The sequence below is a fragment of the Chromobacterium sp. Panama genome, from assembly GCF_003052555.1.
GTDB lineage: Bacteria > Pseudomonadota > Gammaproteobacteria > Burkholderiales > Chromobacteriaceae > Chromobacterium.
This window is the reverse complement of sequence record NZ_QARX01000001.1, coordinates 1,742,978-1,800,648: the sequence shown is the minus strand read 5'-3', so window position 1 is coordinate 1,800,648 and position 57,671 is coordinate 1,742,978. Positions and strand designations below refer to the sequence as shown.

Annotated in this window: 47 protein-coding genes, 1 tRNA gene and 1 riboswitch (2 of these 49 running past the window's edge); of the genes, 23 read left to right on the top strand and 25 right to left on the bottom strand. The window is 65.0% G+C overall.

The window, feature by feature from the left end; genetic code table 11:
- From nhaC to DB032_RS08100, 3 genes are all read right to left on the bottom strand, one after another.
- On the bottom strand, positions 1–637 hold the 5' end (the start) of the coding sequence (gene nhaC / locus DB032_RS08110; RefSeq protein WP_107799024.1) for a Na+/H+ antiporter NhaC. Its footprint begins 773 nt before the window's first position; only the first 637 of its 1,410 coding nucleotides appear in the window; the start codon lies at positions 635–637; the stop codon falls past the left edge of the window.
- A gap of 211 nt (positions 638–848) precedes the next feature.
- Positions 849–2,093, bottom strand: coding sequence for an FAD-binding oxidoreductase (locus tag DB032_RS08105; RefSeq protein WP_107799023.1), 1,245 nt, complete (start codon positions 2,091–2,093; stop codon positions 849–851).
- 1 nt (position 2,094) lies between these two features.
- On the bottom strand, positions 2,095–3,096 hold the full coding sequence (locus DB032_RS08100) for a 4-hydroxyproline epimerase (protein ID WP_107799022.1): 1,002 nt from the start codon (positions 3,094–3,096) through the stop codon (positions 2,095–2,097).
- Positions 3,097–3,449: 353 nt separating this feature from the next.
- Between DB032_RS08100 and DB032_RS08095 the strand changes: the two genes are divergently transcribed.
- The 4 genes from DB032_RS08095 (at position 3,450) to hcnC (ending at position 7,641) form a co-directional block, all read left to right on the top strand.
- On the top strand, positions 3,450–4,145 hold the full coding sequence (locus tag DB032_RS08095; protein ID WP_107799021.1) for a GntR family transcriptional regulator: 696 nt from the start codon (positions 3,450–3,452) through the stop codon (positions 4,143–4,145).
- Positions 4,146–4,694: 549 nt separating this feature from the next.
- A complete protein-coding gene (locus DB032_RS08090) occupies positions 4,695–4,973 on the top strand; it encodes a (2Fe-2S)-binding protein (RefSeq protein ID WP_304529379.1) in 279 nt (92 codons plus the stop codon).
- Positions 4,970–6,367, top strand: a complete 1,398-nt coding sequence (locus tag DB032_RS08085) for an NAD(P)/FAD-dependent oxidoreductase (RefSeq protein ID WP_107799019.1) — start codon at positions 4,970–4,972, stop codon at positions 6,365–6,367. The genes DB032_RS08090 and DB032_RS08085 overlap by 4 nt, the downstream gene beginning before the upstream one ends.
- 2 nt (positions 6,368–6,369) lie before the next feature.
- Positions 6,370–7,641: a cyanide-forming glycine dehydrogenase subunit HcnC gene (gene hcnC, locus DB032_RS08080; protein ID WP_107799018.1), complete on the top strand. Its 1,272-nt coding sequence runs from the start codon at positions 6,370–6,372 to the stop codon at positions 7,639–7,641.
- Positions 7,642–7,898: 257 nt separating this feature from the next.
- Here the strand turns inward: hcnC and recR are convergent, their stop codons facing one another.
- The 6 genes from recR to hrcA form a co-directional block, all read right to left on the bottom strand.
- Positions 7,899–8,501: a recombination mediator RecR gene (gene recR / locus DB032_RS08075; RefSeq protein WP_048412399.1), complete on the bottom strand. Its 603-nt coding sequence runs from the start codon at positions 8,499–8,501 to the stop codon at positions 7,899–7,901.
- A gap of 5 nt (positions 8,502–8,506) precedes the next feature.
- Positions 8,507–8,962 (bottom strand): hypothetical protein, encoded by a 456-nt coding sequence (locus tag DB032_RS08070; RefSeq protein ID WP_146176614.1) that lies wholly within the window; start codon positions 8,960–8,962, stop codon positions 8,507–8,509.
- Between the two features lie 70 nt (positions 8,963–9,032).
- The gene (locus DB032_RS08065) at positions 9,033–9,371 is read right to left on the bottom strand and encodes a YbaB/EbfC family nucleoid-associated protein (protein WP_107799016.1); all 339 of its coding nucleotides are present in this window, start codon (positions 9,369–9,371) and stop codon (positions 9,033–9,035) included.
- Positions 9,372–9,378: 7 nt separating this feature from the next.
- Positions 9,379–11,268 (bottom strand): DNA polymerase III subunit gamma/tau, encoded by a 1,890-nt coding sequence (gene dnaX / locus DB032_RS08060; protein WP_107799015.1) that lies wholly within the window; start codon positions 11,266–11,268, stop codon positions 9,379–9,381.
- Positions 11,269–11,341: 73 nt separating this feature from the next.
- Positions 11,342–12,352: a lytic murein transglycosylase B gene (gene mltB, locus DB032_RS08055; protein WP_107799014.1), complete on the bottom strand. Its 1,011-nt coding sequence runs from the start codon at positions 12,350–12,352 to the stop codon at positions 11,342–11,344.
- Between the two features lie 130 nt (positions 12,353–12,482).
- Positions 12,483–13,505 carry a heat-inducible transcriptional repressor HrcA gene (gene hrcA / locus DB032_RS08050; protein ID WP_107799013.1) on the bottom strand — a complete coding sequence of 341 codons (1,023 nt, stop codon included), beginning with the start codon at positions 13,503–13,505 and terminating at the stop codon, positions 12,483–12,485.
- Between the two features lie 310 nt (positions 13,506–13,815).
- Between hrcA and recA the strand changes: the two genes are divergently transcribed.
- The 4 genes from recA to alaS all read left to right on the top strand — a co-directional run bounded on the left by recA (position 13,816) and on the right by alaS (position 18,503).
- The gene (gene recA / locus DB032_RS08045; protein ID WP_043591738.1) at positions 13,816–14,868 is read left to right on the top strand and encodes a recombinase RecA; all 1,053 of its coding nucleotides are present in this window, start codon (positions 13,816–13,818) and stop codon (positions 14,866–14,868) included.
- A gap of 8 nt (positions 14,869–14,876) precedes the next feature.
- The gene (gene recX, locus DB032_RS08040) at positions 14,877–15,332 is read left to right on the top strand and encodes a recombination regulator RecX (RefSeq protein ID WP_107799012.1); all 456 of its coding nucleotides are present in this window, start codon (positions 14,877–14,879) and stop codon (positions 15,330–15,332) included.
- 2 nt (positions 15,333–15,334) lie between these two features.
- Positions 15,335–15,793 (top strand): SRPBCC domain-containing protein, encoded by a 459-nt coding sequence (locus tag DB032_RS08035; RefSeq protein ID WP_107799011.1) that lies wholly within the window; start codon positions 15,335–15,337, stop codon positions 15,791–15,793.
- A gap of 76 nt (positions 15,794–15,869) precedes the next feature.
- Complete coding sequence (gene alaS, locus DB032_RS08030) at positions 15,870–18,503, top strand: alanine--tRNA ligase (RefSeq protein ID WP_107799010.1); 2,634 nt, start codon at positions 15,870–15,872, stop codon at positions 18,501–18,503.
- A 408-nt stretch (positions 18,504–18,911) separates the two neighbouring features.
- Here the strand turns inward: alaS and DB032_RS08025 are convergent, their stop codons facing one another.
- Complete coding sequence (locus DB032_RS08025; protein ID WP_107799009.1) at positions 18,912–19,682, bottom strand: sulfite exporter TauE/SafE family protein; 771 nt, start codon at positions 19,680–19,682, stop codon at positions 18,912–18,914.
- Between the two features lie 307 nt (positions 19,683–19,989).
- On the opposite strand from DB032_RS08025, the gene DB032_RS08020 reads away from it, so the two are divergent.
- The 7 genes from DB032_RS08020 (at position 19,990) to kdpE (ending at position 28,746) form a co-directional block, all read left to right on the top strand.
- Entirely contained in the window at positions 19,990–20,181 is a 192-nt protein-coding gene (locus DB032_RS08020) for a hypothetical protein (protein ID WP_146176613.1), read from the top strand.
- A gap of 452 nt (positions 20,182–20,633) precedes the next feature.
- Entirely contained in the window at positions 20,634–20,723 is a 90-nt protein-coding gene (kdpF, locus tag DB032_RS08015) for a K(+)-transporting ATPase subunit F (RefSeq protein WP_019103745.1), read from the top strand.
- Between the two features lie 2 nt (positions 20,724–20,725).
- Positions 20,726–22,549, top strand: a complete 1,824-nt coding sequence (gene kdpA, locus DB032_RS08010) for a potassium-transporting ATPase subunit KdpA (protein ID WP_199225848.1) — start codon at positions 20,726–20,728, stop codon at positions 22,547–22,549.
- A 97-nt stretch (positions 22,550–22,646) separates the two neighbouring features.
- Positions 22,647–24,692: a potassium-transporting ATPase subunit KdpB gene (gene kdpB, locus DB032_RS08005; RefSeq protein WP_199226008.1), complete on the top strand. Its 2,046-nt coding sequence runs from the start codon at positions 22,647–22,649 to the stop codon at positions 24,690–24,692.
- A gap of 20 nt (positions 24,693–24,712) precedes the next feature.
- Complete coding sequence (kdpC, locus tag DB032_RS08000; protein ID WP_107799007.1) at positions 24,713–25,285, top strand: potassium-transporting ATPase subunit KdpC; 573 nt, start codon at positions 24,713–24,715, stop codon at positions 25,283–25,285.
- Between the two features lie 54 nt (positions 25,286–25,339).
- Entirely contained in the window at positions 25,340–28,030 is a 2,691-nt protein-coding gene (locus tag DB032_RS07995; protein WP_107799006.1) for a sensor histidine kinase KdpD, read from the top strand.
- A 20-nt stretch (positions 28,031–28,050) separates the two neighbouring features.
- Positions 28,051–28,746: a two-component system response regulator KdpE gene (kdpE, locus tag DB032_RS07990; protein WP_107801747.1), complete on the top strand. Its 696-nt coding sequence runs from the start codon at positions 28,051–28,053 to the stop codon at positions 28,744–28,746.
- 52 nt (positions 28,747–28,798) lie between these two features.
- On the opposite strand, the gene DB032_RS07985 is transcribed toward kdpE, so the two are convergent.
- The 9 genes from DB032_RS07985 to DB032_RS07945 form a co-directional block, all read right to left on the bottom strand.
- The gene (locus DB032_RS07985) at positions 28,799–29,467 is read right to left on the bottom strand and encodes a response regulator (RefSeq protein ID WP_107801745.1); all 669 of its coding nucleotides are present in this window, start codon (positions 29,465–29,467) and stop codon (positions 28,799–28,801) included.
- A 69-nt stretch (positions 29,468–29,536) separates the two neighbouring features.
- Positions 29,537–31,471 carry a type IV pili methyl-accepting chemotaxis transducer N-terminal domain-containing protein gene (locus tag DB032_RS07980; protein WP_107799005.1) on the bottom strand — a complete coding sequence of 645 codons (1,935 nt, stop codon included), beginning with the start codon at positions 31,469–31,471 and terminating at the stop codon, positions 29,537–29,539.
- A 10-nt stretch (positions 31,472–31,481) separates the two neighbouring features.
- The gene (moaA, locus tag DB032_RS07975) at positions 31,482–32,456 is read right to left on the bottom strand and encodes a GTP 3',8-cyclase MoaA (protein WP_107799004.1); all 975 of its coding nucleotides are present in this window, start codon (positions 32,454–32,456) and stop codon (positions 31,482–31,484) included.
- Between the two features lie 237 nt (positions 32,457–32,693).
- Complete coding sequence (locus DB032_RS07970) at positions 32,694–34,673, bottom strand: methyl-accepting chemotaxis protein (protein WP_107799003.1); 1,980 nt, start codon at positions 34,671–34,673, stop codon at positions 32,694–32,696.
- 143 nt (positions 34,674–34,816) lie between these two features.
- Complete coding sequence (locus DB032_RS07965; protein ID WP_107799002.1) at positions 34,817–35,143, bottom strand: glycine zipper domain-containing protein; 327 nt, start codon at positions 35,141–35,143, stop codon at positions 34,817–34,819.
- A gap of 204 nt (positions 35,144–35,347) precedes the next feature.
- Positions 35,348–36,034 carry a respiratory nitrate reductase subunit gamma gene (narI, locus tag DB032_RS07960; RefSeq protein ID WP_107799001.1) on the bottom strand — a complete coding sequence of 229 codons (687 nt, stop codon included), beginning with the start codon at positions 36,032–36,034 and terminating at the stop codon, positions 35,348–35,350.
- Between the two features lie 22 nt (positions 36,035–36,056).
- Complete coding sequence (gene narJ, locus DB032_RS07955) at positions 36,057–36,698, bottom strand: nitrate reductase molybdenum cofactor assembly chaperone (protein ID WP_107799000.1); 642 nt, start codon at positions 36,696–36,698, stop codon at positions 36,057–36,059.
- 11 nt (positions 36,699–36,709) lie between these two features.
- Positions 36,710–38,260: a nitrate reductase subunit beta gene (gene narH, locus DB032_RS07950; RefSeq protein WP_107798999.1), complete on the bottom strand. Its 1,551-nt coding sequence runs from the start codon at positions 38,258–38,260 to the stop codon at positions 36,710–36,712.
- A complete protein-coding gene (locus tag DB032_RS07945) occupies positions 38,257–41,958 on the bottom strand; it encodes a nitrate reductase subunit alpha (RefSeq protein WP_107798998.1) in 3,702 nt (1,233 codons plus the stop codon). The genes narH and DB032_RS07945 overlap by 4 nt, the downstream gene beginning before the upstream one ends.
- Before the next feature lie 310 nt (positions 41,959–42,268).
- Between DB032_RS07945 and zigA the strand changes: the two genes are divergently transcribed.
- The 5 genes from zigA (at position 42,269) to DB032_RS24750 (ending at position 46,796) form a co-directional block, all read left to right on the top strand.
- Positions 42,269–43,510, top strand: coding sequence for a zinc metallochaperone GTPase ZigA (gene zigA, locus DB032_RS07940; RefSeq protein ID WP_107798997.1), 1,242 nt, complete (start codon positions 42,269–42,271; stop codon positions 43,508–43,510).
- Positions 43,507–44,391: a GTP cyclohydrolase FolE2 gene (gene folE2, locus DB032_RS07935; protein WP_107798996.1), complete on the top strand. Its 885-nt coding sequence runs from the start codon at positions 43,507–43,509 to the stop codon at positions 44,389–44,391. Before zigA ends, folE2 begins: the two co-directional genes overlap by 4 nt.
- A 151-nt stretch (positions 44,392–44,542) precedes the next feature.
- The gene (locus DB032_RS07930; protein WP_107798995.1) at positions 44,543–45,103 is read left to right on the top strand and encodes a carbonate dehydratase; all 561 of its coding nucleotides are present in this window, start codon (positions 44,543–44,545) and stop codon (positions 45,101–45,103) included.
- A complete protein-coding gene (locus tag DB032_RS07925; RefSeq protein WP_107798994.1) occupies positions 45,104–46,441 on the top strand; it encodes a dihydroorotase in 1,338 nt (445 codons plus the stop codon).
- A gap of 223 nt (positions 46,442–46,664) precedes the next feature.
- Positions 46,665–46,796 (top strand): hypothetical protein, encoded by a 132-nt coding sequence (locus DB032_RS24750; protein WP_255411640.1) that lies wholly within the window; start codon positions 46,665–46,667, stop codon positions 46,794–46,796.
- A gap of 440 nt (positions 46,797–47,236) precedes the next feature.
- On the opposite strand, the gene DB032_RS07920 is transcribed toward DB032_RS24750, so the two are convergent.
- Positions 47,237–47,312 (bottom strand) — tRNA-Thr (locus DB032_RS07920).
- A gap of 45 nt (positions 47,313–47,357) precedes the next feature.
- Positions 47,358–47,903 (bottom strand): hypothetical protein, encoded by a 546-nt coding sequence (locus DB032_RS07915; protein WP_146176612.1) that lies wholly within the window; start codon positions 47,901–47,903, stop codon positions 47,358–47,360.
- 200 nt (positions 47,904–48,103) lie between these two features.
- On the opposite strand from DB032_RS07915, the gene DB032_RS07910 reads away from it, so the two are divergent.
- Complete coding sequence (locus DB032_RS07910; protein ID WP_158274262.1) at positions 48,104–49,315, top strand: SpoIIE family protein phosphatase; 1,212 nt, start codon at positions 48,104–48,106, stop codon at positions 49,313–49,315.
- Between the two features lie 9 nt (positions 49,316–49,324).
- Here DB032_RS07910 and DB032_RS07905 read toward each other — a convergent pair whose 3' ends face one another.
- The gene (locus DB032_RS07905; protein WP_107798992.1) at positions 49,325–50,080 is read right to left on the bottom strand and encodes a ketol-acid reductoisomerase; all 756 of its coding nucleotides are present in this window, start codon (positions 50,078–50,080) and stop codon (positions 49,325–49,327) included.
- Between the two features lie 193 nt (positions 50,081–50,273).
- A complete protein-coding gene (locus DB032_RS07900; RefSeq protein ID WP_107798991.1) occupies positions 50,274–51,011 on the bottom strand; it encodes a bifunctional 2-polyprenyl-6-hydroxyphenol methylase/3-demethylubiquinol 3-O-methyltransferase UbiG in 738 nt (245 codons plus the stop codon).
- 235 nt (positions 51,012–51,246) lie between these two features.
- Positions 51,247–51,409: riboswitch (FMN riboswitch) on the bottom strand.
- An 83-nt stretch (positions 51,410–51,492) separates the two neighbouring features.
- On the opposite strand from DB032_RS07900, the gene DB032_RS07895 reads away from it, so the two are divergent.
- Positions 51,493–51,858: a DUF5329 domain-containing protein gene (locus tag DB032_RS07895; RefSeq protein ID WP_107798990.1), complete on the top strand. Its 366-nt coding sequence runs from the start codon at positions 51,493–51,495 to the stop codon at positions 51,856–51,858.
- A 97-nt stretch (positions 51,859–51,955) separates the two neighbouring features.
- Positions 51,956–55,891: an ATP-dependent RNA helicase HrpA gene (hrpA, locus tag DB032_RS07890; protein WP_107798989.1), complete on the top strand. Its 3,936-nt coding sequence runs from the start codon at positions 51,956–51,958 to the stop codon at positions 55,889–55,891.
- 84 nt (positions 55,892–55,975) lie between these two features.
- On the opposite strand, the gene DB032_RS07885 is transcribed toward hrpA, so the two are convergent.
- Both DB032_RS07885 and DB032_RS07880 read right to left on the bottom strand, forming a co-directional pair.
- Positions 55,976–57,292: an MFS transporter gene (locus DB032_RS07885; RefSeq protein WP_107798988.1), complete on the bottom strand. Its 1,317-nt coding sequence runs from the start codon at positions 57,290–57,292 to the stop codon at positions 55,976–55,978.
- 66 nt (positions 57,293–57,358) lie between these two features.
- A protein-coding gene (locus DB032_RS07880; RefSeq protein WP_107798987.1) for a GNAT family N-acetyltransferase crosses the window boundary here: on the bottom strand, positions 57,359–57,671 show its final stretch. 929 nt of this gene lie beyond the right edge of the window; only the last 313 of its 1,242 coding nucleotides appear in the window; its start codon lies off the right edge, out of view — the gene reads right to left on this strand; its stop codon occupies positions 57,359–57,361.

Genomic DNA, 57,671 nt, shown 5'->3' with positions numbered 1-57,671 from the left:
AACCGACGCCGAGGAACAACAGCGCGGTCAGCAAGGTGGCCGGCACGCTGACCCACATCATCGAGCGGATGTGGTCGATCAGATCCACCTTGCACAGCGAGGCGGTCATCACCGTGGTGTCCGACAGCGGCGACATCTTGTCGCCGACATAGGCGCCGGAAATCACCGCGCCGGCCACCAGCGGCAAAGGCATGCCGAAGCTGTAGCCTATGCCCATCATCGCGATGCCCGCCGTGCCGGCGGTGCCGAAGGAGGTGCCGGTGGCCAGCGAGGTCAGCATGCAGATGATGAAGGCCGCGCACAGAAAGATCTGCGGGCTCATGATGGCCAGGCCGTAGTAGATGATGGCCGGCACCACGCCGCCGGCGATCCAGGTGCCGATCAGCGCGCCCACGGTAATCAGCACCAGCACTGCCACCATGCCGTTGTGGATGCCCTGGATCAGGCCTTGCTGCATATCGTCGTAACTGCGGCCCAGCCAGTTGCCCAGCCCTATCACCAGGAACCAGCTGCTGAACAGCGCCAGCTGGATGGGCAGGTCCAGCACGTTAAGGAATAGAAACATGATGGCGATGAAGCCGGCCATCACCGCGACAACCTGGGTTGCGCTCGGCAAGCGCGGCGATCTTTGTTGCATGGCGTTTCTCCTCTGCTCGGGTGGGCGGCCGGCGGCGTCGAGGCTGCCGGCGCGGAGGGGCCGCGGCGCTCAGAACCTGTTTACGGTCTACTGCGCTGCTGCGATACCGCATTGAAAACGACTTCGACATGCTCATGCACCACGGGTACATTCCGCTTCCTCGGCCGTTTTCGCCTTGTCTCGCTCTAACTCGCGAGATCGAAAACACGTTCTAAAAGCGCGCCAGGCGGTAAGGATGCAAATCCAGATCCGGCGGACGCCGCAACACCATGTCGCGCAGCAGCGCGCCGGTGGTGGCGGCCAGCGTCAGGCCCAAATGGCCGTGGCCGAAAGCGAAATACAGGCCCTGGCGATCCGGGGCCGGGCCGATCACCGGCACGGTGTCCGGCAGCGACGGCCGGTTGCCCATCCACAGCGTCATGCCTTCGGTGGAAAAATCGCCGACGATGCGCCGCGCCTTGTCCAGCAGGATCTCGGCGCGCCGCCAGTCCGGCGCCGCGTCGCGGTGGGCCAGTTCCACGGTGCCGGCCAGCCGCAGGCCGCCGTCGGCCAGCGGCAGGATCACGAAGCTTTCGCTGGCGCACTGAATGAAATGGCGCAAAGCCACCCCGGCCTTGGGCAGGTTGACGTGATAGCCGCGCTCGCTTTCCAGCGGCACCCGGTAGCGGCACTGCCGGGTGAAGCGATCGCTCCAGATGCCGGCGGTCACCACCACCTGGGCGGCGGCCAGCGTGCGGCCATCGGCGCAGACCACGCCGTCGATCTTGCCCTCGCCTTCGCTCAGAGCCGCCGCCTCCGCTTGTTCGAAGCCGCCGCCGGCGGCGACGAAGGCGTCGAACAGGCCCCGGCAGAACAGATAGGGATCATCGACATGCGACCAGGACGCCACCTTGACCGCGCGCGCCCAGCCGTCCAGCAGCGCCGGCTCGCAAGCCTGAGCCGCCGCCTGATCCAGCGCCTGCCAGCCCACGCCGTGCTCGGACTTCCGCCGCCAGGCCGGCAAGGCCCGCTCCAGCTCGGCCGCGTCGCGGTACAAGGTCAGCGCGCCGTGCCGCCGCCACATGCCCTCCAGCCCGGCCAGCTCCACCAGCGGCGCGTAATCGGCGGCGGCCCGGTTCAGCAAAGCCGCCAGCGCGCGGGTCAGGGCAGCCACCCGCGCCGGCCGGCTGGCCAGCGCGAAACGCGCCAGCCACGGCGCCAGCGTCGGCAAATAGCGCCAGCGCACCGCCAGCGGCCCCAGCGGGTCCAGCAGCCAGCCGGGCAGGCGGCGCCAGACGCCGGGCTCGGCCAAGGGAATCACATCGCTGACCGCCAGCGCGCCGGCGTTGCCGTAGCTGGTTTCCCGCGCCGGTTCGCCGCGGTCCAGCAGCAACACCTCCAGCCCGGCTTGCCGCAGTTGCAGCGCCGCGGCGATGCCCACCACGCCGGCGCCGACGACAATGACGCGCGCGCTCATCTCAGGCCACCTCGAAGCCGTGGACATAGGGATCGGCGTCGTCCAGCAGGATGCGGTTGTAGCCGGTGAAGCGCGCCCAGCCCCGCACCGAGGGCACGATGGCCGGGTAATCGCCCACCCGCGTTTCCGCCAGCACGCGGCCGACGAACTGACTGCCGATCAGGCTCTCGTGGATGAAATCCTCGCCGACGGCGAGCAGGCCGCGCGCGTGACGCTGAGCCAGCCGCGCCGAAGTGCCGGTGCCACAAGGCGAGCGGTCCAGCGCGGACTCGCCGTACAACACCGCGTTGGCGGCGCTGGAGCCGGCGTTCTTGGCCGCGCCGGTCCACTGGCAATGGCGGACGCCGCGGATATTGGGGTCCAGTGGATGGACGATGTCGTAATGCCGGTTCAGGTATTCGCGCAGTTCGCGCCCCATCGCCACCAGCTGTGCCGGCGAGTAATCCGCCATATCGCGATAGCCCGGCTGCGCCTCGACGATGGGATAGAAATTGCCGCCGTAGGCGATGTCCACCCGCAAGCGCCCCAACGCGGACACCTCGGCCTCCACATCGCGCAGGTAGAGGAAGGACGGCACATTGGTCAAGGTCACCGCGGCGACCTTGTCGCCCTCCATCCGGTACTCTGCCGCCACCTTGCCCGCCGGCGTGTCCAGATTCAGCACCCCGGGCGCGGCCGGCGTCACCAGACCGTGCTCCAGCGCCATGGTGACCACGCCTATGGTGCCGTGGCCGCACATCGGCAGGCAGCCGCTGGTCTCGATGTAAAGCACCGCGATGTCGCAATCCTCCCGCGTCGACGGATACAGTAAGGCGCCGGACATCTGCGCATGGCCGCGCGGCTCGAACATCAGCCCGGTGCGTATCCAGTCGTAGCGGCGGATGAAATCCAGCCGCCGCTCCGCCTGGGTCTCCCCTTCCAGCCGCGGACCGCCGTTCACCACCAGCCGCACCGGATTGCCGCAGGTATGGCCATCGAGACATTCGAATTCGCGCACCGCCATGTTCTTGCTCCTCGCTTGTGATGGGGCCACTCTAACCGCGCTCATTTTTGAATACAATTTTTGAGGCGCGCAGCAGACAAGCGCTTGCGATAATATTGCGTTACCTCACATGTGAAATAATTAATTTCACAATAAAATCAATATGTTATAACGTGTTGTTTTTTAATCACCTTGCATTGCAGCATCGCCACCAACTCAAAAGCACCTTAAAAAAGGGATGAAACCGCGAATAATTGAATACAAAATTACAGCAAGCACGCCCATAATCCATGCCAAAACAAAGACTGGACGCGGCCATTGCCCGCCCTCCCCGCGCCTGTGATAATTTGAAAACTCCAACCGCCGATTTCGCCATGCCCCAAACCACCGCTCCGCGCCAAACCCTCACCGCCACCACCACCGACACGCTGCGCCAGCGCATCCTGCTGGGAGAGTGGCCGGCCGGCACCCAACTGCGCCAGGAGGCGCTGTCCAAGGAACTGGGCGTCAGCCGGGTGCCGCTGCGAGAGGCGCTGCGTCAACTGGAGGCGGAAGGATTGGTGGCCATCACCGAACGGCGCGGCGCGGTGATCGCCCAGCTGTCGCTGCCGGAAGTGCTGGAATTGCTGCGGGTGAGAGTGCTGCTGGAATGCGATATGTTGCTGGAGGCGGTGCCGCGGCAGACCCAGGCGGATCTGGACGCGGCCGGCGCGCTGCTGGCGCAGTTCGAGGAGGCGCTGCGCCGACGGGATGTCGGCGCCTGGGGCATTCTGAATTCGCGCTTCCACCTGGCGCTGTACCAGGCGGCCGACCGGCCGCAAACCCTGGCGCTGATCGAACAATTGCACAATCGCACCGATCGCTACACCCGGATGCAGATTCTGCTGACCAATTTCAGCGACCGCGCCCATCGCGAGCACAGCGAAATGCTCGAACTGTGCCGCCGCAAGGACGCGGTCAGCGCCGCCGCCTTCCTGAGACAACACATTCTGAACGCGGAAGAAGCCCTGGAGGCCTGGCACCAGGAGCATCAAGGCGAAAACGGCCGCGGCGCGCGCAAGCCGGCCTGAATACCGCCCACCAAGCGCGGCAAGCACTTGGTTTCAAACAGAAAAGTCTTTAGACACACTATATCCAATGGCTAAAATAATGATGATGACATCAGCTTTCTAGCCATTTGATCATAATCAAATAATGCACAGTTTTGAAAATGCTATACGCATTAAAATAACAGAAAAATACATTATTCCAACGGTCTAGTTACGCGCAAAAGCCAATCAAGTCATTGTTTTTCAAAAATAAACACAAGACAAACGCCCGCCGACCCCCTGCTGCGCCCGCCAATCTGTATACATCTGATCACAGCAATCTGTACATTGCCTGTACCCATACAATGCGATAACAATGCTTGCGACAATTAAAAAGCGATTCATCATAATTAGGCTACGGCAATCGCCAAATAGCCTGATTGTCTGACCATAGTCAGGCGTGACCAAATCGCTCGCCGCCGGAAGCGACTGTCCACTCCGCGCTCCATCCGGCGCTCCCTTATCGTGTCAGTAGAACCAAAACGAGCTATTTCGATGCCAAATTTAGACAGAAAATATGACATTCAGAAATTGAATGAAGATCAAATCGCCATCAACATCAATGGCAACACCGTCGCCGCCGCGCAGGGCGAGACCGTGCTCAGCGTGCTCAACGCCGTCGGCTTGCGCCGCGTCAGCCGCAACGACAGCCAGCAAAGCATGGGGTCCTATTGCGGCATGGGCGTCTGCCATTGCTGCCTGGTGCGCATCGACGGCCGCTACAAGCGCCGCGCCTGCCAGACCGTGGTGCAGCCCGGCATGACCGTGGAAACCGCGGCCAATCGCATCGAACTGGAGGGCCTGCAATGAGCGCGCGCCCCATCATCGTCGGCGGCGGCCCCGCCGGCATGGCCGCGGCCATCGAGCTGGTCAAGCACGGCCTGCCCTGCACGCTGATAGACGAAGCCTCGCGCCTGGGCGGCGTGGTTTACCGCGGCCCGCTGCGCCAGGGCGTAACCCTGGACTATTTGGGCGAGCGCTACCGCGACGCCATGCAGGCGCTGCACGCGCAGTTCGCCGAAGTCAGCCACGCGGTGGAGATCAAGCTGAACACCCGCGTCGTCGGCGGCGAAGCCGGCCAATGGCTGTACGCGCTGAATGAACAGGAAAAAGTCGAAAAGATCGACTTTGAACAATTGCTGCTGTCCGCCGGCTGCCACGAACGCAGCGTGCCCTTCCCCGGCTGGACCCTGCCCGGCGTGATCATGCTGGGCGGCCTGCAATTGCAGATCAAGAGCGGCGTGGTCAAGCCGCTGGGCCGCACCACCATCGTCGGCACCGGCCCCCTGCTTCCGCTGGTGGCCTGTCAACTGCACCGCGCCGGCGCCGACGTTCAGGGCGTCTACGAAGCCAGTTCCTTCGGCCGCATCGCCAAGGAAACCCTGGCCATGCTGAACAAGCCGCAGCTGTTCCTGGACGGCCTGAGCATGCTGGCCTACCTGAAACGCCACGGCGTGCCGCTGCACTACGGCTGGGGCGTGGTGGAGGCGAGCGGCCAGCAAGAGGTGCAGGAAGTCACCGTCGCGCCTTACGACGACAACTGGACGCCGGACCTGAACCGCGCGGTCAGCCTGGCCACGGAAACCCTGGCGGTGGGCTACGGCTTCATTCCGCGCACCCAGCTGACCCAGCAAATGGGCCTGCGCCACGCTTACGACGCCGACGGCTTCCTCAAGCCGGAAATCAACGGCTGGCAGCAAAGCAGCGAAGCCCACATCCACCTGGCCGGCGACATCGGCGGCCTGCGCGGCGGCGAAGCCGCCATGCTGAGCGGCCGCATCGCCGCCCAGTCCATCCTCAAGCAACGCGGCGCGATCAGCGCCGAACTGGCCGAGAAAAACCGCCAGCGCTACCTGACGGAACTGAAAACGGTGTTGCGCTTCCGCGTGGGCATAGACAGCTTCACCCAGCGCGGCAGCGGACAGCTGACGCTGCCGCAGGAAGACACGGTGATCTGCCGCTGCGAGAACGCGCTGCGCAAGGATATCGACGCCGCGCTGGAACAAGGCGTGCAGGACTTGATCAGCCTGAAGATGCGCACCCGCGTCAGCATGGGCGATTGCCAGGGCAAGATGTGCGTCGGCTATTGCAGCGACCGCCTGCGCGAGCACACCGGCAAGGCGGACGTGGGCTGGATCCGCCCGCGCTTCCCGCTGGACCCCTTGCCGTTCTCCGCCTTCCAAACCGAAACCGAAGAGGCCTGACCATGAGCAGACAATACGACATCGTGATCGCCGGCGGCGGCGTGATCGGCGCCTCTTGCGCCTACCAGCTGTCCAAACGCAAAGACCTGAAAATCGCGCTGATCGACGCCAAGCGCCCCGGCAACGCCTCGCGCGCCTCGGCCGGCGGCCTGTGGGCGATCGGCGAATCGGTGGGCCTGGGCTGCGGCGTGATCTTCTTCCGCATGACCTCGGCCAAGAACAAGCGCGAGGCGGCCGGCGCCGCCATCGCCGTGGACGCCAGCACCCCGCACATCCTGCCGGAGTCCTTCTTCAATTTCGCGCTGGCCTCCAACGCGCTGTATCCGGCCCTGCATCAGGAGTTGATCGAAAACCACGGCATGGATTTCAAGTTCGAGGAAACCGGGCTGAAATTCGTGATTTACGACGAGGAAGACCAGCTCTACGCCGAACACATCGCCGCGCAGATTCCTCACCTGTCCGATCAGGTGCGCTGGGTGGACCAGGCCCAACTGCGTGAAAACGAGCCCTACATCAGCCACGAGGCCACCGGCGCGCTGGAATTCCTGTGTGACCACCAGGTCAGCCCCTTCCGCCTGACCGACGCCTATACCGAGGCCGCGCGCCAGAACGGCGTCGACGTGTTCTTCAACACCAATGTCACCGGCGTGCTCAAGCAAGGCTCGCGCGTCACCGGCGTGCGGACGCTGGAAGCCGGCGAATTCCACTGCCACACCCTGATCAACGCGGCCGGCTCCTGGGCCGCCGAGTTGAGCCAATGGGCGACCGGCGTCGATATTCCGGTCAAACCGGTCAAGGGCCAGATCGTGCTGTCGGAAAAGATGCCCAAGCTGTTGCGCGGCTGCATCACCACCAGCGATTGCTATATCGCGCAGAAGGACAACGGCGAAATCCTGATCGGCAGCACCACGGAGGACAAGGGCTTCGACGTCAGCAACACCTATCCGGAAATCGCCGGCCTGGTCAAAGGCGCGATCCGCTGCCTGCCGGAGATGAAGAACATCAACATCAAGCGTTGCTGGGCCGGCTTGCGCCCCGGCTCCCCGGACGAGCTGCCCATCCTCGGGCCGATGCAGGGCGTGGACGGCTATCTGAACGCCTGCGGTCACTTCCGCACCGGCATTCTGACCTCGGCCATCACCGGCGTGATGCTGGACGCGCTGGTGCGCGGCGAAACGCCTCCGCTGGACGTGACGCCCTTCCTGGCCGACCGCTTCAACGCCCCGGCCGCCAAGCCGACGGTGCAGGAAGCCGTCGAACTGGCGCTCTCCTAAACCAGCGACGGCCCGTCGCTCCCGCGGCGGGCCGTCCCACTGATTCAGATGTTCCTCTGTTACAGGCCGGCTAGTCCGGCCTGCTTTTTTCACCCCGCCGCGCCCACCCTCTTAGAACCTGTTTACGATCTCGCGAGCTAGAGCGAGACAAGGCGAAAACCGCTGAGAAAGCGGAATGTGCGTGTGGTACATGAGCATTTCGAAGCTGTACTCACCGTGTCACATTTCACGACGCGCAGCAGATCGTAAACAGCTTCTTACTGGCCGACCCCGCGGCGCTCGTACACCGCCTGCGCCAGAGTGCCCAGGTCGACGTACTCCAGCTCTCCGCCCACCGGCATGCCGCGCGCGATGCGCGTCACTTTGAGGCCGCGTTCCTTCAGCAGCTCGGCGATCATATGCGCGGTGACCTCGCCCTCGGCGGTGAAATTGGTGGCGATGATCACCTCCTCCACCGCACCGTCCGCCGCCCTCACCAGCAGCTTGTCCAGATTGATGTCGCGCGGGCCGACATTGTCCAACGGCGAGATGCGGCCCATCAGCACGAAATACAGGCCGTCGAAGCATTTGGCCTGCTCCAGCGTCAGCAGATCCGCCGGCATCTCCACCACGCACAGCAAATCCTGCCGGCGCTCCTCGTCGGCGCAGATCGGACACAGCGGCGTTTCGCTGAAGGTGTTGCAGCGTTCGCAGTGGGTCAATTGGGTCAGCGCGCGGTCCAGCGCGCGCGCCAGCTTGTCCGCGCCCTTCTTGTCGCGCTGCAACAGGTGGAAGGCCATCCGTTGCGCGGTCTTGGGTCCGACCCCCGGCAACACTTTCAGGGCGGAAATCAGATGGTCTAGAGCGGGAGGATTCTTCATCGCTTTCACAATCGGGAAAAACGGCGGCGCAGACGCGCGTGCCGCCAGGCGAAAACCAGGCGGAAAATGCCGTAATGCAGTGTCAACAAGCAGGGCGCGCGCGGCGCGAAGCCGATGCGGTCCACCACTTCGCAGCCGCCGGGCAAGGCGCGCACTCTCCGCCGGTGCAGCCAGCGCCGCTGGGTCAGCATGGTGGAGCGCTCGTCGAAGGCGCCCGGCTCCAGCCGCGTCAGCTCCAGGTCGTCGCATTCCACCGGCAACAGGCCGAACAGCAGAATCCGGCACGGTCCGATGCGCACCGGCGGCCTCAAGCCGTCGGGCAGCTCGCCGCCCGGCAAGCGCATGCGGAGCCAGGGCCCGAGCTCGTCGTTGATGCCGGCGGCGCTGGCGGCGTGCGCCCACACCCTGTCGGCGTCGGCGCGCAGCCGGCTGCGCACGGTGAAATGGGCGAATCCGCGCATGGCTACCTCGGAAACAACGTAAAAATGGCCCGGCGCGCGCCGAGCCATCCGGATGCCGAAACCGATGCGATCAGAACGGCAGCTTCATGCCGGCCGGCAGGTTCAGGCCGGCGGAGAAACCGGACATCTTTTCCTGAGTGGTGGCTTCCACCTTGCGCACCGCGTCGTTGAACGCGGCGGCGATCAGGTCTTCCAGCATTTCCTTGTCTTCCTTGGCGTCGTCCAGCAGGCTGTCGTCCAGGCTGACGCGCTTGACGTCGTGAGAGCAGGTCATCACCACCTTGACCATGCCGGCGCCGGATTGGCCTTCCACTTCCACCATGGCCAATTCTTCCTGCGCCTTTTTCATATTGTCTTGCATTTGCTGGGCCTGCTTCATCAGGCCGGCGATACCACCTTTGCCAAACATAATCGTTTCACTCCTTCACGGGTTGAATGGTTTCGATGAGCAGCGTCGCGTCGAATTCGCGCACCATTTGCTGCACCACCGGATCGTTTTTCATATTCTCGCGCGCGATGTCCAACTGCTCCTGCCGATGGCGGGCGTCTTTCATCGCCGGCGTCTCCAGGCCCAGCTCTTCCACCGTCACCGCCAATTCCACCGGCCGGCCAAAGCGCTCGCTCAAGGCGAGCTTGAGCTTGTCCTGGTAATCGCGGCTGGTCATGTGGCGGAAGCTCTCCGGCACCGCCAGCGCCAGGCGTTCCTGGTCCCAGTCCTTCAATACCGCATTATGGGCCAGCATGCGCGCCGCGCCCAGCTTGACGCCCAGTTCGGTCACCAGCGCCTGCCAGTCGCCGTCGAAGCGATAGTCGGCCGGCTCCTCCGGCGGCGCCTGCAAATAGGACGGCATCTCCTCGTCCGCCGCCGCGCCCTGATCCCAGGGCACCTCGTCGGGACTGACGTCGCCGTCGTCCGACGCGTCTTCCTCCTCGGGCTCCGGCTCGGGCGGCGGCGCGGCTTGACGGACCGGCACGGCCGGCGCAGGCGGCCTGGCTTCTGGCGCGGCAGGCTCGGGTTCGGGTTCCGCCGCCGGCGCGCTGTCCTGAACCGGCTGCGGCGCGGATTGCCGCGGCGCCGGCGAACTCAGGCCGGCGGCCTGCAAGGCCCGCGCGGCCGGCGAAATGCCTCCCGGCGCGGCCGGGACCGGCTGCGCTTGCGGCGGCTGCGGGCGAGCCGGCGCGCCGGCGGCCGGGCGCGGAGGCGCGGCTTCAGCCCGGGCGTTGGCCGGATGGAAGGCCAGCATGCGCAGCAGGGTCATATTGAAACCGGCGTGCTCGTCCGGCGCCAGCGCCAGGTCTTTGCGGCCGTGGATGGCGATCTGGTAATACAGCTGCACGTCCTGCGGCGCAATGGCGTCCGCCAGCGCCTGCAGCGCGTCGCGCTCCGGCTCGTCCTGGGCAACCGCCTGCGGCACGGTCTGCATCAGCGCCAGCTGCTGCAACAAGACCGCCAGTTCGCTCAAAGCGCCTTCGAAGCTGACCCCGCGCTCGGCCAGGCCGTCGGCCTCGGCCATCAGCTGCGGGCCGTCGCCGGCGGCCAAGGCCTGCAGCAAGGCGAACAGATAGCGGCGGTCCACCGCGCCCAGCATCGCGCGCACGCCGTCTTCCTTCACCTCGCCCAGACCGTAGGCGATGGCCTGGTCCAGCAGCGATTGCGCGTCGCGCATCGAACCGGAGGCGGCGCGGCCCAGCAAGGCCAGCGCCGGCGTCTCGTAGGCGATGCCCTCCACATCCAGCATGTGGGCCAGATGGCCGGCCACTTGCTGCGGCGTCATATTGCGCAAGGAGAACTGCAGACAGCGGCTCAACACCGTGACCGGCACTTTCTGCGGATCGGTGGTGGCCAGAATGAATTTGACGTGGGCCGGCGGCTCCTCCAGCGTCTTCAGCATCGCGTTGAAGGCGCTCTTGGACAGCATGTGCACTTCGTCGATGATGTAGACCTTGAAGCGGCCGGACGTCGGCGCGTACTGGGCGTTTTCCAGCACTTCGCGGATATTGTCGATGCCGGTGTTGGACGCGGCGTCGATCTCCAGCAGATCGACGAAGCGGCCGGTGTCGATCTGACGACAAGCCGAACATTCGCCGCAGGGTTCGGCGGTGGTGCCGGTTTCGCAGTTCAGGCTCTTGGCCAGAATCCGGGCGATGGTGGTCTTGCCCACCCCGCGCGTCCCCGTCAGCAGATAAGCGTGATGCAGACGCTGTTCTTTGAGGGCGTTGGTCAAGGCGCGCACCACGTGCTCCTGGCCGACCAGATCGGCAAAGCGCTTGGGACGCCACTTACGGGCAAGGACTTGATAGCTCATGGGGGCGGATTTTAATGGCAATTGCCGCGCGTGGCGACAGGTTTCGCGCCGCCGCGGCGGGCGGCGCGCGGCGTCACGGCTGGGCCGCGGCCTGGCCCGCCAGATAGCGCTGGCGCAGCTGATCCGCGATTTCCTGCACCGCCTTGGCGTACAGCGTGCTGCGGTTGTAGCGGGTGATCACGAAGAAGTTGTTGAGGCCCAGCCAGTATTCGGTGACGCCCGGCGCCGTTTCCAGCGGCACCAGCACCGCCGGCACGTCGTCGGCCACCGGCGACTGCGGCGTCACGCCCATTTTCTTCAGCTCGCCCACGGTGTAGTGCAGATTGAATTTGTCGGCGATCAGCTGATCGATCTGCGGCCCCGGCTGCACGCTGGCCGGCAGGATCACGTCGTCGCCGTGGCGCCAGCCGTGGCGCTGGAAGTAATTGGCCACGCTGCCGATCGCGTCGTCCGGATCGCTCCAGATGTCGCGGTGGCCGCTGCCGTCGAAATCCACCGCCCATTTGCGAAAGCTGGACGGCATGAACTGCGGCCAGCCCATCGCGCCGGCGTAGGAGCCCTTCAGCGTCAGCGGGTCCTTGCCCTCCTCCTTGGCCAGGAGTAGGAACTCGGTCAGCTCCTTGCGGAAGAATTCCGCGCGGCGCGGATAATCGAAGCCTATGGTGGACAAGGCGTCCACCAGACGGAACGATCCGGTGTTGCGGCCGTAATGGGACTCCACGCCCAGGATGGCGACGATGAGCTCGGGCGCCACGCCGTATTGCTGCTCGGCCCGCGTCAGCGCGGCCGCGTTGGCGCGCCAGAACGCCACGCCGTCGGCAATGGTCTTTTCCCCCACCGTGGAATTGCGGAACTGATACCAGGGGCGCGAGGTGGACGGCTTGTCCAGAATCTTGATGATGTTGGGCTTGAGTTCGACATTGGCGAACACCGCCTCCAGCTCCGGGCGGTTGAACTGGCCGCCGGCCACTTGCTCGTCGATATAGCGCTGCACGTCCGGACGCGCCAGAAAGGCCGCGTCGGCCTGCGCCAGCGGGAAGGAGAACAGAGCCACCAACGGGGCCAGTTTAAGCAAAGATTTCATGGGCTGGTTTCTGAATAAGCGTTTTTGACTTAGCCGCGCTCCTCGAAGAACGCGGCGCGAAAACTATAGCCGCAGACCTCGCGTCAAGCCTTGCGGCGGCCAAAACCGGCGCACGGCCGGCGCACGGGTGTTAGGCCCGGAACGACAAGGCGCTGGACACCAGGCGCGCGGTAATGTCGACGATAGGGATCACCCGCTCGTAAGCCATCCGGGTGGGACCGACCACGCCCAGCGCGCCGACCACCTGGCCGTTGATCCGGTAAGGCGCGGTCACCACCGAGCATTCGTCCAGCGTCATCACGCCAGACTCCTCGCCGATGAAAATGTTCACGCCCTGCGCTTCCCGCCCCTGGTTCAGCAGCTTTAGCAGCTCGGTCTTGCGTTCGAACACGCTGAACAACTGACGCAGCCGCGACAAGTCCTCGGACAGGTCGCTCACCTCCAGCAGCCGGCTACCGCCGGCCACCACCACCGCGGCGCTGCTGGCCGCCATCGAGCTCTGCCCCAGGCGGATCGCCGCCGACATCAATTCGGCGATGTCGCCCTGCAGCTGACGCAACTCGTCCGCCACCCGGCTGGCGATGCGATCCAGCCCCTGGCCGGCGTAATGCTGGTTGATGAAATTGCCGGCCTCTATCAATTCCGACGGCGTGTAATCGCGTTCAGTGGTCAGCAGATGGTTCTGCACGTCCCCGTCCAACGTCACCAAGATCATCAGCACCCGCCGCTCGGACAGGCGCAGGAATTCGATCTGGCGAAAAGCGATGTCGGAGCGCTGCGGCGTGACGATCACGCCGGCGAAATGCGTCAGCTCGGACAGCAAGGAGGACGCGGACTGGGCGATGCGCTGCGGGCTGTCCGGCTGCAGATTCAGTTCCAGCTCGTGCAGCGCCGCCTCTTCCAAAGGCCGGATGGTGAGCAGACGATCGACGAACATGCGGTAGCCGCGCGCGGTGGGCACCCGGCCGGCCGAGGTGTGCGGCGCCGCGATCAGCCCCATCGCCTCCAGCTCCGCCAGCACATTGCGGATGGACGCGGACGACAGCTCGACGCCGGGCAGCATGGACAGGGTTTTGGACCCCACCGGCTGGCCGTCGACGATGTAGCGTTCGATCAGGACCTTGAGCAGGTGTTGCGCGCGTTCGTTCATCATGATGGCTTCATTGTACACAGGGTGGACACTTGTAAAAGTGGTCGCAATCACAACTTTTTCAAGCGAGATCGCGGTTTCCCGTCCCGAAGGACGGTATCGCCGGCAAGCGGCTCTGCCGTTGGCCAAGGCTTTATGAGATAATCGACGGCATCTTTTCGGCTATCGGCGCGGCAAGCGTGAGCGCGACGGGGCAAGCCCGCCGGCGCCGCGCAAACCCCTGTCCGGCATCGGGTTTTCCCCGCCGCCATGGACGCGGCCCGCCGCTGGCCGAGCATTCATTTTGTTTAGCGCCCCCCACACTGGAGACAGCATGGCATCCGAAGACAAGAGCAAAGCGTTGGCCGCGGCCCTTGCCCAAATTGAAAAACAGTTTGGCAAGGGTTCGATCATGCGCATGAGCGACAACCAGATCAACGAAAACCTGCAAGTGGTCTCCACCGGCTCGCTGAGTCTGGACCTGGCGCTGGGCGTCGGCGGCCTGCCGCGCGGCCGCGTGGTGGAAATCTACGGCCCGGAGTCGTCCGGTAAAACCACCCTGTGTCTGCAAGCGGTGGCCGAGATGCAAAAATTGGGCGGCACCTGCGCCTACATCGACGCGGAAAACGCGCTGGACCCGCAATATGCGCAAAAGCTGGGCGTCAAGGTCGACGACCTGCTGATCTCGCAGCCGGACACCGGCGAGCAGGCGCTGGAAATCTGCGACATGCTGGTGCGCTCCAGCGGCGTCGATCTGATCGTGATCGACTCCGTCGCCGCCTTGGTGCCCAAGGCTGAAATCGAAGGCGAGATGGGCGACAGCCACGTGGGCCTGCAAGCCCGCCTGATGAGCCAGGCGCTGCGTAAGCTGACCGGCAACATCAAGCGCACCAACACCCTGGTGATCTTCATCAACCAGATCCGCATGAAGATCGGCGTGATGTTCGGCAACCCGGAAACCACCACCGGCGGCAACGCGCTGAAGTTCTACGCCTCCGTGCGCCTGGACATCCGCCGCACCGGCGGCATCAAGAAGGGCGAGGAAGTGATCGGCAACGACACCCGCGTCAAAGTGGTGAAGAACAAGGTGTCGCCGCCGTTCCGCCAGGCCGATTTCGAAATCCTTTACGGCGAGGGCATCTCCCGTCAGGGCGAGATCATCGAACTGGGCGTCAAGCACGGCTTCATCGACAAATCCGGCGCCTGGTACGCCTACAACGGCCAGAAGATCGGCCAGGGCAAGGACAACACCCGCGAATGGCTGAAGTCCAACCCGGAAATCGCCGCTGAAGTGGAACGCAAGATCCGCGACGCGGTGGGCATCAAAGTGGAAATCACCGAAGGCCAGCCGGACGAAGAGTTCGCCGACGACGCGCTCGACGCCTGATTCCCTGAATGGAAAAAAGCCTGAGGGCGCGAGCCGTCGATCTCCTGTCCCGCCGCGAATACACGCGGCGGGAGCTGGAGCGGCGGCTCGCTCCGTTTGCGGAGAGCCCGGAACAATTGACGGCCTTGCTGGATGATCTGGCCGAACACAGCTGGCAGTCCGATCAGCGTTTCGCCCAGCAGTTCGCCGACAGCAAGGGCCAGCGCTACGGCAGCCGCCGCCTGCAACAGGAAATGCGTCAACGCGGCGTGGACGCCGAACTGATCCGCGACGCCTTGCAAGGCCGCGACGACCTTGCCGCCGCCCAGGCGCAATGGCGGAAGAAGTTCGGCCAGCTGCCGGACACGCCGCAGGAGCGCGCGCGCCAGATCCGCTTCCTGGCCGGACGCGGCTTCCCGATGTCCGTGATTGGCAAGGTGCTCAGCGGCGCCGCCGACGACGACTTTCCCTCCGACGAGGACTGAGCATGCAAACGCGCGGCATCGCCACCCATATCGACATAGACGCCGCGCCGTCCGCGGTCTGGCGCGTGCTGTGCGACTGGGCAGCCTACCCGGAATGGAACCCCTTCATCGTCGGCCTGCACGGCCGCCAGCAGATAGGGTCTCGCCTGGTGGTCAGCATCCATCCGCCCGGCCGGCCGCGGCTGACCTTCCGCCCGCGGCTGGAAGTCTTGCAAACGGCGGAGGAGCTGGTGTGGCTGGGGCGCGCGCTGCTGCCCGGCCTGCTGGACGGCCGCCACAGTTTTCGCCTGGAAGCGCTGGAAAACGGCGGCACCCGCCTGCATCACGGCGAAACTTTCAGCGGCCTCTTGCTGCCGCTGTTCGGCCAGACGCTGCTGGCCGACACGCGCAAGGGTTTCGAATTGATGAACCAGGCGCTCAAGCGCCGCGCCGAAACCCTTGCCAGCGCCGGCGCGGCTTGACACAATCAGCTGTCCGCGCCGCTCTGGGTTCAAGCCCCCAAAGCGGCCCAGAATTCGCAATCTTACGAAATCAAACATGAAAACCTCTGAAATTCGCCAGAAATTCCTGGATTTCTTTGCCGGCAAAAACCATCAGGTGGTGCCCTCCAGCAGCCTGATCCCCGGCAACGACCCCACGCTGATGTTCACCGTCGCCGGCATGGTGCAGTTCAAGGACGTGTTCCTGGGCTTTGAAAAACGCGATTACACCCGCGCCACCACCAGCCAGAAATGTCTGCGCGCCGGCGGCAAGCACAACGACCTGGAAAACGTCGGCTACACCGCGCGCCACCACACCTTCTTCGAAATGCTGGGCAACTTCAGCTTCGGCGATTACTTCAAGCAGGACGCCATCACCTTCGCCTGGGAATTCCTGACCGGCGAGCAATGGCTGAACCTGCCCAAGGACAAGCTGCTGGTCACCGTCTACGCCTCCGACGACGAAGCCTACGACATCTGGCACAAGAGCGTGGGCCTGCCGGCCGACAAGATCATCCGCATCGGCGACAACAAGGGCGCGCCGTACGCCTCCGACAACTTCTGGACCATGGGCGACACCGGCCCCTGCGGCCCCTGCACCGAGATCTTCTACGACCACGGCCCGAGCGTGGCCGGCGGCCCTCCGGGCAGCCCGGACGAAGACGGCGACCGCTTCATGGAAATCTGGAACAACGTGTTCATGCAGTTCAACCGCGACGAGTCCGGCACCCTGCATCCGCTGCCCAAGCCGTCGGTCGACACCGGCATGGGTCTGGAACGCCTGTCCACCGTGCTGCAACACGTCAAGTCCAACTACGAGACCGACGCGCTGGCCTGCCTGGTGCGCGCCGCCGCGCGCGAAACCGGCATGGCCTACAGCCAGGACGTGCCGTCGCTCAAAGTGATCGCCGACCACATCCGCGCCTGTTGTTTCATGGTCGCCGACGGCATCTTGCCGTCCAACGAAGGCCGCGGCTACGTGCTGCGCCGCATCGCCCGCCGCGCCATCCGCCACGGCTACAAGCTGGGCCAGAAAGGCCTGTTCTTCCACAAGATCGTCGCCGACCTGGTGGCCGAGATGGGCGACGCCTATCCGGAACTGCGGGAAAAGCAGGCGCATATCGAAGACGCGCTGCGCGCCGAGGAGATCAAGTTCGCCGAGACGCTGGAAATCGGCATGGGCCTGGTGGACTCCGCGCTGGAAGGCGGCAAGACCAAGCTTGACGGCGACACCATCTTCAAGCTCTACGACACCTTCGGCTTCCCGGTGGACCTGACCGCCGACATCTGCCGCGAACGCGACATCCACGCCGATCTGGAAGGCTTCGAGCGCGCGATGGAAGCGCAGCGGGAGCGCGGCCGCGCCGGCTCCAGCTTCAAGATGACCGGCAAGGTCAGCTACAGCGGTGCCGACACCTGCTTCCACGGCTATGATTCCGCCAGCACCGACGCCAAGGTCCTGGCGCTGTTCAAGGGCACCGAGGCCGTCGCCGCGCTGGAAGCCGGCGAAGAAGGCATCGTGGTGCTGGACGACACCCCCTTCTACGCCGAAGGCGGCGGCCAGGTCGGCGACGTGGGCGAGATTTCGCTGCAAGGCGGCATCGGCGCGCTGTTCGACGTCAACGACACCCAGAAGATCCAGGCCGCGGTGTTCGGCCACAAAGGCAAGCTGGCCCGCGGCCGCCTGGCCGTCGGCGACAGCGTGACCGCCACCATCGATCTGCACGCGCGCGCCGCCAGCGCCCGCAACCACTCCGCCACCCACCTCTTGCACGCGGCGCTGCGCCACGTGCTGGGCGACCATGTCGCGCAGAAGGGCTCGCTGGTGAATCCGGAGCGCACCCGCTTCGACTTCGCCCACGGCGAACCGGTCAGCGCAGAACAGATCGCCGAGCTGGAGCGCGTGGTCAACCGCGTGATCAGCCACAACTTGCCGGTCAAGGCCGAAGTGATGAGCATGGAAGCCGCGCAGAAATCCGGCGCGATGATGCTGTTCGGCGAAAAATACGGCGATGAAGTGCGCGTGCTGACCATGGGCGACTTCTCCGCCGAACTGTGCGGCGGCACCCATGTGCAGCGCACCGGCGACATCGGCCTGTTCAAGATCGTGGCGGAAAGCGGCGTCGCCGCCGGCGTGCGCCGCGTCGAAGCCGTCACCGGCGAAGGCGCCATCGCCCACATCCAGGCTCAGGACGCCCTGCTCAAAGAGGCGGCCGGCGCGCTGAAAGCGCAGACGCTGGACGAAGTGGCCGCCAAGATCGGCAGCTTGCAGGACAACGTCAAGACCCTGGAAAAAGAGCTGGCCAAACTCAAGGGCCAACTGGCCGCCTCCGCCGGCGACAGCCTGGCCGACGGCGCGGCCGACGTCAACGGCGTCAAGGTGCTGGCGGTGGAACTGCCGGGCGCGGACAACAACGCGCTGCGCGAAACCCTGGACAAGCTGAAGGACAAGCTGGGCTCCGCCGCCATCGTGCTGGCCGCCAAGGGCGACGGCAAAGTGGCGCTGGTGGCCGGCGTCACCGCCGACCTCACCTCCAAGCTCAAGGCGGGCGAGCTGGTCAACTTCGTCGCCCAGCAAGTGGGCGGCAAGGGCGGCGGCCGTCCGGACATGGCCCAGGCCGGCGGCACCCAGCCGGAAAACCTGGCGGCGGCCTTGGCCGGCGTACAGGCCTGGGTGGCGGCTAAGCTGTAAGAACGTGTTTGCGATCTCGCGAGCTAAGGCAAGACAAGGAGAAAACGGCTGAGAAAGCGGAATGTACGCGTGGTACATGAGCATTTCGAAAACGTTTTCAACGCCGTATCGCCGACGCGCAGCAGATCGTAAACAGGTTCTAAGCCTCCCAACTCTCGTCAACAGACCGCGCGCTGCGCGGTCTTTTTTTGTCTTCCACGCCGTCGGCCTTGGCTGCCGCCGCTTTCTTGCTCCAGGTCAAGGGCATCAGGATTACGAAATACTAATATTGAGAGGCTTAATGATGGCTTCTCCTTTTGTTGTTTGCATTTCAGCCCTGCTCGCCTCTCCGATCAGGGCGTTTTTTTTGCGCGCGGCCATGAAAAAAGGCGGCCTGAGCCGCCCTGTCCCTTCATGCCGCGCCGCGGCTCACAACACCAGCTTGCCGCCTATCACCGCCAGCATCACCGCCAGCGCCGGCCGCAACCAGCCCTCCGCCAGCCGCCGCGTCAGCTTGCTGCCCAGCCAGATGCCGGGCAGGGAGCCCGCCAGCAGATTGAGCAAGAGCGGAAAATCCACATTGCCGAGCCCGGCGTGTCCCAGACCGGCCACCAGGGTCAAGGGCACCGCGTGGGCGATTTCGGTGCCCACCAGCCGCGAAGTCGGCAAGGCCGGATACAGCAGGAACAAGGCCAGGGTGCCCAGGGCCCCGGCGCCGATGGAACTGAGCGTGACCAAAACGCCCAACACCACGCCGGTGGCCACGGTCAAGCCTATCCGCGGCTCGAACGACGGGCTGGCCGCGCCGGCGCGGCCCAGCCAGCGCAAGAGCAAGGGTTTGCCCAGGATGGCCGCGGCGGTCAGCAGCAAGGCGACGCCCAGCACCAGCTTGAACAGGGTGTCCAACATTTTTTCCGGCAGATGCAGATAGGACAGACCGGCCAGCACCAGCAGGGCCGCCGGCACGCTGCCGGCGGTCAGCCAGCCGGCGATGCGCCAATCGACATGGCCTTGGCGATGATGCACCGTCACTCCGCCCATCTTGGTCAAGGCCGCGTATAAGAGATCCGTGCCCACCGCGGTGGCCGGAGAGATGCCGAACCACAGCAAGATGGGCGTCATCAGCGAACCGCCGCCCACGCCGGTCAGACCAACGATGAAGCCCACCGCCAAACCCGCGATCGCATACCCCCACTCCATAAAACCGCTCCTTGGCCGCGCCATTCGATAGCGGCATGCTACGCCAGTTTCATATAACGATTTATACCGTTTCGAAACAACATTATTCGAAAAGTGATTTACCTCAAAGACTTGCCCCGGACGCCCGCTCCATCATGCTGCGGTAACATCGCGCCGGTAGCGTGGGCGGAGTCCGCTGGAATGCCCAAGTCCGATTTGCTCCTAATCACAAGCAAACAGGGCTTTACAAATCGCGAAAATAGCGTCAATGTCAAAGGGTCAGGGTTTGCCCTGGCCTCACACAAGTACGTGACCGAGAGGTGCAAGGATGATGACTTCCCGTATTCCTCTGAGTGTTCGCAGAAAGCAGGCTAGAGACCAGCACGAGAGTTTTCTCTATGCGGTCGCCAAGCCTCAGTTGAGTGATGCTGAGAGGTCGCGCCAGCAGAAAGTGCGCCAGCGCGCGCACGATCGGGACGATGCCCGATTCCTGGCCGACCGCTGCGACGACCTGTTCTGAACACCTTGCCCACTGGCGGCTTGCCGCCTGTTGACGGTTAGCGGCCCAGCCATACGCCACGCCGCAACCTCCCTGCCTTGAAGCGGACAGCGCGCTTGCCGCCTGTGCCGAGCCGCCCGTTTCGTTTCCCGCCGCCGCGCCCGCGTCCAGCGACGCCGGTCGTCCGCCCGTTGTCCCCTGCGTCTCCGCCTCCGCGCGCATAAAGAAAATTCCTTTTCCCGCCGAAATCCGTCCGAATTTGCGCCAAACGGCGATTTCCCATCGATTTTTACGCGATTTTTATCTCTATCCAACGGCTTTTATCGGGTTTTTGACGCCGGCTTCAGTACCTTTCCATTACTGATTCAAATGGAGATTTTCATGATGGATGTCGTCTATCTGGGACTCGTCCTGTTGTTCGGCGTGCTGGCCTGCGGCTTCGTCGCCGGCTGCCGGAAACTGGGAGAAAAGGAATGAGCGTCTGGTATCTGCTCAGCGCGCTGATCGCGCTGGGCCTGCTTGGCTATCTGATCTACGCACTGCTTAAGCCGGAGAATTTTTAATCATGTTCGCCAATTTCATCGGCTCGGCCGCACCCTTGCAGCTGGGCTTGTTCCTGCTGGTGCTGCTGGCGCTGGCCTGGCCGCTGGGCGCCTATATCGCCCGCGTGATGCAGGGCGACAATGTCGGCCCCCTGCGCCTGTTCGCGCCGCTGGAGCGCGGCTTTTACCGGCTGGCCGGCGTCAAGCCGGACGAAGACATGGGCTGGCGCGGCTACGCCGTCGCCTTGCTGTTGTTCAATGTACTGGGCGCGCTGGCCTTGTATCTGCTGCAACGCTTGCAGGGCTGGCTGCCGTTCAACCCGCAAGGCATGGGCGCTGTGGCGCCGGATTCCGCGTTCAACACCGCGATCTCCTTTGTCACCAACACCAACTGGCAAGGCTATGGCGGCGAATCCACCATGGGCTATCTGGTGCAGATGCTGGGCCTGACGGTGCAGAACTTCCTGTCCGCCGCCACCGGCGCGGCGGTGGTGCTGGCCCTGGTGCGCGGCTTTGTCCGTCACGGCTCGGCCAAGATCGGCAACTTCTGGGTGGACGTCACCCGCTTCACTCTCTACGTGTTGCTGCCGCTGTCCTTCGTGTTCGCGCTGGCCTTCAGCCAGCAAGGCATGATCCAGAACCTGTCCGCCTATAAAAACGCGCAGACGGTGGAAACCACCCATTATCAGCAGGCCAAGACCGATGCTCAGGGCACCGCGGTCCTGGGCGCCGACGGCAAGCCGGTGATGGCGGACGCCAGCACCCAGCAGCAAACGCTGCCCATGGGGCCGGTGGCCTCGCAAGAAGCGATCAAGCTGCTGGGCACCAACGGCGGCGGCTTCTTCAACGCCAACTCGGCGCACCCGTTTGAAAACCCCACTCCGCTGAGCAACTTCCTGCAAAGCCTGGCCATCTTCCTGATCCCGGCAGCGCTGTGCTTCGTGTTCGGCCGCATGGTGGGCGACCAGCGTCAAGGCTGGGCCATCATCGCCGCGATGACGGTGATGTTCGTCTGCGCGGTCGTGACGGCCACCGGCGCAGAGCAGGCCGGCGTGCCGCAGCTGAGCGCAATGGGCGTGGATCAGCAGGCCAGCCATTTGCAGGCCGGCGGCAATATGGAAGGCAAGGAAACCCGCTTCGGCGTCATCGACACCTCGCTGTTCATCGCGGTGACCACCTCCGCCTCCTGCGGCGCGGTCAACGCCATGCACGATTCGCTGACCCCGATCGGCGGCCTGGTGCCCACCTTCCTGATGCAGTTGGGCGAGGTGGTGTTCGGCGGCGTCGGCTCCGGCCTGTACGGCATGCTGATCTTCGCCATCCTGGCGGTGTTCATCGCCGGCCTGATGGTGGGCCGCACCCCGGAATACCTGGGCAAGAAGATAGAAATCCATGAGATGAAGATGACGGCGATCACCATTCTGGTCACCCCGGTTCTGGTGCTGACGCTGACCGCCATCGCGGTGCTGGCCGCCTCCGGCAAGGCCGGCGTCCTCAACCCCGGCGCCCACGGCTTCAGCGAGGTGTTGTACGCCTTCACCTCGGCCGCCAACAACAACGGCAGCGCCTTCGCCGGCCTGTCCGCCAACACGCCCTTCTACAACGTCGCCACCGCGGTGGCCATGTTCTTCGGCCGCTTCTTCATGATCGTGCCCATCCTGGCCATCGCCGGTTCCTTGGCCGCCAAGAAGCGGCTGGCCGTCACCGGCGGCACCCTGCCCACCCATGGCCCGCTGTTCGTGGTGCTGCTGATAGGCACCGTCTTGCTGGTGGGCGCGCTCAACTATGTTCCCGCGCTGGCGCTGGGCCCGGTCGTCGAGCAATTGCAGATGATCAGCGGTCGCTGAACCTTGCGGGAGGACTCATAAAATGAACGATATCAATCATTCCAAACTGCCGGCCGCCCAGCCCGTTCAAGCGGGCCACAGGAGCGCGGCCAAATCCATGCTGGACCCCAGCCTGGTGAAACCGGCCATCGTCGACTCCTTCAAGAAGCTGTCGCCGCGCGCCCAGTGGCGCAACCCGGTGATGTTCGTCGTCTACATCGGCAGCATCCTGACCAGCGCGCTGTGGGTTCAGTCCCTGGCCGGCCAGGGCGAGGCGCCGTCCGGCTTCATCCTGGCGGTGGCGCTGTGGCTGTGGTTCACCGTCTTGTTCGCCAACTTCGCCGAAGCGCTGGCCGAGGGCCGCAGCAAGGCCCAGGCGGCCAGCTTGCGCTCGGCCAAGAAAAACGTGGTGGCCAAGAAGCTGTCCGGCCCCAGCCACGACGCCGGCAAGACCGTGATCGACGGCAGCAGCCTGCGCAAGGGCGACTATGTGCTGGTGGAAGCCGGCGACGTGATCCCGGTGGACGGCGAGGTGATCGAAGGCGTGGCCTCGGTGGACGAGTCCGCGATCACCGGCGAATCCGCGCCGGTGATCCGCGAGGCCGGCGGCGATTTCTCCTCGGTCACCGGCGGCACCCGCGTGCTGTCCGACTGGATCGTGGTGCGGATTTCCGTCAACCCGGGCGAAACCTTCCTCGACCGCATGATCGCCATGGTGGAAGGCGCCAAGCGCCAGAAAACGCCGAACGAGATCGCGCTGACCATCCTGCTGGTGGCGCTGACCATCGTCTTCCTGGTGGTCACCGTCACCCTGCTGCCCTTCTCGCTGTTCAGCGTGGAAGCGGCCAAGGCCGGCTCGCCCATCGGCATCACCACCCTGGTGGCCTTGCTGGTATGCCTGATCCCCACCACCATCGGCGGCCTCTTGTCCGCCATCGGCGTGGCCGGCATGAGCCGGATGATGGGCGCCAATGTGATCGCCACCTCCGGCCGCGCGGTGGAAGCCGCCGGCGACGTGGACGTGCTGCTCTTGGACAAGACCGGCACCATCACCCTGGGCAATCGCCAGGCCTCGGCCTTCATTCCGGCGCCCGGCATCAGCGAACAGGCTTTGGCCGACGCCGCCCAGCTGGCCTCGCTGGCCGACGAAACCCCGGAAGGCCGCAGCATCGTGGTGCTGGCCAAGAAGCAGTTCAATCTGCGCCAGCGCGAGCTGGCCAGCCATGAAGCCGCGTTCATCCCCTTCACCGCGCAAACCCGGATGAGCGGCATAGACTACGATGGCCGCCGGATCCGCAAGGGCGCTATCGACGCCATCCGCCGCCACATCGCCGAACTGGGCGGCCAGTTCCCGGACGCGCTGGCGAAAAGCGCCGATGAAGTGGCCCGCCGCGGCTCCACCCCGCTGTTGGTGGCGGAAGGCAATCGCGCCTTGGGCGTGATCGAACTGAAGGACATCGTCAAGGGCGGCATCAAGGAGCGCTTCGCCGAGCTGCGCCAGATGGGCATCAAGACGGTGATGATCACCGGCGACAACCCGCTGACCGCCGCCGCCATCGCCGCCGAGGCCGGCGTGGACGATTACCTGGCCGAAGCCACGCCGGAAGCCAAGCTCAAGCTGATCCGCAGCCATCAGGCCGAGGGCAAGCTGGTGGCGATGACCGGCGACGGCACCAACGACGCGCCGGCGCTGGCCCAGGCCGACGTGGCGGTGGCAATGAACACCGGCACCCAGGCGGCCAAGGAAGCCGGCAATATGGTGGACTTGGATTCCAACCCCACCAAGCTGATCGAGATCGTGGAAATCGGCAAGCAGATGCTGATGACACGCGGCTCCTTGACCACCTTCTCCATCGCCAACGACGTGGCCAAATACTTCGCCATCATTCCGGCCGCCTTCGCCAGCACCTATCCGCAATTGAACGCGCTGAACGTGATGGGCCTGAACAGCCCGGCCTCGGCCATCATGTCGGCGGTGATCTTCAACGCCGTCATCATCGTGTTCCTGATCCCGCTGGCGCTGAAGGGGGTCAAGTATCAAGCCAAGAGCGCGGCGGAGCTGCTGCGCGGCAACCTGCTGATCTACGGCCTGGGCGGCCTGCTGGTGCCCTTCGCCGGCATCAAGCTGATCGACATGCTGCTGGGCGCGCTGAGCCTGGCATAAGCACTGAAAGGACAAAGCAAATGAAACTGTTACGCCCGCTGCTGGTGGTGTTCGGCGGCCTGACCCTGATCACCGGCCTCGCCTATCCCTTGCTCACCACCGGGGCCGCCCAGGCGCTGTTCCCTTTCCAGGCCAACGGCAGCCTGGTCGAACGCGACGGCAAGATCGTCGGCTCGCGGCTGATAGGCCAGAACTTCACCGGCCCGCAATATTTCTGGGGCCGCCCGTCCGCCACCAGCCCAATGCCGTACAATGCCGGCGGGTCCGGCGGCTCCAACCTGGGCCCCACCAACCCGGCGCAGCTGGACGCGGTGAAGGCCAATGTGGAACGCATCCGCGCCGCCCATCCGGGACAGACCGGCCCGGTGCCGGTGGACCTGGTCACCGCCTCGGCCAGCGGCCTGGACCCTGAAATTTCCGCCGCCGCGGCTTTCTACCAGTTGGAGCGCGTCGCCGCCGCCCGCAAGATGGAGCCGGCCGCGCTGCGCAAGCTGGTGGAGAGCCGGGTGATAGGCGAAACCTTCGGCCTGCTTGGCGAGCCGCGCGTCAATGTGCTGGAATTGAACCTGGCGCTGGACCAGCGGCGCGGCTGATAAGAACGAGCCGCGGAATCTCCCGGCTTCCGCGGCTAAAAAACAGGACAAGCCATGCCCGACATCCGTCCCGATCCGGACGCGCTGCTGGATGAACTGAAACGCGAAGAACTGGACGCCCAACGCGGCCGGCTGAAGATTTTCTTCGGCGCCTGCGCCGGGGTCGGCAAGACCTACGCCATGCTGGCTGCGGCCCGCGCCCGGCGCCAGGAAGGCGTGCAAGTGCTGGTGGGCGTGGTGGAAACCCACGGCCGCAAGGAAACCCAGGCGCAACTGGCGGACCTGGAATTGCTGCCGCCGCGGCGGATCGCCTACAAGGGCCACGAACTGTCCGAGTTCGATCTGGACGCGGCGCTGGCGCGCCGGCCGCAGCTGATCCTGATGGACGAATTCGCCCACTCCAACGCGCCCGGCTCGCGCCACCCCAAGCGCTGGCAGGACGTGGAGGAGCTGCTGGCCGCCGGCATCGACGTCTACACCACCCTCAATGTCCAGCATCTGGAAAGCCTGAACGACGTGGTCGGACAGATCACCGGCATCGTGGTGCGCGAAACCCTGCCCGACCACGTGTTCGACCGCGCCGACGAAGTGGCGCTGGTGGACCTGCCGCCGGACGAGCTGCTGGGCCGGCTGGCCGCCGGCAAGGTCTATCTGCCGCAGCAGGCCGAGCGCGCGGTGAAGAACTTCTTCCGCAAGGGCAATCTGCTGGCCTTGCGCGAACTGGCGCTGCGCCGCACCGCCGACCGCGTGGACGCGCAGATGCGCGCCTACCGCGCCGACCAGTCCATCAACCCCGTCTGGCACGCGCGCGAGCGCTTGCTGGTCTGCGTCGGCGCCAGCGCCGGCATCGACAAGCTGATCCGCAGCGCCAAGCGCCTGGCCGCCAATCTGGACGCGGACTGGATCGCCGTCTACGTGGAAACGCCGCGCCAGCAAAAACTGTCCGAGGAGCAGCGCGCCCGCGTGCTCAAGGGCCTGAGGCTGGCGCAGGAATTGGGCGCGGAAACCACGGTGCTGGGCGGCAACGAACTGGCGCCCACGCTGCTGGCCTACGCCCGCAGCCGCAACGTCTCCAAGCTGGTGGTCGGCAAATCCGTCCGCGGCCGCTGGTCGCGGCTGTGGCGCCCTACCCTGGTCAACGAGCTGAGCCGCCGCTCCGGCGACATCGATCTCTACGTGGTGGCCCACGACTTGGAAGCGGAGGACGCCGGCGCCGCCAAGACCGGCGCCAGCCTGTTGTTCGAAGAGCAGGACAGCCCGCGCTCCCGCGCCGGCTACATCGCCGCCGCCGTCGCCTGCCTGCTGACCACGCTGCTGGCCGGCCTGCTGATTCCCCATGTGGCGCTGGCCAACGACATCATGATTTACCTGTTGGTGGTGGTGCTGGTGTCGGTGCGCTACGGCCGCGGCCCCGGCATGCTGGCCTCGCTGCTGTCGGTGGCGGCCTTCGACTTTTTCTTCGTGCCGCCGCAGATGTCCTTCGCCGTCACCGACACCCAGTACCTGATGACCTTCGTGGTGATGTTGCTGGTGGCCGCCATCATCAGCCAGCTCACCGCCCGGCTGCGCTTCGCCGCCAATATCTCCACCTATCGCGAACGCCGCACCCGCGCGCTGTACGATCTGGGCCGCGAACTGGCCGGCGCGCTCACCGCCGCCCAGATCGTGGACACCGCCGTCGGCCGGCTGGAGCCGCTGTTCGCCGCCAAGGTCAACCTGTTCCTGCCCAATAGCGGCGACGAACTGCGCCTGGCCGGCGAAGACCGCGGCCATGCCGACATCGGCGTCGCGCAATGGGTTTACGATCATCAGCAGCCGGCCGGCCTCGGCACCAACACCCTGCCCGCCAACGCCGCGCTCTACGTGCCGCTGCGCGCGCCGATGCGCAACCGCGGCGTGATCGCGCTGCTGCCGGAAGTCACCGATCAGGCCTTTCTGCCGGAACAGCAAAGACTGCTGGAAACCTGCGCCGCCCAGATCGCGCTGGCGCTGGAGCGCGTGCATTACGTGGAAGTGGCGCAGGACGCCATCGTGGCGATGGAGTCCGAGCGGCTGCGCAACAGCGTGCTGTCCGTGGTGTCCCACGATCTGCGCACACCGCTGACCACCATGGCCGGCCTGTCCGAGCGGCTGTGCTCGCCCAATGTGGACGACGATCAGCGCGCCGAGATCGCCGCCGCCATCCAGGACGAAGCGCTGCGCATGAACAAGCTGGTGACCAATCTGCTGGACATGGCGCGGCTGCAATCCGGCGTCAAGCTGAACAAGGAATGGCAGATGCTGGACGAGGTGGTGGGCAGCGCGCTGCGCGCCGCCGAACGCGGCCTGCGCGGCCGGGAACTGAAGCTGGAACTGGACCCGGACCTGCCGGTGCTGGAATACGACGCCGTGCTGCTGGAGCGGGTGCTGGTCAACCTGCTGGAAAACGCCGGCAAATACACGCCGCCGGGCAGCCGCATCACGCTGGCGGCGCGGCGCGAAGGCGCGGAGGTGCTGGTGTCGGTCAGCGACGACGGCCCCGGCCTGCCGCCCAATATGGAACAGCGCGCCTTCGACAAATTCTCGCGCGGCGCGGCGGAGTCCAGCACCCCCGGCGTGGGGCTGGGCCTGGCGATCTGCCGCTCCATCGTGGAAATCCACGGCGGCCGCATCAGCGCGCGCAACCGCTCGCCGCACGGCGCGGAATTCCGCTTCAGCCTGCCGGCCGGTCAAGCGCCGGCGCTGCCGCCGGATGAGACGCCCTAACTCAAAAGAAAACCATGACCATGCAAGACGCACCGATCAGCATCGTCGTCATTGAAGACGAAAAACCGATACGCCGCTTTCTGAGCGCGGCGCTGGAAGAAGAAGGCCTGACCGTCCACGAGGCGGAAACCGGCAAGCAAGGCCTGATCGAAGTGGCCACCCGCAAGCCGGACCTGGTGATCCTGGACCTGGGCCTGCCGGACATGAACGGCCAGGACACCATCAAACAGCTGCGCGAATGGACCGATCTGCCCATCCTGGTCTTGTCCGCGCGCACCCAGGAAACCGAGAAGGTGGCCGCGCTGGACGCCGGCGCCGACGACTATCTGACCAAGCCCTTCGGCGTGGCCGAATGCCTGGCGCGCGTCCGCGTGCTGCTGCGCCGCCGCACCCACGGCAGCGCCGCCGCGCAACAGGTGTTCCAGTTCGGCGACATCAAGGTGGACCTGGTCAACCGGCAGGTGGCCAAGGCGGAAACGGCGGTGCATCTGACGCCGATAGAGTACCGGCTGCTGTCCACCTTGATACGCAGCGCCGGCAAGGTGATCACCCATCGCGAGCTGCTGCTGGCGGTATGGGGGCCATCGTTCTCGGAGCACAACCAGTATCTGCGCGTCTATATGGGCCATCTGCGGCAGAAGCTGGAAGACAATCCGGCGATGCCGCGCCACATCCTCACCGAGACCGGAGTCGGCTATCGGCTGGTGGAGGGCTGAGCGGACCGCCGCTTAGAAGCTGTTCATGGGAGCCAGGGCCGCGCGCAGCCGCTCACGCGCTGCGCCCCACCCCGTTCTCCACCGCGAACACCGCCGCCTGCACCCGGCTGCTGAGGCTGAGCTTCTTCAGGATGTTCTGCACATGGATCTTGACCGTGCTCTCGGCCAGATCCAGGCTGCGCGCGATCTCCTTATTGCTCTTGCCCTGGGCCAGAAAGCCGAGGATTTCGCGTTCGCGCGGGGTCAGCCGGTCCAGCTCCTGCTCCGCCGGCTCCACCGGCGCGGCCGCGCCGTGGCGGAACTGGGCCATCAGCTTGGCGGTCATCGAATCGCTCATCACCGATTCGCCGGCGGCGGCGCGCGCCACCGCCTGGGTCAGGAAGTCGGCGTCGATGTTCTTCAATAGATAGCCGCGCGCGCCGGCCTTCAAGGCCGCGGTCAGATCGTCGGCCTCCTCGGACACCGTCAGCATCACCACCGCCCGTTTGGGCTGGTCCTGCAGCATCAGGGTCAGCGCCTCCACGCCGGAAATGCCCGGCATGTTCAGGTCCAGCAACACCACGTCCGGGTCCAGCTGCTTGGCGAGCTTGACGCCCTCGGCGCCGTCGGCCGCCTCGCCGACAACGTCGAAAGCCGCCTGGCGCGCCAGCAAGGCCTTGATTCCGCTGCGGAACAAGGTGTGATCGTCCACCAGCAAAATGCGTATGGTCTGTTCAGACATCATCGAGTCCGGGTCTTTCAAATTCAGATATAGACAGTATGAGAGCTGTCTAGCCGCCGCGCCAGTGGCTCAAGCGGCCATGCGCCGCGCGCGCGGCAGCAGCAGGCTGACCAGGGTGCCCGCCTCCGGAGTGGATTCGATGTCCAGTTGCAGGCCGGCGCGCTGCGCGCGCTCCTGCATGATGGACAGGCCGAAATGGCCGTCGCCCTTGTTGCGCACGGTATCCAGATCGAAACCGACGCCGTTGTCCAGCACGCTGAGCACGAAGACCTCGCCGTCGTCGCTGAGGCTGACCGTGACCTGGCTGGCCTCGGCGTGCTTGCGCACATTGGACAGCGCCTCCTGCAAGATGAACAGGATCTGCAATTGCTGTTCCGGCATCAGCGGCGCGCCGGCTCCGGTGGAGCGCAGCTCCACCCGCATCCCGGTCTGCTTGCGGAATTTGTCCAGCAGGCTGCTCACCGCCTGGCTCAGGCTTTCCGACAGTTTGGAACGGAAGTTGTTGAGCAGCTCGCGCACATCGTCGTAGCTTTCCTTGACCCCGGCCTCGAACAAGGCCAGCGTGTCGTCCACCAGGCCCGGGTCGCCGCTGTCCAGCGCCTGGCGCATGATCTGGGTTTGCAGGTTCAGGAAGGACAGGCCCTGGGCGATGCTGTCGTGCAGGCCCTGGGCCACCAGATTGCGCTCCTCCAGCACCGCCAGTTCGCGCTCCTTGGCCGCCAGCCTCAGGTTTTCTATCGCCACCGCCAGGTGCTGGCCCAGCATCTCCAGTTGCCGCACCTGCTGCGGCGGCAGGATGCGCGCCTGTCGGAAATGCAGATTGAAAATGCCCAAGGTGCGGTTTTGCGTCGCCACCGGGAAGGCGCTGACCACGCGGAAACCTTCGCGGCTGCACTGCTTGTCCGGCAGGCCGCGCATATTCTCCACCCGGCTCTCTGCCTTGGCGGCGGCTTCTCCGCACAGGCAGTCGCCCACTTTCAGGCAATGCTCTTCACGCAGCAGCCCTTCCGGCAAACCGTCGTCGGCCACCACGAACACCATGCCCTGGCCGTGATCGGTCAAGCGCACCGCGCCGCCGTCGGCGTCGAAGGCGCGCATCACCCGGGCGAGGAAGCCCTTGCACAGCGCTTCCAGCGGCTGGGATTGATTGCAGAAGGAGGTGATTTCGTACAACAGCGCCAATTCCTGGTTTTTCTGCTGCAGGCTGGCGGTCTTGCCGCGCACCCGCTCTTCCAGCGTGGCGTGGGATTCGGACAGACAGGCCGCCATCAGATTGAAACCGGTGCTGACCTGACCGAATTCGTCGTCGGTCTCCACCGGCACCCGCACGCTGTAATCGCCGGCAGCCAGCCGGCGTATGCCCTGGTGCAGCTTGTCCAGCGGCCGCAGCACGATCAGCAGCATCAGATAAATCAACGCGACGGTGCCCACCACCGCCATGCTGGCGAGCAAGAGCTGCAGCAGGCGCAGATAATCGGTGTTGCGGGCGTTGTAGGCCTCCATGCCGCTGACGAAGGTGTTGATGTCCGCCACGTAGAGCGCCACGCGCTCGGCGAAACGGGCGGCCTCCGCCGCGTTGTCGCCGGGCCGCGTCAGCGCGTCCTGCAACACCGGCTTCAGTTGCTCGCGCCACTGCGTTTCCACCTGGGTCAGCGCCTGCTGGATGTCCGCCTGACGCGGCACCAGCAGCGGGCGCGCCGGGTCGCCGCGGCGCAGCCGCTGCAAGATGGCTTCGTAATTGACCATGTCGCGGCGCAGCGCGTCGGCGCGCGCGCCGTCCTGGCCGCTAAGCTGCAAATCCAGCGCCAGTCGGGTGACGCGCATGCGCAGGCTGCCGGCGTCGTTGATCGCCGCCGCGCCGCCCTCCTGCTGCCAGGACAGCCACAGCGTGGCGCCGATGGAACCCAGCGCCACCAAGAGAAAAATCGCCAGCACGCCGACGATCTTGGCGCTGAGCCGCTGGCCCAGCGGGCCGCCCAGCACCGGGGACACGTTCAGCCGCATCGCCGTCGCCCTAGCCACCGGTCATCGACATGAAGCGCACCAGCTTTTTCGGCTTCTCGCTGAATTCATGTCGCTCCGGTTTCAGTTCTATCGCCGCGCGGATCGCCGCTTCCAGTTCGGCGTCGCCGACGCCGGCGCGCAGCAGAGGGCGCAGCTCAAAGCTTTCTTCCTGGCCCAGACACATGTAGAGCGTGCCGTCCACGGACAGCCGTACCCGGTTACAGGTGGCGCAGAAATGTTGGGAAATGGGCGTGATCAGGCCCAGCGAGAAACCGCCGTCCCGGGTTTTCCAGTAGCGGGCCGGGCCGCCCCCCAGGGTGGCGGCCTGTTCGACCAGGTCGAATTCGGTTTGCAGCTGACGCAGCACCGGCTGCAAGTCCAGGTAACTGGCGGCGCGGCCGGTGTCGCCCATGGGCATGGCTTCGATCAGCCGCAGCACGAAGCCATGCTGGATACAGAAGGCGACCATGGCGCCGATGTCGGCGTCGTTGACGTCCTTCATCGCCACCATATTGATCTTGATCGGGGAAAAGCCGGCCTCCTTGGCCGCCATCAGCCCTTCCATCACCCGCGGCAGGCTGTCGCTGCCGGTGATGTCGTGCACGCAATCGCGGCGCAGCGAGTCCAGGCTGACGTTGACGCGGCTGACTCCGGCGGCGCGCAGCGCCTGAGCGTGGCGCGCCAGCTGAGTGGCGTTGCTGGTCAGCGACAGGTCGTTGAGGCCGGGCAGCGCGGACAGGCGCGCCGCCAGCTCCGGCAGATTGCGGCGCAGCAGCGGTTCGCCGCCGGTCAGCCGCAGCCGCCGCGTGCCCAGGCGCGCGAAAGCCGCCACCACGCGTTCTATCTCGTCGAAGGTCAGCCAGTTGGCCGGCTCTTCGAAGCCTTTGAAGCCTTTGGGCAGGCAGTAATTGCAACGCAGGTCGCAACGGTCGGTCACGGACAGACGCAGGTATTCGATGGAGCGCCCGAAGCGGTCGGTAAGCATGAGTTCCTCCATGGCAGCCAATGATACCGCTTAGTCGCAACCAAGTGGCCCGGCTGTCGCCGCCAATCTGATATTTCCTGATTCCATTTTACTAGCTAGCCCAACAATTCGCAGTCCAACCAAAGCACGCCGGCCCCTAGTCACTTGTGACTAGGGGCCGGCCGGCGAAATGCGAGCGCAGGGTGAAGGGAACAGGCGCGCCCGGCGATCAGGAGCGACCCCGTGAAAAATCGGCGCTCAGGCGTGTTTGAACTTGTCCACCAGATCCACCAGCTCGCTGGCCGAGGCGTTGAGGCGGTCGGACAAATCCGCCACCTCCTGCACCAGGCCGGAATTCTCCTCCGCCAGCGAGGCGATCACGCTGATATTGTTGGCCACCTCGCCGCTGGCCGCGGTCTGCTGCGCCATCGCCACCGCGGTGCCCTGGCTCTTGGCCGCGGCCTCGCTGGCTTCCTGGTGGATTTCATCCAGGTCGTGCACGGTCTGGCCCACCAGCTCCAGGCCGGACTCCATGCGCTGGCGTGCCTCCTGCATGTGGTGGGCGGCGGTCTGGGTCTCGCCGCGGATGTCCTCGATCAGCGATGTGATGTCCAGCGTCTCCTTGCCGGTGCGCTCGGCCAGTTTGCGCACCTCGTCCGCCACCACGGCGAAGCCGCGGCCCATCTCGCCGGCGCGCGCCGCCTCGATCGCCGCGTTCAAGGCCAAGAGATTGGTCTGGTCGGCGATCTCGCGGATGGCGGTGATGATGGAGCGGATGTCTTCGGACTTCTGCTGCAAGGATTCTATCCGGCCGCCGGCGTCGTCCAGCACCGTCGAGGTCTGATTCATCGCCTGGGTGGTGCTGCGCATGCGTTCGCGGCCGTCGCTGACGCTGCTCTGCATCTGCTGCGCCACGTTCAGCGACAGCCGGGTGTTGGCGCTGACCGACTCGATGCCCGCGCTCATCTCCTCCACCGCCGCGGCGATGCCGGCCGCCGACTGGCTCTGGGTTTCCGAAGCCTTGGCGGCGCGATGGGAAATCGCCAGCATCGCGTGCGCCGCCTCCACCAGGCTGTGGGCGTTGTGATTGACTTGGTTCAGGGTGCGGGCGAAGGCCTCCACCAAGTGGTCGAAAGCCTTGCCCATGCGCGCGATTTCATCGTGACCGCGGATGTCGGCGCGCGGCCTCAGATCAAAATCCCGGCTCATCGAGGTCATCAGCAGTTCCAGCCGCTGCACCGGCACATGGATGCCGCGATAGATGGCGAAACCCAGGCCGCCCAGGGCCAGAATCACCAGGGCGGAGCCGCCCAGCGTCACCCACAGGTCGACCCGGGCCTGGGACACCTTGGCCGCCACCAGGCCGGCCAGATCGGACAGCAGCTTGTCCTGCAGCGTTTTCAGCGCGCCGATGCGCTGGGTCGCCGCCTGAAACCACGCCGCCGGCGCCACGCCGGCCGGCTGGCCCAGGGCCTGGCCCAAGAGTTTATCGCGCAGCGCCTGCAAGGCCTTGGCCTCGTCGCCGCCTTCCACCGCGTCCATCTGGGCGCGCAGCGTATCGTCCGCCATCAGCCGCAGCTGTCCGGCGCAGGCGTCCTGCTTGGCCTTGAGGCCCACCGCCTGGGCAAAGCTTTTTTGATCGAACACGCCGCCGTTGAGCACGCCGTTGACGTAGCCGCGCTCGCGGCCGGCGAACTCCTTCTCGCATTGCAGGCTGAGCAAGGCCGCGGTGCTGCGCAGCAGATCGCCGTCGCTATTGGCCTGCGCCAGCTTGGCGATCAGGCCGATCAGGGCGTCGATGCGGCCGGAATAGGCGGCGAAGGCCTCGGCCGCCGGCGTCGCGCGTTTTTCCACGCTGTCGCGCAGCTGGGACAGGCCGTCCAGTTGACTGCTCAGGGCGGACAGATCGCCGGCCAGGCTGCTGGCGGCGTGATTGGCCGCCTCGTCGCGGAAGGCGGCCAGGTCCTTGTCGCTGACCGCGCGCGCCTGCTGCAAGGGCGGCGGCAAGCCGGCGGCCTGGCCGCTGAGGAAGCCGTTGCTCAGGCCGCGTTCGGTCTGCAAATCGTGGATCAACTGGCTGGAACGCGCCGCCACCTGGATCAGGCGATCCGAGCGTTGCAATTCCGACAGGGTCTGGAAGCGATCGACGGCCAGCACCGAGGCCAGGCCGATCAGGGCGGCGGAAAAAGGCAGCAGCAGCAATAGCAGCTTGCTGGCGAGGGATAGCCTGGACAGCATGGCGGGCTCCGATCTCTATCGACTGTTTCTCTTGATTTTCCATGACAATGGAAACCAACACCCATCAATATAGATCAAGCCCGGTTCATGCTGAATACTGCAATGGGTTTAATGCCAATGGCCGGCTGGACAGCCGCGGCGGCTCAGCAACGGCCTTTCTTGGCCTGGCCCGGCGGGCAGAAATAGCCTTTGTCGCGGTGATGGCGATGGCGGTGCTTGCGATAGCGGCGGCCGTCGTCGTCGCGGCGTTCCGACGCCGCCGGCTTGCCGTAGTCGTGGCCGATGGCCGCGCCTGAAGCGCCGCCCACCGCGCCGCCGATGATGGCGCCGTTGCGGCCGCCCACCGCCTCGCCCACCGCCGCGCCGGCCGCGCCGCCCAGCGCGCCGCCGACGATGGTGGAGGTGTCCGCCAGGGCGGTGGAGGCCAAACCGGCCAGGCTCAGCGATAAGATGACAAGTGCGCGTTTCATGCGGCTAACTCCTGAATTTAAACGGATGAGGCAGCTTAACCGTTTGGTTGACAGCCGGCTGTTTCGAATTGTTAGGAATTGTTCTCTCTTGTTATTGCTTCACAACTTATCGAATTTATATGTAGCCGGACGGCATGAAAAACGGCGGAGCATCCAAGGATGCCCCGCCGCGACCTCATGCTGAATCTTGGCAAACCCGCCGGATCAACCCCTCGGCCGCACCAGCTGCCAGGCCCGGCCCAGATAAGTCACCGCGCCGAAGCCGCTCCACACGTGCACCAGACGGGTGAACGGGAAGATCACGAACAAGCTCATGCCCATGAACAAGTGCGCCTTGAATACCGGCGAGGCGCCGACGATGAAGATGGCCGCGTCGCCGCGCAGGGTGACGATGTGCTGAGCCCAGCTCATCAGCAACACCATCTCGTGGCCGTCCAGATGCTGCGCCGACACCGCGATGGTGCTGAGGCCCAGCAACAAGGTGGCCAGAATCCACAGCAACACCAGCTTGTCGCGCCAGGTGGTGTTGGCCGCCAGCCGGTCGCAAGTGAAGCGGCGGTGCAGCAGGATCAGGATGCCGATCAGGCACAGGCCGCCCATGATGCCGCCGGCCGTCATCGCGAACACTTGCTTGAAGCTGTGGCTGACGCCCAGCGCGTCCCATACCGCCACCGGCGTCAACAGGCCCACCAGATGGCCGAAGAACAGGCCGATGATGCCGAGGTGGAACAGGATATTGCCCAGCCGCAGCTGGCCGCGGTACAGCAGTTGCGAGGATTCGCTCTTCCAGCTGTATTGCTCGCGGTCGAAGCGGATCAGGCTGCCCAGCAGGAACACCGCCAGCGCGATGTAGGGATAGATGCCGAATACGAATTGGTGCAGATAGTTCATGTTGCTCTCCTGGCAGCGGGATTCAGCCCTGCGGCCGCTGCGGGTAAAAGTTCACCGGAGCGATGGCCGGCCGCGCCGGCTTCAGCAGCGGCTCCACGCCGTCCGCGCCGGGGCCGAAGGTCTCCAGCATCTCGTCCATGTCGCGTACCGGCGGCACGGTCAGCGCTTCCGGCTCCACCGGCGACAGCAGCACCAGCCCCTGCAGCACGCCGGCGTAGTGGGAATGGCTGTCGGCCAGCTTGCCGGCCACGTGGGCGATCACGTGCACCGCGTCGGAGAGCAGCCGGGCGGCCTCCTCCGGCGGGCACTGCGCCAGGAACTCCAGGAACAGCGGCAGATAGTCCGGCAGCTCGTTCGCCGCCGGCTCCAGGCCCTGGGCCTGGTATTCGGCCAGCAGATCCACCATGGCCTGGCCGCGGGCGCGGTCCTCGCCGTGGATATGCTCGAACAAGTGCAGCGAATGGCTGGGGTTGCGATCGAAGGTCTGCACATAGCGTTCTTGCAGCGTGATCAGATCCTCGCCCTCCAAGGACAGCAGCAAGGGCTCCAGCAGCCGGGCGATGCGCGGCTCGGCCGCCACCTCGGCGCGGATGTCGTCCGCCGCCGCGATCAGATCCGGCTCCGGGTAGCACAGCAGCGCCGATAAGGCCTGATAGATGCGCATGGCGTTCTCCTTCACTGACCGGAATTGGACTTGCGGTCGCGCCGCATGTCGTGGAATACGATGGGGGTCGCCTTCTTCTTGCCGAACAAGCTGGCCTCGGACTCGCCGCCGGAGCAGCCGTTGCCGAAGGTGAAGCCGCAGGACGCCTTGTCCTCGAAGGTGTTTTCCACCAGCTCCTTGTGGCTGGACGGAATCACGAAGCGGTCTTCGTAATTGGCGATGGCCATCACCTGATACATCTCCTCCACCTGGGCCGGGTTCAGATGCGTGCCCTTGAGGGTGGCGGGGTCCGACACCTTCTCCACGCTCTTCTTGCGCATATAGCGCCGCATCGCCACCATGGTTTCCAGCGCCTTCACCACCGGTTCTTCCTTGCCGGCGGTCAGCAGATTGGCCAGGTACTGGATGGGGATGCGCAGGTCCTTAACGTCCGGGATGATGCCGTTCTCGCCGATCAGGCCGTTTTCCATCGCGGACTGGATCGGCGACAGCGGCGGGATGTACCACACCATCGGCAGAGTCCGGTATTCCGGGTGCAGCGGGAAAGCCACTTTCCACTCCATCGCCATCTTGTAGACCGGGGAGCGCTGCGCGGCGTCGATCCAGCTTTGCGGAATGCCCTGCTTCTGCGCCTCGGCGATCACTTCCGGCGCGTTCGGGTCCAGGAACACGCCCAGCTGCGCCTCGTACAGGCTCTTCGGGTCTTCCACCGCGGCGGCTTCGTCTATCTTGTCGGCGTCGTACAAGAGCACGCCCAGATAGCGGATGCGGCCGACGCAGGTTTCCGAGCACACCGTCGGCTGGCCGCCCTCGATGCGCGGGTAGCAGAAGGTGCACTTCTCGGCCTTGCCGGAGGTCCAGTTGTAATAAATCTTCTTGTACGGGCAGCCGGACACGCACATGCGCCAGCCGCGGCATTTGTCCTGGTCTATCAGCACGATGCCGTCGTCTTCGCGCTTATAGATGGAGCCGGACGGACAGGAGGCGACGCAAGCCGGGTTCAGGCAGTGTTCGCACAGGCGCGGCAGATACATCATGAAGGTGTTCTCGAAGGCCGAGTACATTTCCTTCTGGATGCCCTCAAACAGGGCGTCCTTGCTGCGCTTGGAGAATTCGCCGCCCAGATCGTCCTCCCAGTTCGGGCCCCATTCGATCTTGTTCATCTTCTTGCCGGTCAGCACCGACACCGGCCGCGCGGTGGGCGGCGTCTTCATCTCCGGCGCGTTCTGCAGATGTTCGTAGTCGTAGGTGAACGGCTCGTAGTAATCGTCTATCGCCGGCATATTGGGGTTGGCGAAGATATTGCCCAGGATTTTCAGCCGGCCGCCCTGACGCGGCTCCAGCTTGCCGTTGGGCTTGCGCACCCAGCCGCCCTTCCACTTCTCCTGGTTTTCCCATTCCTTGGGGTAGCCGATGCCGGGCTTGGTTTCCACATTGTTGAACCAGGCGTATTCGACGCCGTCGCGGCTGGTCCAGACGTTTTTGCAGGTGACCGAACAAGTGTGGCAGCCGATGCACTTGTCCAGATTCAACACCATGCCGATTTGAGCGCGGATTTTCATTGTTGCTCTCCTGCCGGACTATCCATCCAGTCCACTGAGTTCATCTTGCGCACCACCACGAACTCGTCGCGGTTGGCGCCCACGGTGCCGTAGTAATTGAAGCCCCAGGACAGTTGCGCGTAACCGCCAATCATGTGGGTGGGCTTGGTCACCGTGCGGGTCACCGAGTTGTGGATGCCGCCGCGCTTGCCGGACACTTCCGCGCCCGGCACGTTCACGATCTTCTCCTGGGCGTGGTACATCATCGTCATGCCCTGCGGCACCCGCTGCGACACCACGGCGCGGGCGGTCAGCGTGCCGTTGGCGTTGAACACCTCGATCCAGTCGTTGTCCACGATGCCGGCCTTCTTGGCGTCGTCCTCGGACAGCCACACGTTCGGGCCGCCGCGGCTCAGCGTCAGCATGCGCAGATTGTCGGAGTACGTGCTGTGGATGCCCCACTTCTGGTGCGGGGTCAGGAAGTTCAGCACCAATTCGTGATTACCGTTGCCGTGCTTGCCCAGCACCGCCTGGGTGGTTTTCAGATCCACCGCCGGCTTGTACACGCACAGGCCTTCGCCGAAGGCGCGCATCCACTGGTGATCCTGGTAGAACTGCTGGCGGCCGGTGATGGTGCGCCAGGGAATCAGCTCGTGCACATTGGTGTAGCCGGCGTTGTAGCTGACTTCTTCGCTTTCCAGGCCGGACCAGGTGGGCGAGGAAATGATCTTGCGCGGCTGCGCCTGCACGTCGCGGAAGCGGATGCTGTCGTGCTCGCGCGGCTTGGCCAGATGGGTGTGGTCGCGGCCGGTGATCTTGGACAGCGCGTCCCAGGCCTTCACCGCCACGTGGCCGTTGGTTTCCGGCGCCAGGGTCAGAATCATCTCGGCGGCGTCGATCGCGGTTTCCAGCTTGGGCTGGCCCTTGCCGGCGCCTTGGCTCGCCACTTGGTTCAGGCCGCGCAGGATGTCTACTTCATGGCCGGTTTTCCAGTTGATGCCCTTGCCGCCGTTGCCGGCTTTTTCCAGCAAGGGGCCGATGGTGGTGAACTTGTCGTAGATCGCGCCGTAGTCGCGCTCCACCACCGTCATCTTGGGCATGGTCTTGCCCGGCACCGGCTCGCACTCGCCTTTTTTCCAGTCCTTGGGATCGAAGGGCTGGCCCAGTTCTTCCGGGGTGTCGTGCATCAGCGGGGTCAGCACCAGATCCTTTTGCACACCCAGATAGTCCTTGCCCAGCTCGGACAGCTTCTTGGCGAAACCCTTGTAGATCTCCCAGTCGGTGCGCGACTGCCACAAGGGCTGCACCGCTTCGGACAGCGGGTGGATGAAGGGATGCATGTCCGAGGTGTTGAGGTCGTCCTTCTCGTACCAGGTGGCGGTGGGCAGCACCACGTCGCCGTACAAGCAGGTGGTGGACATGCGGAAGTCCAGCACCACCAGCAGGTCCAGCTTGCCTTCCGCCGCCGGGCGCACGGTGATTTCGGTGGGCTTGATGCAGTCGTCTTCCGAATTCAGCACCGCGTTCTGGGTGCCCAGCAGGTATTTGAGGAAGTACTCGTGGCCCTTGCCGGAGCTGCCCAGGATGTTGGAACGCCACACGAACATATTGCGCGGGAAGTTCTGCGGGTTGTCCGGGTCGTTGCAGGCCAGGTCCAGCTTGCCGGACTTGAGGCCGTCCACCACGTAGGCGGCGGCGTCCTGGCCGGCGGCGGCCGCGGCGCGGGTCACCTCCAGCGGGTTGGCGGACAACTGCGGCGCGGACGGCAGCCAGCCCATGCGCTCGGCCTTGGCGTTGTAGTCGATCAGCGCCATGCCGGCCATGCGGCCGTCGGCGGTGGGCGCCAGGATTTCGCCTACGCCCAGTTTTTCATGCCGCCACTGGCTGGTATGCGCGTAGAAGAAGCTGGTGCCGTTCATCTGCCGCGCCGGGCGGTTCCAGTCGCCGGCGAAGGCCAGCGGCGCCCAACCGGTTTGCGGACGCAGTTTTTCCTGGCCCACATAGTGGCACCAGCCGCCGCCGGACTGGCCGATGCAGCCGCACAGCATCAACATATTGATGATGCCGCGGTAGGTCATGTCCATGTGGTACCAGTGGTTCAGCGCCGCGCCGACGATGACCATGGATTTGCCCTGGGTCTGATCGGCGTTCTGGGCGAACTCGCGCGCCACCTGGATCACCAGTTCCGGCTTCACGCCGGTGTGCTTCTGCTGCCAGGCCGGGGTGTAGGGCACGTCGTCCATATAGTCGACGGCGACGTTGCCGCCGCCCAGGCCGCGGTCTATGCCGTAGTTGGCCGCCATCAGGTCGAATACCGTGGCCACCAGGGTTTCGCTGCCGTCGGCCAGACGGATGCGCTTGGCCGGCACATTGCGGGTCAGCAGTTCATCGTGCTCGGCGCCGAAGTAAGGGAAGCCCACGCCCACCACCGCGTCGCTTTCTTTGATCAGCGACAGCTTGGCGGACACCTCGCGGCCGTTGCCGCCATCCTTCTGCTCCAGGTTCCACTTGCCGGCCTTGCCCTCGGCCTGACCCCAGCGGAAGCCGATGGAGCCGTTGGGCGCGACGATGTCGCCGCTGGCCTCGTCGATCAGCAGGGTTTTCCAGTCCGGGTTGTTGTCTTCGCCCAAGCCGCCTTCCAGATGGGAGGCGCGCAGGAAATAGTCCGGAATGTAGCGCTCGCCGTCTTGCTTCAGCGCCACCAGCATCGGCATGTCGGTATAGCGGCGGATGTAGTCGGTGAAGTAGCCGGACGGATTATCGAGGTGGAACTCCTTGAAGATCACATGGCCCATCGCCATCGCCAGCGCGGCGTCGGTGCCCTGCTTGGGGGCCATCCAGATGTCGCCGAACTTGGCCATTTCGCCAAAGTCGCTGGACACCGCCACCGTCTTGGTGCCCTTGTAGCGCACCTCGGTGTAAAAGTGGGCGTCCGGGGTGCGGGTCATCGGCACATTGGAGCCCCACACCATCAGATAGGTGGAGTTGTACCAGTCCGCGGATTCGGCCACGTCGGTCTGCTCGCCCCAGGTCTGCGGGCTGGCCGGCGGCAAATCGCAATACCAGTCGTAGAAGGACAGCGGCACCCCGCCGATCAGGCTGAGGTAACGGCTGCCGGCGGCGTAGGACACCATGGACATCGCCGGAATCGGCGAGAAGCCCACCACGCGGTCCGGACCGTATCGCTTGATGGTGAAGGCGTTGGCGGCGGCCACGATCTCATTGGCCTCGTCCCAGCTGGCGCGCACGAAACCGCCCTGGCCGCGCTTGGACTTGTACTGCTTGGCCAGTTCCGGCGTCTGGCTGATCTTTTCCCAGGCCTCCACCGGGCTCAGGGTCTGGCGCGCCTCGCGCCACAATTTGGCCAGCCGGCCGCGGATCATCGGGTATTTGACGCGCTGGGCGGAGTAGACGTACCAGCTATAGGACGCGCCGCGCGGACAGCCGCGCGGTTCGTGATTGGGCAGGTCCGGCCGGGTGCGCGGGTAATCGGTCTGCTGGGTTTCCCAGGTGATCAGGCCGTTCTTCACATACACCTTCCAGCTACAGGAGCCGGTGCAGTTCACGCCATGGGTGGAACGCACCACCTTGTCGTGCTGCCAGCGCTGGCGGTAGGCGTTTTCCCAACCGCGATCCTCGTTGACGACGGCGCCGTGACCATTGGCAAAGGTGGAGCGGGTCTTGCCCAGGAAATTCAAACGGTCGAGAAAGTGACTCATCTTGCCTCCAAATATCGGGGTCCGCGCCGCACGGGCCGGCGGCTCCAGCCACCGGGGGAAACGGACCTTTTCACTTGATTGCAAGCTTAGAACGCGCCGGCAAGCGCCGACATTCGCCGAAGGTCGACGCCGGACGGCGCATTGGCACTAGTCACGGTTAGTACTTTGGCGAGACGGACTAGCCAGAAAGAACTAGTGGCGATATTCGACCCTTGCCGTCGAAAAATAAAATGTTATAACATAACAAAAACCGCGAACAGCCAAAGGCCTTCGCCACCCGCATCGCCCTCACCTAATCGGACCCCATGCCATGACGCCCACGCCCTCCTCCTCCGCCGCGCTAGACGCCAGACTGCCGGTCACCGTGCTGTCCGGCTTCCTCGGCGCCGGCAAGACCACCTTGCTCAACCACATCCTCAACAACCGCGAAGGCCGCCGCGTGGCGGTGATCGTCAACGACATGAGCGAGGTCAATATCGACGCCGCCCTGGTGCGTGAAGGCGGCGCCGCGCTGTCGCGCACCGAGGAAAAACTGGTGGAGATGAGCAATGGCTGCATCTGCTGCACCCTGCGCGAAGACCTGCTGCTGGAAGTGTCGCGGCTGGCGGACGAAGGCCGCTTCGACCAGCTGGTGATCGAATCCACCGGCATCGCCGAACCGCTGCCGGTGGCGGAAACCTTCACCTTCGCCGACGAGCAGGGCCGCAGCCTGGCCGACTCCGCGCGGCTGGACACCATGGTCACCGTGGTGGACGCCTGTCACTTCCTGCGCGACTACGCCTCGCGCGATCAGCTGCGGCAACGCGGCGAATCCCTGGGCGAGGCCGACGAGCGCACGGTGGCGGACCTGTTGATCGAACAAGTGGAGTTCTGCGACGTGATCGTGCTCAACAAGACCGATCTGATCGACGCCGCGGACAAGGAACGGCTGGCCGGCATCCTGCGCCAGCTCAACCCGCGCGCCCGCATCGTCGAAGCCCGCTTCGGCCAGGTGCCGCTGGACGCGGTGCTCAACACCGGCCTGTTCGACTTCGACGCCGCCGCCGACGCCCCCGGCTGGCTCAGCGAGCTGCGCGGCGAGCACACGCCGGAAACCGAGGAATACGGCATCGCCAGCTTCGTCTACCGCGCGCTCCGCCCCTTCCATCCACAGCGCTTCTTTGAACTGGCTCAGCGGGAATGGCCGGGCGTGCTGCGCTCCAAGGGTTATTTCTGGCTGGCCAGCCGCCCGGCCCACGCCCAACTGTGGTCGCAGGCCGGCGCGGTGTGCCGCCATGAGCAGGCCGGCCAATGGTGGGCCGCCACCCCGCGCGAATACTGGCCGCAGGACGAAGACAGCCTGCGCCAGATCGAAAGCCACTGGCGGGACGGCATCGGCGACGCGCGTCAGGAACTGGTGCTGATCGGCATCGCCATGAACGAAGCCGAACTGCGCCGGCAATTGGACAACTGCCTGCTGGACGAGGCCGAAATGGCCGCCGGCCCGGCCGCCTGGGCGCTGCTGCCGGACCCCTTCCCGCCGCTGGACACCCTTGCCGAGGACGCCGCATGAACGCCCCGCTGCCCGATATCGCGCGCAGCGGCGCCGCGGCCGCGCTGCTGCCCTTGAACTGGGTGGGCATGGACGGCATCGCGCTGCCGCTGCGGCTGGCGGACGCCGCCCACGGCTGCGTCGCCGCCCGCGCCAGCGCGCAAGTCAACCTGCCCCGGCCGGCGATCAAGGGCATCCACATGTCCCGGCTCTACCGGCTGCTGCAAGCCCACGCCGACGCCGCGCCGCTCAGCCCGGACGCCCTCGGCCGGCTGCTGCGGGCGATGGCGGACAGCCACGCCGACTGCGGCAGCGACGCCGCCCGCGCAGAACTCCGCTTCGAACTGCTGTGCCAGCGCCCGGCGCTGGCCACGCCGGGCCTGTCCGGCTGGAAGGCCTACCCCGCCGCGCTGGGCGCCGAACTCGACGGCGACGGCTGCCGGCTGTGGGCCGAGGTGGAAATCGCCTACTCCTCCACCTGCCCCTGCTCCGCCGCGCTGGCGCGCAGGCTGATCGCCGACGCCTTCCGCCAACAGGAGCGCGCGGCCACGCCGGACGCGGTTTACGACTGGCTGCTGGAACACGCCACCCTGGCCACCCCGCACAGCCAGCGCAGCCAGGCGCGGCTGCGCTTCGACATCCCCGCCGACGCCGCCGGCTGGGACCTGGCGGCGCGCATAGACCTGGCTGAACAAGCGCTGGCCACCCCGGTGCAAACCGCGGTCAAGCGCGCCGACGAACAAGCCTTCGCCGCCCTCAACGGCGCCAATCTGATGTATGTGGAAGACGCCGCGCGCCGGCTGCAAGCGGCGCTGGCCGGCCACGGTCTGAGCCGGGTGGACGTGCGCCACCAGGAAAGCCTGCACCCGCACGACGCGGTGGCCGCCAGCCAACTCTCATAAGCAATCCACGATCTCGCGAGCAAGAGCGAGACAAGGCGAGAACAGCGGAGAAAGCGGAATGTACATTCGGTACATGAGCATTTCGAAGATGTTCTCAACGGCGTATCGCCGCAGCGCAGCAGATCGTGAACACACTCTCAGGGAGCAGCGCTTGATACGCAAAAACCCCTCCGGCCACCTGCCGGTAATCGCCGAATCCGCCTACGTCGACAAGACCGCCATCCTCTGCGGCAAGATCATCGTCCACGACCATGTCTTCATCGGCCCCTACGCGGTGATCCGCGCCGACGAAGTGGACGCCAACGGCGAGATGGAAGCCATCGTCATCGGCCCCCACTCCAATATCCAGGACGGCGTGGTCATCCACTCCAAGGCCGGCGCCGCCGTCACCATAGGCGCGCACACCTCCATCGCCCACCGCTCCATCATCCACGGCCCCTGCGCCGTGGGCGAACGCGTCTTCGTCGGCTTCAACAGCGTGCTGTTCAACTGCCGCGTCGGCGACGGCTGCGTGGTGCGCCACAACGCGGTGGTGGACGGCTGCGAACTGCCGGCCGGCTGCTACGTGGCCTCCACCGAACGCATAGGCGCGGCCAGCGACACCGCGCGCCTGCCCAAGGCCAGCGTGTCCGCCGCCGAATTCTCCGAAGACGTGCTGCGCGCCAACAGCGAACTGGTGCGCGGCTACAAAGCGCTGCAAAACGAGTTCTGAATGAGCGACATCCTGATCCGCAACGCCCGCCTGGTCAGCGACGGCCGCGAGTGGGAAGCCGACCTGCGCGTCGGCAACGGCCGCATCCGCCGCATCGATGCCAGCCTGCCCGGCCGCCCCGGCGACATCGACATCGACGCCGCCGGCCAATGGCTGCTGCCCGGCATGATCGACGACCAAGTCCACTTCCGCGAACCCGGCGCGCCGCACAAGGGCAGCATCGCCAGCGAATCCCGCGCCGCGGTGGCCGGCGGCGTCACCAGCTTCATGGACATGCCCAATACCCGGCCGGCCACCACCTGCCTGGACGCGCTGGCGGACAAGGAAAGCCGCGCCGCCGCCCACTCCGTGGCCAATTACGGCTTCCACCTGGGCGCCACCCGCCACAATCTGGCGCTGATCGCCGCGCTGCCGCCCAACCGCGCCGCCGGCGTCAAAGTGTTCATGGGCGCCAGCACCGGCGACCTGCTGCTGGACGACCCGGCCGCGCTGGAGCGGCTGTTCGCCGCTTGCCCGCTGCCCATCCTCACCCACTGCGAACACACGCCGCGCATCCGCGAACGCGAAGCCGCCTGGCGGCTGCGCTTCGGCGACGACATCCCGCCGGACCAGCACCCGCTGATCCGCGACGCCGAAGCCTGCTACCAATCCACCCGGCTGGCAGTGGAGCTGGCGCAACGCCACGGCAGTCAACTGCACGTGCTGCACCTCAGCAGCGCGCGCGAACTGGAGCTGTTCCGGCCCGGCCCCGTCGCCGGCAAGCGCATCACCGCCGAAGCCTGCGTCCACCACCTGCTGCTGGACGACGGCGACTACGCCCGCCTGGGCCACCTGATCAAATGCAATCCGGCGATCAAGAGCCGCGCCGACCGCGACGCGCTGCGCCAGGCGCTGCGCGACGGCCGCATCGACCTGATCGGCACCGATCACGCGCCGCATGCCTGGGAGGAAAAACAGCAGCCCTACACACAGGCCCCGGCCGGCCTGCCGCTGGTCCAGCACGCGCTGCCGGCGCTGCTGGAATTAGTGGCCGACGGCGAACTGACGCTGCAGCAACTGGTGGACAAGACCAGCCACGCGGTGGCCGCCCGCTTCGCCATCGCCGAACGCGGCTATCTGCGCGAAGGCTATTGGGCCGATCTGACGCTGGTGCAGCGCCTGCCCGCGCCGCGCCCGGTCTGCCGCGATGCCCTGCTGGCTCATTGCGGCTGGACCCCCTTCCCGCATCTGGCCTTCCGCCACGCGGTCAGCGCCACCATCGTTTCCGGTCAATTGGCTTGGTTCCAGGGCCGCATCCAGCCGGACTGCCAGGGCCTACCGCTGCGGTTTGTGCGTTGATTCAACTCAAACTTAGCGATGATCCCGTTCTTTAGGCCAGCTCGGCGCTATCGCCATCATTTTTAGGAAAATTCCTATTTAATCAATTAATTAACTTATTAGGATATTTCACGTCTTCATCCGCTATTTGGAGTCAGGCCATGCCGCCGCATCGACACAGCCCCCTCAACTCTCGCCAACCTTGGAGAGGCGGGCCCGCCGCCCCAGGCAAGGGGGACCCGACATGAGCACCACCGCCCGTCTGACAACGCTTGGCACCAACTTGTTCTGCTCATTTTTGTTAGCCGCTCTTAATGATGCAATTTCAGTTCATGGCTTTTTTTGGTTATTATTCACATTCTTTCGCAAGGTTTGAGGCAGGCAATCTTACTAATTGGTAAATATTAAAAAGCATATTCTGGCTATTTGACTGTGTGCCAGGCTCATTTTCCCGTATTCAAAACAACGCGCACTCTGAGGATGGCTCGTAGTGGCCAGCCTCCCCCTCTTCCAGATGTTGTTGGCCACGCCAGCTCTGGACGATCCATGACCAGAAGGGCCAAGTGAGCCTGCGGAGATATTAAAACCGCTTTTCAGTATGCCGATTGCAATAAAAATGAATAGAGATGGCCGGTAGCGCTCAGGATATGGGCGGGAAAATAAAATGACCGAATGGGTGATTTGGTGCGCTTTGAGCACGATACCAAGCGGGTATTTGGGAGGGATTGGGCAGGAAATTTTAGACGATGCCGTCTTAATCCTGTCTAAAACGCACCAAGGGCCTATAGAGAAAACTCTATAAGCCCTTGATTTTATTGGTGCCGGCGGCAGGAATCGAACTCGCGACCCCCTGATTACAAGTCAGGTGCTCTACCAACTGAGCTACACCGGCGAAGAGAGGCGTATTATGTCTTGCCTCAATGGCTTTGGCAAGCCGTCAGCGCGTCTTGTTCGGCGCCTTTTTATGCACCTGCTTCACGCTTTTGCCTACCTTTTTGTTTTTGCTGATTTTTTTAGCGGGCGCCTTGGCCTGCGGCGCGCGCTTTGCGGTTTTGGCTGCGTGACGCGGCTTTTTGGCCGTCGATTTCTTGACGGTCGATTTTTTTGTCGCCGGCTTGGCCGCCGCCTTGCCGTGACGCGTCTGCTTGGCGCTAATGGCCTTGGCCTGACGCTTGCCCTGCTTCGCGGATTTCGCCTTGGCCTTGCCTTTGGCCTGGCGCGCCGGCTTGGCTTGCTCTTTGGCGCGCGCCGGTTCCGCCGCCTGAACGGCTTTGGCCGGCGCGGCCTTGCGCGCGGGTTTGCTCGCCGGCGCCATCTGCACGTCGCCGGGCAAAGGCATGTCTTCGGGTTCGGCCAGGCTGGCCGGGCTGATCAACGCCAGGCTCAAGGCCAGCGCAATGGTGTGCGTCGCGAATTTCATGATCGGGGGTCTAATGCTCTCTGGGATGAAACGGGCCGCGCTTTGCGCCGCCAAAACCCGCATACTAGCACGGGGTTTCCCGCGCCCTGGCGGAAATTGACGACGGCGTGCAAAGTCCAATCCGCCGCGCGGACTGATTTTTATTGCCGCAGTGCGCCATCGCCGCCTCACATATGCTATACCCACAGTGCAATGCCAATGTAATTGCCTTTGCGCTCGTTTGCGCCGCTCGCTTCCCTTTCCTGACACGTAATGGAAACAGCATGCCCCAGCCCAAAATTTTGCTGGTGGACGACAGCGCCACCAATAGCCTGATGGTCCGCACCTTCGTTGAAGACCTGGGCTATCAATGCGATCTCGCCGGCAATGGCCGGGAGGCCGTCGCCATGTGTAAGACAGTCGGCTACGACTTGATCCTGATGGACATCATCATGCCGGTGATGAACGGACTGCAGGCCACGATGGAGCTGCGGACCCTGTTCGGAGAACACTGGGTGCCCATCATCTTCCTGACCGGCCTGAGCCAGCAGCAAGATCTGATCGAAGGCCTCAAGGCCGGCGGCGACGACTATCTGACCAAACCGGTCAGCCCGGACCTGCTGACTGCCAAGATCCAGGTATTTTTGCGCATCGCCCAAATGCAGCGGCAGATCAACCAGGACGCGGTGCGCCTGGAGCGCTACTTCCAGAACAATGAGCGCGAACAAAGCTACGCCTTGGAGCTGATCGAGCGGCTGAATCGGCAACAACTGGAACTGCCGGCCCATGTCTGGCGCCATTTGCGGCCGGCTTCCCAGTTCAACGGCGATCTGGTCTGCTATGCCCGCGCGGCAGATCGGGAATACCTGATGCTGGCCGATTGCACAGGACACGGTCTGACCGCGGCCATCAGCGCCATCCCGGCGGTGGAGTGCTTTTACGAACTGGCTCAGGCGCAAACGGCCTTGGGCGACATCGCGGCGGCCATCAACGACAAACTGCACCGCCTGCTGCCCTCCGGGCGCTTCGTCGCCGGCATCCTCATCGGAATCGACGCGGCCGCGCAGTCCGTGCAGGTCTGGAACGGCGGCATTCCCTGCGCGCTGATGTTTGATCCGCAAGGGCACAAGGTCAAGCAATTCCGTTCCGAGCACCCGCCCCTGGGCATTTTGGCGGCTAGACAGTTCGACCGTTCGCTGGAAACCAGCATGTTGAAGCCGGAGCATGCGCTGGTCGTCTGCTCGGACGGCATTACCGAGGCCCAGGCGGACAATGGCCAGATGTTTGGCCTGGACGGCGTGATCAAGGCGGTGGAAGCCGGCTGGCCCGGACGGATCGGCAATACCGTATTGCAGGCGCTGCAGCGCCACCGCCAGAACGAAGCCATCTTGGACGACGCGTCCTTGCTGGTGGTGCATTCGCCATCGGTCCCAAACCAGCCTGAGGCCGATATCGGCTGCGCCGTGCCAAACCGCTCCCGCTGGCACGACGCCTGAGCGCCGCGCCTAGTCCTCCACCTCTCTCACATAGCGCACCAGCGCCTGCAAGAGCTGGGAGAAACGATGCGCGGCCAGATTCCCGTCCGAGGGCGTGAGCCAGGTGCTGCTGATTTCCAGCTGAATGGCTGGCACGCCCAGCCGCGAAGCGAATTTGGCGATGGTCTGATGCTTGGACGCGGCGAAGTAGTTGTCGGAGACATTGAGCACGCCCTGCCCTCTCAAACGCTGCTCCAGCCGCTGTTGCAGCCAGGGCTTGCCCAGGAGCGAAGCCCCGTTCAAGGTGCCGAAATCCACATCGTAAGGCCGGTAGGGATGGCTGCCGTGCAGGTCCAGCACCAGCAAGGGGCGTTGATCGGCGATCAAAGCCGCCAGCTTGCGTTTGAAGGCGTTGTCGTCTTCGTAATTGGGGTCGGACGGCGAGGCGCGGGTGGTGTAGATCGCGGTGGCGCCGGCCAGTTGGTGCAGCATCGCCGCCAAGGCCGCGGTGCCGCCGCCGTCGGAGAAACGGTATTGCCCGTCGCGGAACGGGCTGGTGGCGTGCGGCGCGGTGACGATGATGGGACGCTTGCCCTCCAATACGGTAAACCACGGCTCGCCGTTTTGCGGCGGCCTGTCCTTGGCGGCGTCCGCCTCCTGTTGCAGCTTGATGGCCTCGACGATGTGGGCCGGTTCGATGACGGCCCGTTCCGGCGGGGTCTTGCCGACGGCGGGCGCCGTCGATAAGGCCAGAATCAGAATCCCCGCTACCCATCCGCTTCTCATCGCCCTCCTCCTGATTCTTGCCCGATCATTGCTGGACCCGGCATGCGCGGCTTGGTTCTAAGAACCTGTTTGTGATCTGCTACGCGCCGGCGATACGGCGTTGAAAACAGCCATGCCGTTTTTCAGCCGTTTTCGCCTTGCCGCGACTTGCGCGAGACTTTGAACAGGTTCGGGCCAGTCCGGCAAGGCCGCGCTAACGCGCCGGCTTTCGCGCGGAGAGCAGCAGCAGGGCCGGACGGCGCGCGTGCGGCCGCAAACCGTCCCGATGCGCCAGGGTCTGCGGATCCGGCGCGGGCTCGCCCAGATGAAGCAGTTGGAAGCCGGCGTCCAGCAAGCCTTTCACATAGCTTTCCACCGTGCGGTGATGTTTGATCACGCCGTCGACGAACCAGCGGCTTGCGCGCGCATCTTGCTGAAAGTAGGCGTCCAGCGTCCAGTGCGATGGCTCGCCCGCCGCGTCCAGCGCCCAACCCTGAGGGCTGGCCGTGCAAATCGGGTGCTCCACCGTCAGCGCGAACACGCCGCCGGGCCGCAGCGCGGCGAACACGCGCGCCGCCGCCGCCGCGTAATCCTCCACATAGTGCAGGGCCAGCGAGGACACGGCCAGATCATAGGCGGCGGCCGGAGGCTGAAAATCCTCGATGCCCGCGCACCGATATTGGATGGCGGGATCCTGGGTGCGCGCCCGCGCCTGTTCCAGCATGCGTTCGGACAAATCCACCGCGGTGACGCTGGCCGCGCCCTCGCCGCGCGCCCAGCGGGCGAAATCGCCGAAACCGCATCCCAGGTCCAGGATGTCGATGCCGGCCAGCGGCGGCAGCGCGCCGCGCAAGGCGGGCTGCTCCAGCACGCCGTTCAGCCCAGTGTCGCTGTCGCGCAAGGCTTGGTATTGGGAGAAAAAGACCGGATGGTCGTAGATGTTTTGCTGCATTTGGAGGCTCCGTAAATACTTAAGGAAAGCGCCCCAGGGCGGCGCGCGGCCATGCCGACGCGCAAAAGCGCGCCGGGCTCTCAGAGCCTGTTCAAAGTCTCGCGAGCAAGGGCGAGACAAGGCGAAAACGAGTGAAAAAGCGGAATGTACAAGTGGTACATGAGCATTTTGAGCTGGTTTTTAACGCCGTATCGCTGAAGCGCAGCAGACTTTGAACAGGTTCTCACGACCTGGCGCGCGTCTTCTCTCATCCGGACTCTCACCGTCGGCTTCGGTTTTTCACCGAATCTGCTGACCCGCGCATCGTGGAAACGGCTGCGCGGCGCTCGCGGGCTCGTCGCCGGCATTCGCCGCGACATACCGCCGGTGGGGAATTTCACCCCGCCCTGAAGACCGGCACAGCATAAAGGCGGCGCGGAAGTTGGACAAGCCCCGCCCCATCGCGCATAGTCTGCGCATTCCAATTGCAATGGAGCGAAGCATGACCCCGAAGCTGCCGATCTGGCTGTTTTTTTGTTTGAGCGCCGGCGCGGCCGTCGCCGCGCCCACCCCGGCCGCCAAGAACGAGATCAACCATCTATTGGACTATCTGGCCCAATCCGGCTGCGAATTCAATCGCAACGGCAGTTGGTACGGCTCTAAAGAGGCCCGCGATCATCTGAACGACAAATACCAGTATCTGCTGAAAAAAGACTGGGTCAGCAACGCGGAAAGCTTCATCGAGCGCGCGGCCACCCAAAGCAGCATCAGCGGCAAGGCCTATCAGGTGCGTTGCGGCTCGGCGCAACCGGTGGCCAGCGCCGGCTGGCTGAAAGCGGAGCTGGGCCGCTACCGCCAGCGCAAATAAGCCGTTCCGCCGGCGTCCGGCCGGCAATCCAGGCCTGCCGGACCGCCACGCAGCTGTTATAATCGCCGCTTTCCTGTAATCCAGTGTTCTTTTCCCGATGACTGCTGCCCAGCTGCTGGCCCAACTCAAGGCCGACCTCCCCTCCTGCCTGATCCGCGACCGCCACGCCTTGCGCCGCAAACTGAGCGACGCCGCCGAGCGGCTGAAGAAAAACCAGCCCGCGGACAGACAGCTGGCCGACATCCAGACGCAGATCGAGCGCTCCGCCGCCAAGGTGGCCGCGCGCCGCGCCCATCTGCCCAAGCCCGATTTCGACGACGCCCTGCCGGTCAACCAGAAACTGGCCGACATCAAAGCCGCCATCGACGGCCATCAGGTGGTGATCATCTGCGGCGAAACCGGCTCCGGCAAAACCACCCAGCTGCCCAAGATCTGCCTGGAACTGGGCCGCGGCGTGCACGGCCTGATCGGCCACACCCAGCCGCGCCGGCTGGCCGCGCGCTCGGTGGCCAGCCGCATCGCCCAGGAGCTGAAATCCACGCTGGGCGAGCATGTCGGCTTCAAGGTGCGCTTCACCGACAAGCTGTCGGACAAATCGGTGATCAAGCTGATGACCGACGGCATCATGCTGGCGGAAACCCAGACCGACCGTTATCTGGAAAACTACGACACCATCATCATCGACGAGGCGCATGAACGCAGCCTCAACATCGACTTCCTGCTGGGTTATCTGAAACAGCTGCTGCCGCGCCGGCCGGACCTGAAAGTGATCATCACCTCGGCCACCATCGACGCCGACCGCTTCTCACGCCATTTCGACGGCGCGCCGGTGATCGAAGTCTCCGGCCGCACCTATCCGGTGGAAGTGCGCTACCGGCCGCTGGCGCAGCGCGATGAAGACGAGCGCGAAGTGGAGATGGAAGGCGCCATCGTCGACGCCGTCGACGAGCTGTCGCGCCAGGGTCCGGGCGATATGCTGGTCTTCCTGCCCGGCGAGCGCGAAATCCGCGAAACCGCGGAAAAACTGCGCAAATCCGGCATCCGCGGCTACGAAATCCTGCCCTTGTTCGCGCGCCTGTCCAACGAGGACCAGCAAAAGATCTTCAAGCCCTCCGGCGGCCGCCGCATCGTACTGGCCACCAATGTGGCCGAAACCTCGCTGACGGTGCCGGGCATCAAATACGTGATCGACACCGGGCAGGCGCGCATCAACCGCTACAGCCCGCGCGCCAAGGTGGAACAGCTGCAAGTGGAGAAGATCTCCCAGGCGGCGGCGCGGCAGCGCGCCGGCCGTTGCGGCCGCGTCGAGGCCGGCATCTGCGTGCGCCTGTACGGCGAGGACGACTTCAATCAGCGTCCGGCCTTCACTGATCCGGAAATCGTCCGCTCCAACCTGGCCGCGGTCATTCTGCGCATGGCCGCGCTGCGGCTGGGCAAGGTGGACGCCTTCCCCTTCATCGAAGCGCCCAGCAGCCGGCTGATCGCCGACGGCTACCAGGTGCTGACCGAACTGGGCGCGGTGGACGACAAGGGCGAACTCACCGGCGTGGGCAAGGAGCTGGCGCGGATTCCAGTGGACCCGAAAGTGGGCCGCCTGCTGCTGGCCGGCCGCGACTTCGGCTGCGTGCGCGAAGTGCTGATCATCGCCGCCGCCTTGAGCGTGCAAGACCCGCGCGAACGCCCGTTCGAGGCGCGCGAGGCGGCCGAACGCGCGCAGGCGCGCTTCAACGACGAGAAGTCCGACTTCCTGTCCTTCCTGCACCTGTGGGACTTCTTCTCCGACGCGCTCAAGCACAAGAAATCCAACCGTCTGCTGATCAACACCTGCCACGAGCATTTCCTGTCCCATCTGCGCTTGCGCGAATGGCGCGAACTGCACGCGCAGCTGGCGGACATCGCCGGCGAGCTGGGCCTGATCAAGCGCGAACAGGCGCACGCCGACGCCGAGCAGCCGGACGCGCAGATGACGCAGAAAAAGCGCCAGCAGCTGGACGCCGTCGCTTATGAAAACCTGCACAAGGCGCTGGTGACCGGCCTGATCGGCAATCTGGGCATGAAAAACCAGGAAGGCGACGATTACCAAGGCACCCGCGGCGTCAACTTCCACGTCTTCCCCGGCTCCGGCCTGAAAAAGGCCAAGCCCAAATGGCTGGTGGCGGCGGAACTGGTGGAAACCACCCGCCTCTACGCCCGCTGCGTGGCCAAGATCGAGCCGGAATGGGTGGAAAAGCTGGCGCCGCACCTGGTCAAATACCATTACTTCGACCCGCACTGGGAAAAGAGCCGCGGCGAAGTGGTGGCCAGCGAACGCGTCACCCTGTACGGCCTGACCCTGGTGCCGCGCCGGCCGGTCAGCTACGGCCGCATCGCGCCGGAAGAAGCGCGTGAGCTGTTCATCCGCGGCGCGCTGGTGAATATGGACTATGTCAGCAACGCGCCCTTCTTCCAACGCAATCAGCAATTGATCCGCGAAGTGGAGCAGCTGGAGCACAAGGCGCGGCGTCAGGACGTGCTGGTGGACGAAGAGGCGCTGTTCGCCTTCTACAGCGAACGGATTCCGGCCGAGGTGGTGGACGCCGCCAGCTTCGAGGCCTGGCGCAAGGAGGCGGAAAAGACCGAAGCCAAGCTGCTGCACCTGACGCGCGAAGAACTGATGCGCCACGCCGCGCAGCATGTCACCGAAAACCAGTTCCCGGAATGGCTGGAGCTGGAAGACGGCCGCCTCAAGCTGCGCTACCGCTTCGAACCCAACCACCCGCTGGACGGGGTCACCCTGGACGTGCCGCTGGCCATCCTCAACCGCCTGCAGCCGGCCGCCTTCGAATGGCTGGTGCCCGGCATGGTGCGCGAGAAGCTGCAACAGCTGATCAAGGGCCTGCCCAAGCAGATCCGCCGCTGCTGCGTGCCGGTGCCGGACTTCGTCACCCGCTTCCTCAGCGTCAATCCGGATCAACAGCAGCCGATCGCGCCGCAGCTGGCGCGCTTCATCCTGCGCGAAACCGGCGGCGTCAAAGTGGACATCGACGATTTCCGCGCCCAGGAGCTGCCGGCCCATCTGCTGTTCAACTTCCGCGTCATCGACGACGGCAAGCAGGAAATCGGCCTGGGCCGCGACCTGCTGGCGCTGCAAAAGCAGTTCGGCCAGGCCGCCCAGCTGACCTTCCGCGACACCAGCGCGGAGTTCGAGCGCGATGAAGTCAGCAGCTGGGACTTTGGCGAACTGCCGGAAAGCATACAGTTCGCCCGCGGCCGCCAGCAGCTGACCGGCTATCCGGCGCTGACGCTGGAGCAGGACAAGGTGGCGATCCGCCTGTTCGACACCCAGTTGATGGCCGAGCGCCATCACCGTCAGGGCGTGATCCGGCTGCTGCAGCTGCAGCTCAAGGAGCAGATGAAGCAGCTGTCCAAGGGTCTGCCCGGCATGACCCAGCTGGGTCTGCAACTGCGCGCGGTGGCCAATGTCGACGAATTGCTGGCCGACGCCATCGCCTGCATCTGCGACCGCGCCTTCATCGGCGACGACGCGCTGCCGCGCAATGAGAAAGCCTTCAACGAGCAGAAAACCCGCGCTCGCACCCGGCTGCCGGCGGTCAACCAGGCGGTGACCCAGTACCTGGGCCAGGTGGCGTCCGAATACGGCCCGCTCAGCGTCAAGATGCAGAAGCACAAGCTGGGCTACGAGTTGCAGCAGCAATTGGCCAAGCTGGTTTACAAGGGCTTCCTGGCCGCCACGCCGTGGAGCCAGCTGCCGCACCTGCCGCGCTATATGCGCGCGATGGGCTTGCGCATGGACAAGCAGCCGGCCAACCCGCAGCGCGACGGCCAGCGCGGCGCGGAAATCCGCGACCTATGGCAGAAATGGGAAACCCGGGTGGCCGAGGACAATGAAGCCGAAGGCGCGTCCCAGGCGCTGCTGGATTTCCGCTGGCAGATCGAGGAACTGCGCGTCAGCCTGTTCGCCCAGGAGCTGAAAACGCCGTATCCGGTGTCCGCCAAGCGGCTGTTGAAGCTGTGGAGCGAACTACCGCGCTAATGCTCGCCAGACCTTGAACTGGCTCGCCCTGACATGACAAAACGGCGGCGTCTTTATCGACGCCGCCGTTTTTCTATGCGCGCTTCAATGCACCGGATGGGACAAGCCCGGCCTATCCCCCCAGGCCAGCAGGAACAAACCCATCGCCAGCCCCACCAGGCAGAAAATCATCAGATAGCCGGCCAGCGCCAGCGAGCTGGCCTCCATCCACACCGACAGCAAGACCGGCGTGAAGCCGCCCACCACCGCGTAAGCCACATTGTAGGAAAACGACAGGCCGCTGAAGCGGATGGGCGCCGGGAAGGCGCGCACCATCAGAAAAGGCACCGCGCCGACAATGCCGGCGAAAAAGCCGGTCAGCGTGTACAGCGGGCGCAAGCAGCTCACGTCATGCCCCATGGTCTGGTAAAAACACCAGCTGCTGACGCCCAGCAGCAGGCTGCCCGCGGTGAACACCGGCCCGCCGCCGAAACGGTCCACCGCCAGGCCGGCGACGATGCAGCCCACGCTCAGCGCGATGATGGCCAGGCTGTTGGCGGACAAGGCCTCCACCGGCGGCACGCCGAACTGCTTTTGCAAAAAAGTGGGCGTCATCAGAATCACCACCACGATGGTGACCGACAGCATCGCGGTGGCCGCCATCGACACGGCCATGCCCAGACGATGGCCGCGCAAGGCCGCCTTCAGCGGCAGCTCGGCGGACAGCGCCTTGCGCGCCTGCATTTCGTTGAACACCGGCGTCTCATGCAGCCAGCGGCGCAGATACATCGCCACCAGGCCGAAAACGCCGCCGATCAAGAAGGGAATCCGCCAGGCGCCGCCCTCCAGCTGCTGCGGCGTGAAGAACAGATTCATCGCCATCGCGATCAGGGAGCCGAACAGAATGCCTATGGTCAGCCCCGAGGTGATGATGCCGCAAGCCAGGCCGGTGCGGCGCGGCGGCGCGTGCTCGGCGACAAACACCCAGGCGCCCGGCACCTCGCCGCCGATGGCCGCGCCCTGCAATACGCGCAGCAGGAGCAGCAAGATCGGCGCCCATATCCCTATGCTCTGATACGTGGGCAGCAGGCCCATCGCCAGCGTCGGCAAGGCCATCAGCACAATGCTGAGCGTGAACATGCGCTTGCGGCCGAACAGATCGCCGAAGTGCGCCATGACGATGCCGCCCAGCGGCCGCGCCAGGTAGCCGGCGGCGAAAATGCCGAACACCTGCAATTGGCGCAGCCAGCCCGGAATGTCGTGGGGGAAGAACAGCTTGCCCAAGATCAGGGCGAAGAACACGTAAATGATGAAATCGTAAAATTCCAGCGCGCCGCCCAGCGAAGCCAGGCCCAGCGTCTTGCAATCGTTCCGGTTCAGTTTGCGCGCGGGTGCCGCGGCGGCGCTCGCCGTTTGAGTCATATCAGGTCCTTTCCGCGACCAAGGTGCACACGCCCTCCCCGCCGCGCGGCGCGAAGGGCTAGGCCATTATTTTTTGAAGGGATTGATCGTCGGCGCGTCCTCGTGCTGGACGATGCCGAAGCTGCTGCGGATCAGCGAATTGAGCACCGGCTGGCGATGGCGTATCCACAGCGAGGTGGGCACAGGCCGGCAGCCCATCCTCGCCTTGGGTTCCAGCGCGGTGCGGCCGAAGATCACCCGCCGTCCGCCGGCGGCCAAGGCCGACTCGATCGCCGTGTGCAGCAGACGCAGGTAAAGCGGCAGCTCCTTGGCCGCGGCGCGGTCGAAGCCTATCTGCGCGGCGGTGACTTCCGCGCCGTCTTTCAAGACCAGCAGGAAG

Excerpts from the sequence above, each read along its gene's own strand:
- DB032_RS08105 (WP_107799023.1), bottom strand. The coding sequence starts at position 2,093 with ATGAGCGCGCGCGTCATTGTCGTCGGCGCCGGCGTGGTGGGCATCGCC.
- DB032_RS08100 (WP_107799022.1), bottom strand. The coding sequence starts at position 3,096 with ATGGCGGTGCGCGAATTCGAATGTCTCGATGGCCATACCTGCGGCAAT.
- DB032_RS08095 (WP_107799021.1), top strand. The coding sequence starts at position 3,450 with ATGCCCCAAACCACCGCTCCGCGCCAAACCCTCACCGCCACCACCACC.
- DB032_RS08085 (WP_107799019.1), top strand. The coding sequence starts at position 4,970 with ATGAGCGCGCGCCCCATCATCGTCGGCGGCGGCCCCGCCGGCATGGCC.
- hcnC (WP_107799018.1), top strand. The coding sequence starts at position 6,370 with ATGAGCAGACAATACGACATCGTGATCGCCGGCGGCGGCGTGATCGGC.
- recR (WP_048412399.1), bottom strand. The coding sequence starts at position 8,501 with ATGAAGAATCCTCCCGCTCTAGACCATCTGATTTCCGCCCTGAAAGTG.
- DB032_RS08070 (WP_146176614.1), bottom strand. The coding sequence starts at position 8,962 with ATGCGCGGATTCGCCCATTTCACCGTGCGCAGCCGGCTGCGCGCCGAC.
- DB032_RS08065 (WP_107799016.1), bottom strand. The coding sequence starts at position 9,371 with ATGTTTGGCAAAGGTGGTATCGCCGGCCTGATGAAGCAGGCCCAGCAA.
- dnaX (WP_107799015.1), bottom strand. The coding sequence starts at position 11,268 with ATGAGCTATCAAGTCCTTGCCCGTAAGTGGCGTCCCAAGCGCTTTGCC.
- mltB (WP_107799014.1), bottom strand. The coding sequence starts at position 12,352 with ATGAAATCTTTGCTTAAACTGGCCCCGTTGGTGGCTCTGTTCTCCTTC.
- hrcA (WP_107799013.1), bottom strand. The coding sequence starts at position 13,505 with ATGATGAACGAACGCGCGCAACACCTGCTCAAGGTCCTGATCGAACGC.
- recA (WP_043591738.1), top strand. The coding sequence starts at position 13,816 with ATGGCATCCGAAGACAAGAGCAAAGCGTTGGCCGCGGCCCTTGCCCAA.
- recX (WP_107799012.1), top strand. The coding sequence starts at position 14,877 with ATGGAAAAAAGCCTGAGGGCGCGAGCCGTCGATCTCCTGTCCCGCCGC.
- DB032_RS08035 (WP_107799011.1), top strand. The coding sequence starts at position 15,335 with ATGCAAACGCGCGGCATCGCCACCCATATCGACATAGACGCCGCGCCG.
- alaS (WP_107799010.1), top strand. The coding sequence starts at position 15,870 with ATGAAAACCTCTGAAATTCGCCAGAAATTCCTGGATTTCTTTGCCGGC.
- DB032_RS08025 (WP_107799009.1), bottom strand. The coding sequence starts at position 19,682 with ATGGAGTGGGGGTATGCGATCGCGGGTTTGGCGGTGGGCTTCATCGTT.
- DB032_RS08020 (WP_146176613.1), top strand. The coding sequence starts at position 19,990 with ATGATGACTTCCCGTATTCCTCTGAGTGTTCGCAGAAAGCAGGCTAGA.
- kdpF (WP_019103745.1), top strand. The coding sequence starts at position 20,634 with ATGAGCGTCTGGTATCTGCTCAGCGCGCTGATCGCGCTGGGCCTGCTT.
- kdpA (WP_199225848.1), top strand. The coding sequence starts at position 20,726 with ATGTTCGCCAATTTCATCGGCTCGGCCGCACCCTTGCAGCTGGGCTTG.
- kdpB (WP_199226008.1), top strand. The coding sequence starts at position 22,647 with ATGCTGGACCCCAGCCTGGTGAAACCGGCCATCGTCGACTCCTTCAAG.
- kdpC (WP_107799007.1), top strand. The coding sequence starts at position 24,713 with ATGAAACTGTTACGCCCGCTGCTGGTGGTGTTCGGCGGCCTGACCCTG.
- DB032_RS07995 (WP_107799006.1), top strand. The coding sequence starts at position 25,340 with ATGCCCGACATCCGTCCCGATCCGGACGCGCTGCTGGATGAACTGAAA.
- kdpE (WP_107801747.1), top strand. The coding sequence starts at position 28,051 with ATGCAAGACGCACCGATCAGCATCGTCGTCATTGAAGACGAAAAACCG.
- DB032_RS07985 (WP_107801745.1), bottom strand. The coding sequence starts at position 29,467 with ATGTCTGAACAGACCATACGCATTTTGCTGGTGGACGATCACACCTTG.
- DB032_RS07980 (WP_107799005.1), bottom strand. The coding sequence starts at position 31,471 with ATGCGGCTGAACGTGTCCCCGGTGCTGGGCGGCCCGCTGGGCCAGCGG.
- moaA (WP_107799004.1), bottom strand. The coding sequence starts at position 32,456 with ATGCTTACCGACCGCTTCGGGCGCTCCATCGAATACCTGCGTCTGTCC.
- DB032_RS07970 (WP_107799003.1), bottom strand. The coding sequence starts at position 34,673 with ATGCTGTCCAGGCTATCCCTCGCCAGCAAGCTGCTATTGCTGCTGCTG.
- DB032_RS07965 (WP_107799002.1), bottom strand. The coding sequence starts at position 35,143 with ATGAAACGCGCACTTGTCATCTTATCGCTGAGCCTGGCCGGTTTGGCC.
- narI (WP_107799001.1), bottom strand. The coding sequence starts at position 36,034 with ATGAACTATCTGCACCAATTCGTATTCGGCATCTATCCCTACATCGCG.
- narJ (WP_107799000.1), bottom strand. The coding sequence starts at position 36,698 with ATGCGCATCTATCAGGCCTTATCGGCGCTGCTGTGCTACCCGGAGCCG.
- narH (WP_107798999.1), bottom strand. The coding sequence starts at position 38,260 with ATGAAAATCCGCGCTCAAATCGGCATGGTGTTGAATCTGGACAAGTGC.
- DB032_RS07945 (WP_107798998.1), bottom strand. The coding sequence starts at position 41,958 with ATGAGTCACTTTCTCGACCGTTTGAATTTCCTGGGCAAGACCCGCTCC.
- zigA (WP_107798997.1), top strand. The coding sequence starts at position 42,269 with ATGACGCCCACGCCCTCCTCCTCCGCCGCGCTAGACGCCAGACTGCCG.
- folE2 (WP_107798996.1), top strand. The coding sequence starts at position 43,507 with ATGAACGCCCCGCTGCCCGATATCGCGCGCAGCGGCGCCGCGGCCGCG.
- DB032_RS07925 (WP_107798994.1), top strand. The coding sequence starts at position 45,104 with ATGAGCGACATCCTGATCCGCAACGCCCGCCTGGTCAGCGACGGCCGC.
- DB032_RS24750 (WP_255411640.1), top strand. The coding sequence starts at position 46,665 with ATGAGCACCACCGCCCGTCTGACAACGCTTGGCACCAACTTGTTCTGC.
- DB032_RS07915 (WP_146176612.1), bottom strand. The coding sequence starts at position 47,903 with ATGCGGGTTTTGGCGGCGCAAAGCGCGGCCCGTTTCATCCCAGAGAGC.
- DB032_RS07910 (WP_158274262.1), top strand. The coding sequence starts at position 48,104 with ATGCCCCAGCCCAAAATTTTGCTGGTGGACGACAGCGCCACCAATAGC.
- DB032_RS07905 (WP_107798992.1), bottom strand. The coding sequence starts at position 50,080 with ATGAGAAGCGGATGGGTAGCGGGGATTCTGATTCTGGCCTTATCGACG.
- DB032_RS07900 (WP_107798991.1), bottom strand. The coding sequence starts at position 51,011 with ATGCAGCAAAACATCTACGACCATCCGGTCTTTTTCTCCCAATACCAA.
- DB032_RS07895 (WP_107798990.1), top strand. The coding sequence starts at position 51,493 with ATGACCCCGAAGCTGCCGATCTGGCTGTTTTTTTGTTTGAGCGCCGGC.
- hrpA (WP_107798989.1), top strand. The coding sequence starts at position 51,956 with ATGACTGCTGCCCAGCTGCTGGCCCAACTCAAGGCCGACCTCCCCTCC.
- DB032_RS07885 (WP_107798988.1), bottom strand. The coding sequence starts at position 57,292 with ATGACTCAAACGGCGAGCGCCGCCGCGGCACCCGCGCGCAAACTGAAC.